Annotated in this window: 31 protein-coding genes and 1 pseudogene; 29 read left to right on the top strand and 3 right to left on the bottom strand. The window is 38.6% G+C overall.

The features are described 5' to 3' along the window. The 18 genes from FKZ43_RS09495 to FKZ43_RS09410 all read left to right on the top strand — a co-directional run. Positions 1 to 1430: FlgD immunoglobulin-like domain containing protein (locus tag FKZ43_RS09495; protein WP_140945655.1), on the top strand; the 1430-nt coding region annotated here is incomplete at its 5' end. A 62-nt stretch (positions 1431 to 1492) separates the two neighbouring features. After that, a complete protein-coding gene (locus tag FKZ43_RS09490) occupies positions 1493 to 4135 on the top strand; it encodes a TonB-dependent receptor (protein WP_140945654.1) in 2643 nt (880 codons plus the stop codon). Positions 4136 to 4157: 22 nt separating this feature from the next. Beyond that, positions 4158 to 7337 (top strand): fibronectin type III domain-containing protein, encoded by a 3180-nt coding sequence (locus FKZ43_RS09485; protein WP_140945653.1) that lies wholly within the window; start codon positions 4158 to 4160, stop codon positions 7335 to 7337. Positions 7338 to 7353: 16 nt separating this feature from the next. Beyond that, positions 7354 to 8376, top strand: a complete 1023-nt coding sequence (locus tag FKZ43_RS09480) for a PorV/PorQ family protein (RefSeq protein ID WP_140945652.1) — start codon at positions 7354 to 7356, stop codon at positions 8374 to 8376. A gap of 14 nt (positions 8377 to 8390) precedes the next feature. Beyond that, entirely contained in the window at positions 8391 to 10400 is a 2010-nt protein-coding gene (locus tag FKZ43_RS09475; protein WP_140945651.1) for a T9SS type A sorting domain-containing protein, read from the top strand. Further along, positions 10397 to 11671 carry an extracellular solute-binding protein gene (locus tag FKZ43_RS09470; protein ID WP_140945650.1) on the top strand — a complete coding sequence of 425 codons (1275 nt, stop codon included), beginning with the start codon at positions 10397 to 10399 and terminating at the stop codon, positions 11669 to 11671. Before FKZ43_RS09475 ends, FKZ43_RS09470 begins: the two co-directional genes overlap by 4 nt. Continuing rightward, the gene (locus FKZ43_RS09465) at positions 11668 to 12531 is read left to right on the top strand and encodes a carbohydrate ABC transporter permease (protein WP_235894738.1); all 864 of its coding nucleotides are present in this window, start codon (positions 11668 to 11670) and stop codon (positions 12529 to 12531) included. The genes FKZ43_RS09470 and FKZ43_RS09465 overlap by 4 nt, the downstream gene beginning before the upstream one ends. Continuing rightward, entirely contained in the window at positions 12528 to 13340 is an 813-nt protein-coding gene (locus FKZ43_RS09460; RefSeq protein WP_140945648.1) for a carbohydrate ABC transporter permease, read from the top strand. Before FKZ43_RS09465 ends, FKZ43_RS09460 begins: the two co-directional genes overlap by 4 nt. Before the next feature lie 19 nt (positions 13341 to 13359). Beyond that, a complete protein-coding gene (locus FKZ43_RS09455) occupies positions 13360 to 15597 on the top strand; it encodes an amylo-alpha-1,6-glucosidase (RefSeq protein WP_140945647.1) in 2238 nt (745 codons plus the stop codon). 261 nt (positions 15598 to 15858) lie between these two features. After that, positions 15859 to 18030, top strand: coding sequence for a S46 family peptidase (locus tag FKZ43_RS09450; RefSeq protein ID WP_140945646.1), 2172 nt, complete (start codon positions 15859 to 15861; stop codon positions 18028 to 18030). A 79-nt stretch (positions 18031 to 18109) separates the two neighbouring features. Beyond that, positions 18110 to 19639, top strand: a complete 1530-nt coding sequence (locus FKZ43_RS09445) for a dicarboxylate/amino acid:cation symporter (protein WP_140945645.1) — start codon at positions 18110 to 18112, stop codon at positions 19637 to 19639. Between the two features lie 3 nt (positions 19640 to 19642). After that, the gene (locus FKZ43_RS09440) at positions 19643 to 20722 is read left to right on the top strand and encodes a beta-alanine-activating enzyme beta-propeller domain-containing protein (protein WP_140945644.1); all 1080 of its coding nucleotides are present in this window, start codon (positions 19643 to 19645) and stop codon (positions 20720 to 20722) included. Between the two features lie 24 nt (positions 20723 to 20746). Continuing rightward, positions 20747 to 21400 carry a LysE family translocator gene (locus FKZ43_RS09435; protein ID WP_140945643.1) on the top strand — a complete coding sequence of 218 codons (654 nt, stop codon included), beginning with the start codon at positions 20747 to 20749 and terminating at the stop codon, positions 21398 to 21400. 6 nt (positions 21401 to 21406) lie between these two features. Further along, positions 21407 to 21910 carry a methylated-DNA--[protein]-cysteine S-methyltransferase gene (locus FKZ43_RS09430; RefSeq protein WP_140945642.1) on the top strand — a complete coding sequence of 168 codons (504 nt, stop codon included), beginning with the start codon at positions 21407 to 21409 and terminating at the stop codon, positions 21908 to 21910. Then, complete coding sequence (locus FKZ43_RS09425; protein ID WP_140945641.1) at positions 21903 to 22682, top strand: DUF1207 domain-containing protein; 780 nt, start codon at positions 21903 to 21905, stop codon at positions 22680 to 22682. Before FKZ43_RS09430 ends, FKZ43_RS09425 begins: the two co-directional genes overlap by 8 nt. Positions 22683 to 22699: 17 nt before the next feature. Then, complete coding sequence (dnaG, locus tag FKZ43_RS09420; protein WP_140945640.1) at positions 22700 to 24583, top strand: DNA primase; 1884 nt, start codon at positions 22700 to 22702, stop codon at positions 24581 to 24583. A gap of 2 nt (positions 24584 to 24585) precedes the next feature. Then, the gene (locus FKZ43_RS09415; RefSeq protein ID WP_140945639.1) at positions 24586 to 24780 is read left to right on the top strand and encodes a 4Fe-4S binding protein; all 195 of its coding nucleotides are present in this window, start codon (positions 24586 to 24588) and stop codon (positions 24778 to 24780) included. 8 nt (positions 24781 to 24788) lie between these two features. Next, positions 24789 to 25979: a geranylgeranyl reductase family protein gene (locus FKZ43_RS09410; protein ID WP_140945638.1), complete on the top strand. Its 1191-nt coding sequence runs from the start codon at positions 24789 to 24791 to the stop codon at positions 25977 to 25979. Between the two features lie 39 nt (positions 25980 to 26018). Here FKZ43_RS09410 and FKZ43_RS09405 read toward each other — a convergent pair whose 3' ends face one another. Then, positions 26019 to 27134: a hypothetical protein gene (locus FKZ43_RS09405; RefSeq protein WP_140945637.1), complete on the bottom strand. Its 1116-nt coding sequence runs from the start codon at positions 27132 to 27134 to the stop codon at positions 26019 to 26021. A gap of 20 nt (positions 27135 to 27154) precedes the next feature. Next, entirely contained in the window at positions 27155 to 28450 is a 1296-nt protein-coding gene (locus tag FKZ43_RS09400) for a cytochrome ubiquinol oxidase subunit I (protein WP_140945636.1), read from the bottom strand. Positions 28451 to 28666: 216 nt separating this feature from the next. On the opposite strand from FKZ43_RS09400, the gene FKZ43_RS09395 reads away from it, so the two are divergent. From FKZ43_RS09395 to cysS, 4 genes are read left to right on the top strand one after another with little or no spacing between them, the layout of a single operon-like run. Next, a complete protein-coding gene (locus FKZ43_RS09395; RefSeq protein WP_140945635.1) occupies positions 28667 to 28867 on the top strand; it encodes a helix-turn-helix transcriptional regulator in 201 nt (66 codons plus the stop codon). A 28-nt stretch (positions 28868 to 28895) separates the two neighbouring features. Beyond that, a complete protein-coding gene (locus FKZ43_RS09390; RefSeq protein WP_140945634.1) occupies positions 28896 to 29807 on the top strand; it encodes an ATP-grasp domain-containing protein in 912 nt (303 codons plus the stop codon). A 48-nt stretch (positions 29808 to 29855) separates the two neighbouring features. Next, positions 29856 to 31571, top strand: coding sequence for a DNA repair protein RecN (gene recN, locus FKZ43_RS09385; protein ID WP_140945633.1), 1716 nt, complete (start codon positions 29856 to 29858; stop codon positions 31569 to 31571). Positions 31572 to 31587: 16 nt separating this feature from the next. After that, on the top strand, positions 31588 to 33042 hold the full coding sequence (gene cysS / locus FKZ43_RS09380; RefSeq protein WP_140945632.1) for a cysteine--tRNA ligase: 1455 nt from the start codon (positions 31588 to 31590) through the stop codon (positions 33040 to 33042). A gap of 17 nt (positions 33043 to 33059) precedes the next feature. Here cysS and FKZ43_RS11720 read toward each other — a convergent pair whose 3' ends face one another. Then, positions 33060 to 33260 carry a helix-turn-helix transcriptional regulator gene (locus tag FKZ43_RS11720; protein WP_140945631.1) on the bottom strand — a complete coding sequence of 67 codons (201 nt, stop codon included), beginning with the start codon at positions 33258 to 33260 and terminating at the stop codon, positions 33060 to 33062. 251 nt (positions 33261 to 33511) lie between these two features. Here FKZ43_RS11720 and FKZ43_RS09370 point away from each other — a divergent pair, with 251 nt between their 5' ends. From FKZ43_RS09370 to FKZ43_RS11485, 7 genes and pseudogenes are all read left to right on the top strand, one after another. Beyond that, a complete protein-coding gene (locus tag FKZ43_RS09370) occupies positions 33512 to 36640 on the top strand; it encodes an efflux RND transporter permease subunit (RefSeq protein ID WP_140945630.1) in 3129 nt (1042 codons plus the stop codon). A 21-nt stretch (positions 36641 to 36661) separates the two neighbouring features. Continuing rightward, a complete protein-coding gene (locus tag FKZ43_RS09365) occupies positions 36662 to 37687 on the top strand; it encodes a 6-bladed beta-propeller (RefSeq protein WP_140945629.1) in 1026 nt (341 codons plus the stop codon). Positions 37688 to 37700: 13 nt separating this feature from the next. After that, positions 37701 to 37862, top strand: coding sequence for a hypothetical protein (locus FKZ43_RS11490; protein ID WP_181180326.1), 162 nt, complete (start codon positions 37701 to 37703; stop codon positions 37860 to 37862). A gap of 5 nt (positions 37863 to 37867) precedes the next feature. Next, the gene (locus FKZ43_RS09360; RefSeq protein ID WP_140945628.1) at positions 37868 to 41095 is read left to right on the top strand and encodes an efflux RND transporter permease subunit; all 3228 of its coding nucleotides are present in this window, start codon (positions 37868 to 37870) and stop codon (positions 41093 to 41095) included. A gap of 86 nt (positions 41096 to 41181) precedes the next feature. Next, a complete protein-coding gene (locus tag FKZ43_RS09355; protein ID WP_219916520.1) occupies positions 41182 to 42366 on the top strand; it encodes an efflux RND transporter periplasmic adaptor subunit in 1185 nt (394 codons plus the stop codon). A 169-nt stretch (positions 42367 to 42535) separates the two neighbouring features. Then, positions 42536 to 42808, top strand: a pseudogene (locus FKZ43_RS09350) (helix-turn-helix domain-containing protein); the annotation flags it as partial. Positions 42809 to 42972: 164 nt separating this feature from the next. Beyond that, entirely contained in the window at positions 42973 to 43188 is a 216-nt protein-coding gene (locus FKZ43_RS11485; RefSeq protein WP_219916519.1) for a hypothetical protein, read from the top strand. Positions 43189 to 43650 lie beyond the last annotated feature (462 nt).

Raw genomic sequence — 43650 nt, 5'->3', positions numbered from 1 at the left:
TGCTGATACCTTTACCTGATAATGTTGTTTTGCGCAATGGTGGGTTTGAGTCTGGTAATCCTGCTTTGTTTGGTGCGAGGGGTGTAAGTGGAGCGGTTCTTGAGTGGGCTACTGATGAGAGTAGGAGTAGGGATTATTCTTTGAAGATAGCGAAGGGGGTTACATCGGAGGCGGTTTATTGGGAGAGCGAGAATATGTGCACATATTGGGCGCCTTTTATATTTCCTGGGAAGGAGCTTGTGATGGGTGGATATGTTAAGACGAGTGGTGTAAATGTTAATCCTCAGAGTGATGATCAGAGGTTTTACATTGAGTTTTCGTTTTATGACAGGGCTGATAATTTGATAGGTGGTCAACCTGTTAGGGTATATGTTCCGCAGGAGAATTCAAGTGTTGATTGGACAAGGATAGAAAATGATGTTTCTGTTGTTTTGCCTGATACTGCGTATAAGTTGATAGTAAAGTTGGTTGGTGGTAAGGATGCTACGGGTAGTGTTTGGTTTGATGATTTATTTTTGTATGGTAGGAGGGCGGAAGGTTGGGATTGGGTAGGTAGTTTGTTTAACAATAGTTTTAATGCGAATGAGGGATGGTTTTATTGGTGGAAGGATTTTGAGCTTGGGACGAATGAGTATATAACGGCTACGGTTAGTTCCGAGGCGAGTCATAGTGGGAGCAAGTCGTTGAAGTTGGCTGAGTGGGATATGGATAGTGATGAGGTTGTTTGGATAAGTGACATATATGAGTTGCCTGTTAAGGGTAAGGGTAAGAAGTATGTTTTGAGTGCTTGGGTTAAGATAGATAGTTTGATACCTGATTCACTTTTGAATGAGAGTTATGCTATTGGTTTTACTTGGACTTGGCACACAAGGGTAGTTGGACCGAATACCGGTTGGAGTGAGAAGAGGGCAGAGGATTACAAGTTTGATTTGAAGTTTATGAGGGATCAAGGGTTAAGTCGCCTTGATTGGACGCAGTTTGCAACTGTTATAACTGTTCCAGATGATGATGTCGTTGCTGTAAGTGTTAGAGCAAGGTTCTGGCCACTTTTCTATGGAAAAGTCTTCTACGACGACTTTGCACTTGCACCGATAAGCGATATAGTTGTTGGGGTTGACGATAAGGTTTTTGTTAGAGATGGTAACATACCATCAAAGTATGAGTTGTATCAAAACTATCCAAATCCATTTAACCCATCAACTGTGATTGAGTATTTCTTACCTGAGGCTGGTCATGTGAAGCTTGAGATTTACAATCTTGCTGGACAAAAGGTGAGGACGTTGGTTGACTCATATTTTGATGCGGGCAGGTATAGGATTTATTGGGATGGAACAGACGACAATGGGATACGTGTATCTTCGGGGATTTATATATATCGTCTTGTTGCCGGTGGAAATGCTATTGCTAGGAAGATGATTTTGCTCAAATAAAATTTTGGGGGCACTTTGTGCCCCCTGTTAATTTAAAAAATCTCACAAAAGGGTGAGATGATATGTTGAGAAAATTTTTCATTATCTTGGTTTTAGTTTTGAATTTTGGGTCTCTTTTCTCGGGAACAACGGGGAAGATAACCGGCAGGGTTGTGAATAAATCAACTGGTGAGCCGTTGTTTGCTGTGAACATTATAATTGAGGGGACTACGCTTGGGGCAGCAACTGATATGCAAGGAAATTATATAATACTTAATGTTCCACCCGGAATTTACACTTTGCGTGCGAGTGCTGTGGGTTTTAAAACTGTGAGGGTTACAAATGTTCGCGTTTCGGTTGATCAAACTACAAGGGTTGATTTCAAGCTTGAAGAGGTTGCGATTGAACTTGGTGAGGAAGTCCTTGTTGTGGCTGAAAGACCACTTGTTCAAAGAGATCTGACATCAACGACGGTGAAGATAGGTAAGGATATGATTGAGAAGTTACCGGTTGAGAATTTCACCGATTTAGTTAATCTTAAAGCGGGTGTTGTTGAAGGTCATTTTCGTGGCGGTCGCATAGGTGAAGTTGCTTATCTTGTAGATGGTATTCCTGTAAATGATGTCTTTTCAAATACTTATGCAATCCAAGTTGAAAATCACACTATACAAGAAATGGAGGTTATAACTGGCACATTTAATGCTGAATACGGTCAGGCGATGTCCGGTGTCGTCAATATAATAACAAAAGAGGGTGGGGATAAATACTCCGGGAGTTTCTCAAGTTATTTTGGTGATTATATCTCTTCGCACCGCGATATTTTTATGAACATAGGTGATATAAAACCAAACTCCATATATAATTTTCAAGGGACACTTGGCGGACCTTTTCCGTTTCTTGGAAATAGGTTTAGTTTTTTCTTCTCGTGGAGATACTATAAAAACGACGGTTGGATTTATGGTAGGAGAATTTTTACTCCATATGACTCATCAAATTTCAGTTCGGATGACCCCTCTAAGTGGTATATTGGTGCAACGGGTGATGGTGCATATGTTCCGATGAATCCGGAGCAAAGGTTGACATTTCAGAGTAAGATTTCGTTTAAGATTACGCCTTCAAACAAGCTAAATCTTGAAGGCATTTATCAGCGCAGGTTTTTCAAAATTTATGACCACAGGTTTAAATACAATCCTGATGGGGACTACAAAAGATATCAATACTCGTATACCTTGACGCTCAACTATACCCATGTGGTGAGTTCATCTTCGTTCTTGACTTTGAAAGGTTCAATTCTTTATAACGATTATCAGCAATATGTTTGGAAGGACATAAATCTTTATCCTGATCCGAAACGACTTCAAGATGCAAGCAACAATGCCTTCTTGACGGGTGGGTCTCAGATGTGGCATTTTTTCAGAAACACGAGAACATACATCGCAAAGGTTGATTATACGAATCAGATAACATTGACACATCAAATAAAGACGGGGATTGAGTTTAGGTTCCATCGTTTGTGGCTAAGAGAATATGAGATAGTTCGGGATGAGAGATTTAAAGACAAGTTTGTTCCATCGCTTCCACCGAGGACATCTTTTAATAACAACGAATATCTTCACAAGCCGTATGAGTTTTCTGCTTATCTTCAGGATAAGATGGAGTTTGAGTATCTTGTTGCGAATGTAGGTTTAAGGTTTGATTATTTTGAACCGGATGGTAAAGTTTTGATTGATCCGGATCATCTCCCTTCGGATAGACCGCTTCCTGATAGTTTATTTAGGAAGGCGAGGGCAAAATATCAACTCAGTCCGCGAATAGGTCTTGCTTATCCTATAACTGACAGGGGTGTAATTCACATCTCTTACGGACATTTCTTTCAAATCCCACCGTTTGAATTTCTTTACACCAATCCAGAATTTGAAATTGAGGTTGGAAGGTTAAAGAGTAAAATTGGAAACGCCGACCTTCAGCCACAGAGGACTGTAAGCTATGAGATCGGGTTACAGCAACAGCTTAGCGATGATATCGCAGTTGATATAACTGGGTATTATAAGGACATAAGAAATCTTCTTGGGATGCAGATCCATCAGTATTTGAATGTTGATAAATTTGCAAGGTATATAAATAGAGATTATGGTAATGTTCGTGGTATAACGGTATCTTTGGAGAAAAGATTTAGGGATGGTTTTGGTGCCACACTTGATTATACCCTTCAGCTTGCCCGTGGCAACGCGTCTGATCCTGATGCAGAGTTTTTAAACAATCAAGCTGATCCTCCGATTGAAGGTAATAAGCAGCTCGTTCCTCTTGATTGGGATAGGAGGCATTCTCTCAACTTTACGGTTTCACTTGGGCAACCGGATAACTTTGTGTTAAGTTTAATTGGGCAACTTGGCACGGGATTTCCTTACACACCAGCTTTTCAAAATCAAAGAATAGCGGTTGAAAACAGCGATAACAAACCGCCAGTTTATAATTTTGATCTTTATTTTTATAAGATTTTTAAACTCTTTGGCTTAAATATGCAATTCTTCGTGAAAGTTTACAACGTGTTTGATATAAAGAACGAGATTGAAGTTTTTGGTGATACAGGTCGGGCTGGCTACACTTTATCTACGATTTATTCTGGTCGTCCCAGGGGTATAAACACGGTTGAGGAATATTTCACAAGACCTGATTTTTACTCTGAGCCAAGGCAGGTTATTTTTGGGATTTCATTTGACTTTTAAAAATAAAAATTCTCCCCCTGTTATGATTAAAAAGTTTTTGCTTTTTTTGAGTTTTATTCCACTTGCTTTATTTTCACAGCATGTTAAACCAGACCCAAATGTCGGGCACAGGAAATACACCAAGCAGGGGATAATGGATGGGAACATGGTCAGGACGATGTTTTTTAATCACGGTGAGGTTGCTCATTGGCCTGATCAACCAAGTGGAGAGTGGCCCAAGGGTAGCGGTCATTCTTATGTTGACGGTGTTGCTATGATAGTTCAAGTTGAGACGAGGGATAGAACTGGTAAAATAATTCATCCTATGGAGACGATGTATCGTGAGTTTATTGACATAGGACCTGATGGAACCCCATGGGGTTGGGCTCCTTTGCCAGGGTATGCAAATCCGACGCAACCGAAGCCAGCTATGAGCAATGACCCCTCAACTTGGCCAGCATTTTGGCCCGATAGACCGCCAGATTGGGCTGGTTATTGGAATGGATATTTCGGAAAAGGTGTTAGAAACGCTGATCTTGAAACATATTTTGTCTTTGATGATGATCCAGACGAAGAATGGGATTTTTATCCCGACCCAACCGATACAACAAGAAGGGGAATTGGAATGGAGGTTGCAATGCGTGGTTTTCAATGGTCACATGTGCTTGCACAAGATGTTATTTTTTGGCATTATGAAATTTTAAATGAAGGGAAGACGGATTATCAAAAAGCTCTATTTGCTCAATATATTGACTGGGGAGTTGGAGGAACGGATGATTCAGGTGATGATTCTGGTTTGTATGATACGGAACTTGACATCGCTTGGGCTTTTGACTCAGATGGCATTGGAACTCCAGGGCGATGGGGTCCAGTTGGTGTTGCAGGTTATGCCTTTCTTGAAAGCCCAGGGATTCAAAATGACGGTAAAGACAATGATGACGATGGGATTATTGATGAGCGAAGAAATGACCCCGATGCCGGTCAGCTTATAGTGGGGAAAGAAAACATAATTAGTTACATTCAGGCAAATTATGACCTGGCGAAATTTTTAAGGTTTTACAACTATTCAAGCGTCGATGATATCCCTGCTGTAAGGCAAGGTTATTGGTGGACAGCTGATGAGAACATGAATTGGCGGGGCTTCACTGATTTAAACGGAAATGGTATATGGGACCCCGGCGAACCGCTTAATGATGATGTTGGAAGTGACGGAATTGGTCCACTTGACGAGGGTTATACAGGACCTGACCCAGATGGTAGCGAAGGTAATGGTCGTCCAGATCAAGGTGAGCCAAACTTTGGAATTCTTGACAAGGATGAATCAGATCAGATCGGTTTGACTGGTTTTTCAATTTTCCCTGTTCATACTTATGAACTTTGGGACGATGAGCAAAATTGGAGCGTTTTTACTGCACCTCTCCCACAAAAGGACCAACTTCTTCAGGCGGTCAATCTTGGGATGTTCTTTTCATCTGGGATTTTCCCTATGCCAGCAGGTCATGTTGAGAGGTTTTCAATGGCTCTTTTATTTGGTCAGGATAGAGATGATTTGATAAAAAGAAAAAAGACAGTTCAACAGATTTACAATGCAAATTATAGATTTGCAAAACCGCCTGAAAAGCCCCGACTTGTAGCTGTGCCCGGTGATAAGAAGGTTACGCTTTATTGGGATTCAAGAGCTGAACTTTCTTGGGACCCGTTCCTTCAGGAGTATGATTTTGAGGGATATAAAATTTATAAGAGCACGGATCCAAGTTTTCTTGAAGCATTTGTTATAACTGATGCACACGGTAATAAGTTGTTCAAAAAGCCCATAGCACAGTTTGACCTTGTAAACGGGATAAAAGGTTATCATCCAATTGATATCTACGGGTTGAAGTATTATCTCGGAGATGATTCCGGTTTGAGACATTCATTTGTTGATCAAGATGTTCAAAATGGACAGACATATTATTATGCTGTTGTTTCTTATGATAGGGGTTATGTGACTAGGGATGCTTATGGAAACATTGATGGGATTGCTCCATCTGAATGTACATCAATTATAAAAGCTGATGTGACTGGAACGATTAAGCCAGATATAAACACAGCCGTTGTCACTCCAAATCCCCCATCCGCTGGTTATATTGAGGCAGGTATTGATGGAAATTTAACGCATGTTGGACCCGGAACTGGCAGAATTGAGGTTCATATACTTCAACCCGACTCAATAAAGGATGGGCATATTTATAGGGTCTCTTTCTTTGACACATCAAAATTTTATAATTCAGCTATTCCAAGGTATTCAATCTATGACTTGACATCTGGGATTAGAATTGTTGATACCGTTGAGTTAAAAGTTTACGGTCAGGAGTCGCCGATTTTCAATGGTCTTGTGATTTATCTTTACAACGATTCATCTGTTAGTCTTGACAACAACAGGACTGGATGGGTCAAGGGTAATTCAAATTATATCGTCAGAGTTGACCTTGATCCAACTTTTGTAGTGAGGAACATAAAATATCCTGCTGATTTTGAGGTTCGTTTCAGCGACAAAGTTATTGATACTTCTCTTGCGTTAATTTTCGGACAGCAGAGAATCCCGGTTAAATTCACGGTTTGGAATCTCACAGAGGGTAAAAAGGCGGATTTTATTTTCTTTGATTCAGATAAGGATTCAACGCTTTCCCCAGGGGACAGGTTGATAATTGTTCTTGGTGGCGATTCAGCAACTCAGAGGCCAAATCCGAGAAGTTGGAAGGCGACTTGGAGGGTTCAATTCTTTGAGGACACCTTGAAACCAGTTCAAATTCCACCGTCCCCCGGGGATGTTTATTTGATCGCTACAAGGAAGCCATTTAGAAATGGAGAATATTTTGAGTTTAAGGTAAGGGGTCAGGGAATTGACTTTGAAAAAGCAAAAAGTGACCTTGATAAAATTTCCGTTGTTCCCAATCCCTATGTTGCTACAGCTTCTTGGGAACCGGCAAATAGATACAGAGCTGGCAGGGGTGAAAGGAAAATTTGGTTCGTAAATTTGCCAAAGAATTGCACGATAAGAATTTACACGATCAGGGGTTACCTAGTTGATACAATCGTTTACAACGGGAGTGAGAATTACGGGGCTGTTTCATGGGACCTTGTTTCAAAGGATGGAATGGATATAGCTTATGGGATTTACATTTATCATGTTGAAGCCCCAGGGATAGGCGAAAAAATCGGACGTTTCGCAGTGATAAAATAAATTCAATTTTTGTGCCATGAAAAAAGTTTGGTTTATCTTATTATTCGTCTCATTTTCTTATTCGCAAAATTTTGTATCAAATGTTTCAAAAGTTGGGACAACAGCTGCTGTTTTTCTTAGTATACCTGTTGGAGGGAGGGCAACCGCTATGGGTGGGTCATTTGTTTCTGTCGCAAATGATGCAAGCGCCTTATATTGGAATCCTGGTGGTATCGCAAGGAGCGAGGGAATAAAAGCGATGTTTCAATATACAAGTTGGCTTGCGGATACAAAATTTGGTTTTATAGGGGTTGTCCTGCCTGTTGGTTCTTTTGGGACGCTTGGAGCAAGCTTGACAACTTTGACCATACCTGATATGCCGGTTACAACGGTTGAAAGACCTGAGGGGACAGGGGAATATTTTAATGCGAACGATTTCGCTTTAAGTTTGACATATGCGAGAAATTTAACAGATAGGTTTTCAATAGGATTTAATGCGAAATATATTCGGCAGAGGATATGGCACATGTCGGCTTGGGCTGTTGCCATTGATGTTGGAACGCTTTTTAAAACGGATTTCTTCGGTGGTATGACCATTGGAGCAACGATCTCAAATTTTGGTACAAGTATGAGAATGTATGGGAGGGATGCCAGAGTTTTCTATGACCCAGATCCAAATAAATATGGGAATAATGATAGGATACCCGCAATGCTTGAAACTGATAACTGGCAATTACCATTGAATTTTCAGTTTGGGATTTCAACTTATATCTTTAATTCAGAAGCCAGTAAGCTTATGATATCAACAGACGCTGTAAACCCAAGCGACAATTATCAATATATAAACGCTGGTGCGGAATACTCTTTTAGGGACATGTTCTTTATAAGAGGCGGTTATCAAATGCTCTTTTTAAAAGATGGTGAAGGTGGCTTATCTCTTGGCGCCGGTGTTAAGATGCAAATTCCGTTTAGCGATATGAAGGTTCAGTTTGATTACTCATACAACGATTATGGCAGGTTGAAAGGTGTCCATACAGTTGTGTTAAGTGTTGAATATTAAATTTTGGAAAGTTTATGAAAAAATTAATCTTCGTCGCTTTCCTTGTTGATATAGCTTTTTCGCAAAGCTTTGATATAAATTTAAAGCACATTGATTATCTCGTTGAAAAGGTTGTGATGGATGCTGATACGGTTGCGATAATTCATATATATTCAAATTATCCCGATTATAAATATGTCCCAGCACTGGGTGAGGGGATTGCCTGCGTTGATGACGCAACCAGAGCTTCGGTTGCTTATCTTATGCATTATGAAAGGTTTAGAGACCAGCATAGTTTAAATCAAGCGAAGCTTCTTCTTAAATTTACATTGAAGATGCAAGCGGAGGATGGCGGATTTTATAACTTTGTTTATGAGGACCTTTCAATAAATAAATTCGGTCAAACAAGCAACAATGATAGTTTTAAGTGGTGGGCTTGCAGGGCACTTTGGGCTATGGGCTATGCTTATAATATTTTCTCAAAATTTAATGTTGAGAAAGAGTTTAAAGATACGCTTGCAGTTAGGATTGAAAGGGCATTGTCAAAAGCGATAAGGACGATAAATAAGTCCGATATTTACGAGTTGTTTATAAATTGGAAAGTTCCAGCGCAAGGTTATTGGCTACTTGAAAATGGCGCAGATGCATCGGCTGAGGCGGTTATAGGAGCGTCGCTTTATTATGAGTTTTCAAAAAGCGAAAAAGCAAAGTGGGTTGTTGAAAAACTTTGTAAAGCGATCTCAACATATCAATTTGGGGATGAGGATGACTTTCCTTTTGGGATGCATCCATCTTTCACTCCAAATCTTTACATTTGGCATTCCTGGGGAAGCAGACAATCTTATGCGCTTCTTATAGCCGGGAAAATTTTTAATAGAGCGGATTGGATTGAGTCGGCAAGAAGGGAAATAGATAACTTTTATAAAAAAATGCTTCTATCGTTTGATTTAACTGATATAAAGCCGTATCCAGAAAGGGGTGATCAGATAAATTATGGCATCGCTCCGATCGTTCAAGCATTCATTGAATATGGAAAGATAACAGGGGACACAACTTACAGAATGTTCGGCGGTCTTTATGGGTCTTGGTGGCTCGGAAATAACATAGCAAATTATCCGGTTTATGATTCTGCAACCGGCAGGTTTTATGATGCGGTTAAAGCAGATGGAACGATGAACTTAAACTCAGGGGCTGAATCCGTCTCAGAGGGTCTTATTGGCTTACAGACAGCGCTTTACGATGATATCGCTTCAAGATATCTTTTTTATAAGACAAAGTCGGACAATTCTTATAAGATAATTGAAGCTGAAAATTTTGCTTCAACATATGGTGACCCGAAAAAAATTTATTTGAGCGAATTCAACTGGGCGAACATAAGTAAAGGTTGTCTCGTTGAGCTTAAGAATGAGGATGGGATAAGAATTAAGTTTGACATTGACAATGTTTATGACGATTTGAACTTTTACACGATTTATGTTCAATATCGTAAGAGGAGTTTACCAAGCGGTTATGCTGGGGTTGAAATCGTGATTGATTCAATTTATAAGTTTTACTTTGATATGAGCGGTTCTTCGTCGCAAGATTATATCTGGATAGATAGAATTAACGGTTCTTTCCCTCTTCATTCTGGAGAACATACGATTGATGTCTATTTCAGAGGTGTTGGCGATTTCGTCTGGATTGACTACTTCATAATTCAACCAATCGTTGAGAGGAAGATTTTTCAAAGTCCTGATGGGGCTGAATTGAAAGTTGAGCGCGCAGTGATAACTGGAATTAAGGAAAGAGGTTCTTTTGATGATTTAGACGATTTTGAAGTTGATATTTTCCCAAACCCATTTAACAGGGAAACGAATGTTTTTTTAAAGGGCAAAGGCATCTTCAAGTTGAGAGTTTTTGACATCTGCGGGAGGAAGGTTGATGAGATGACATCTGAAGCAGGGTTGTTAAAATTAAATTTTGATAATAATTCAAGCGGATTGTATTTCTGTTTTGTTGATGCTGGTGGATTTTCAAAAATAAAAAAGTTGATACTGTTGAGATGAAATCGTTCTTGTTTTTATTTATTTTGTTTTTTGTCTTTGGGTGCTCAAGTGATCGGAAAAATGCTTTTAATCAGGCGAACAAAAAATTAACGTATTGGTGCGCTCCAAATCCTGAGGAGATTGAGCTTGCAAAAATTCTTGTTGATAAATGGAATCGGCTTCATCCTGAGATTCAAGTTGAAGTTCAAGCTTTACCAGCTGGTCAATCCTCAGAGGAAGTTCTTCTAGCAGCGATAGCTGGGGGAACAACCCCAGATGTTTGTTCAAATATCTGGCCAGGGGCAATAGCTGAATACATAAAAGCTGGTGGTTTAGTTGCGCTTGATGAATTTGAAGATTTTGATTCTCTTATCAGTGCCCGGAAAATCCCAGTTGATTTGCTTGAAAGTTTCAGGTCAAAGGATGGGCATTTTTATCAACTTCCTTGGAAGACAAACCCTGTGATGCTTTTGTATAATGTTAAAATTTTTGAAAAAGCAGGGATTGAGAGAGCACCAAGGACATATTCCGAGTTTTTTGAGGCGTGTGAGAAAATAAAAGAGCTTGGGATATTCCCAGGGTATACGGATATAAGACCGATCTGGTGGCAGAGGTTTTTTGATTTTTATCCGTTTTATATCGCTTCATCCGGTGGGAGAACGTTTTTTAAAGGTGATGACCTTGACATTGATTATGAGATTGCTGTTAAAGTGTTTGATTTTTTTAGAACCTGTTTTAAAATGAAATATTTCCCAATTACGAATTTTCAAGTTGATCCCTTCTTGAGCGAAAAAATCGCAATGAGATTTACCGGTCCTTGGACTATAACTTATCTTGAGGGGAATAAGCCGAGCGGGTTTGAGTATGATTTCGCTCCAATTCCAGTCCCGGACGATTATCAAGGCAAGGTTTACACTTATGGTGATCCCAAGAACATCGCCATATTCAGCACAACGAGATATAAAAGGGAAGCTTGGGAGTTTGTCAAGTTTCTTGTGAGCGAGTATTCGGATTCGCTTTTGCTTGAAATTTGCAATCAGCTTCCGATAAGGGGTGATTTGCTTGAAAATAAAAAATTTGCGGATTATTTTAACCGAAATTTAAAAATGAAGATATTCGCAGAGCAAGCGCCATTTACAAGAGGGGTTGATGAAGTTGTTGAGATGAAGGAGGTTTTTGATGCGATCTCGCGTGAGTTTGAGGCGTGCGCTGTTTACGGTGCTAAATCGCCTGATGAAGCGGTGAAAAATTTGATTAAGAGAACAAAAGTTATAATTGAATGGTCAAAATGAGTAGGGTTGAAAGCAAAGCTGGCTATTTTATGGTTATGCCTTATTTTGTTTATTTCGCCGCATTTGTTGCTTATCCTTTGTTTTTTTCATTTATACTTATATTTCACCGCTGGAACATAGTCACGCCGATGGAATTCATCGGGCTGAAAAATTTTGTGAGGTTGTTTAGGGACGAGCTTTTCTTCAAGGCAATAATTAACACCTTAATTTTCCTATCAATTCACATACCGCTTCAAATTGTTATAGCTTTATTTTTCGCAAATCTTCTTAACAAGCAAATAAAATTTCGTGCTTTCTTTCGCGCGCTATATTTTCTTCCAGTTGTCGTCTCTGGTGTTGTTATAACTATACTATGGCAACAGATATATGCCTATGAAACGGGCTTAATAAATCAAATGCTTTTGGGTCTTGGTTTTAAGAAAATCCCATGGCTTGTGAGTCCGGAAATTGCTATGCCTTCAATTGCTGTGATGGCTACTTGGAAAAATGTTGGGTTTTATATAGTCCTTTTCCTTGCTGGGCTTCAGAGCATACCGAATGAACTTTATGAGGTCGCTGAAATTGATGGTGCTTCAAATTTCCAAAAATTCTTCAGGATAACGCTCCCACTTTTAAATCCAACTGTTGTTCTCGTTGTCGTTTTATCAACCATTGGTGGCTTTTCTCTATTTATTGAGCCGTATATCTTAACTGGTGGAGGTCCATTGGACAGCACCCTTTCAGCTATGCTTTATATTTATAATCAGGCGTTTTATTTCAACCATATGGGCTATGCTGCGACGCTTGGCTTTTTCTTCGCAATGGTGATATTAATCATCGTCATTATCCAAAGAAAATTTATAGAAAGGGAAGTATATTGAGGCGTAACGCACTAACATATATAACTCTTGTAATCGGGGCTATTTTCTTCGCATATCCATTCTTGTGGATGTTTTTTGCATCATTAAAGCCGGAAACCCAGATATCAGAGTTGTGGTTTATGTCGGAAAATTTAAGTTTTAAAAATTATTCCACCGTCTTCGCAAAAATACCTATCGTCCGAGCGTTTTTCAATAGTTTGTTTGTGTCAACGGCGATCACCTTCTCCGTCATAATATTTGGTTCAATCGTAGGATATGCGCTTTCAAGATTGAACTTTAAAGGGCGAGACTTAATTTTATTTCTTATCTTGTTCACGATGATGATACCCTTTCAGATCACACTTATACCAACATATGTCCTTATAGTTAAACTTGGTTTTGTTGATTCTTACGCTGGTTTGATTTTCCCGGCGATGATGAATTCGCTTGCTATTTTAATTTTCAGACAATTTTTTCTGACGATACCGCAGTCATTGATTGAGTCGGCTCGGATTGATGGTTGCAACAACCTTCAAATTCTTTTCAAGATAATAATTCCATTATCAAAGCCAGCGGTTGCAACGGTTGGGATTTTAACCTTTACATCAAGTTGGAATGAGGTTCTTTGGCCCCTTATAGTTGTAAGGAGTGAGAAGTTTATGACAATGCCTCAACTTGTTACGATTTTTGTTGTTGGTGGACAAGCTGGAAGTCAACTTGGCGTTCAGCTTGCATCCGCAACATTGCTGGCTTTACCGATTATCGTTGCATATGTTTTCTTTCAAAGATATTTCATTGAGAGTTTGGCGAGAACGGGATTAAAGGAATAAAAACAAAAAAACTTCTAAAATGAAATATACTGTAGAAGTTGAAGACCTGACAACTGGTTCAAGTTTAGGAAACCTCCTTTTATTTGCACGCTTTGACAAAGAGACGAACCTTGATGGGTTATGGCATTCAATGGATAATAAATTTTACTGCGGTAGGTGGGAGATCAACTTTTTTATCGCTGGTGAAAAATTAAAACCGGTTGAAACAACCTTTGAACCGTTGACACAAGCAACAAAATATATTAATTCCTCCAGCGATGTAACTGCTTTTAAAAAGTCGTTTCTCCCTTTCGTTAGGATTGAAAATCTTGAAGCTATGATGGAAAAGCTTCGGAATTTGTTTTATGTTATTTCGCTTGAGAACAGAACCGATGAAGAGGTTGAGATTAAGATTTCGCACAGTATAATTTTGCCTGCTGTAGGTTCACCATATTTTACGAAGCAACCGCCAGACGAAGAAAAGATCAAGAGGTTTAATCTTGAAGTTTCCGAGGGTATTTTGAGATTTGAACCGATTGATTTAAACGAGGGTGAGAGGAAAATCAAATCAAATTTTGTTTTTGACGGACTTAATTTTGATGGGAGAAAGTTAAAATGCATTCAAAGTGTAAAGGTCAATCCTAGCGAGACGAAAGATGTTCTGTTGACTTTTTCAATTGGGGGATTTGAAATCGGGGAAATTAGAAAGTTTTACGATGAGATTTTTAAGTTTTCGCTTTCCGAGATGGAGAAAATCCTTAAAATTGCTTCAATTTTTACGCCTAATAAAACGATAAATAATGGTGTCAAATGGGCAAAGGTCAATATGTGCAGGGTTGAGCATCTTTATAAAACTGGCTTTGCATTTACAAATGACCCACCCCAAGACATTGTTGTGATGCGGGATTTAGCCTGGTTCATTCTTGGTTCGGATTATGTAACGCCGAAGTTCTCACACGAGCTCGTTAACTTCGCATTAAAATACAGCATTCATCCAGACGGCAAGGTCACTGAATATGTCCATGCAAACGAATTAAATCCAAAACTTTACGATTATAACTTAAATATAAATGACGACACACCGCTTTTGATCTGGGCTGTGTATCATCATGTTAATTTATGCCAGGAACACGATATTTTGAGTGAATATGAAATGTTAAAAAAGATAGCGGATTACATTTTGACCCAAGTGAAAGATGAACTCGTTTATTCGCGCACCGAAGGTCAGGGCGTATATGGAATTACGAGTTGGAGAAACATAATTGATGGATATGAACTCGGCGGATATGTTTCTGAGATAAATTCAGAATGTATCTTTTCGCTTGAGCTCATCTCAAAAATTGCGGATTTGATTTGCAATAAACCAGATGCTTTAAAGTATAAAAACGAAGCCGAGCGTTTGAGAGACGCTTTTATGAAAAAATTAATTTCTGAAGTCACGAATTTACCTTTGCTTAACATTGATTCAAAAGGTGTGAAACATCACGATATAACTGGAGATTTAGTGTTTCCGTTGTTGTTTCGTGTCGTTGATGAAAAGAAGGCAAAGATGATAGCGCAGAGGTTGATCCAGCATGACCTTTGGACGGAATTTGGCGTTAGAACTGTTAGCTCTACCGAGAGAAATTATGACCCTGATGCATCATATCATCTCCTCGGTGGGATTTGGCCAAATTTAACTGCTTGGGTCGGTTATGCCGTTAGGAAATTTTATCCTGAAAAAGTTGCTGAAGCTATGATTAACATATTTAAGTTAATAGAGTCGCAAAAACCCGCAAAGTATCAAAACCTTGTCCCGGGTCAGTTCCCAGAGAGATTACATGGTGAGGACGGGTCAAGTAAGGGGATGACTTTAAGCCCGTGGATGCCACCAACTTATATCTGGCTTGCTGTTGAAGGTTTGCTCGGGTTTTCCTTTGAATTTGATAAGGTTAAGTTTGAACCATCCCTACCACCGAACTGGAAATGGATCGCAATTGAGAATTTAAATTTCAAGGGTCGTTTGATAGATGCCTTTATGTTTGAAGGTAAACTTTATATCTCTGGCATTGATGATGTTTTGTATGAGGGAGAAGTCATTAAGGTTGAAAAATTGCCTTTAGATGCACAATTGATTGGGGATGGCGATGCTTTTATCTTTGCTTTTGAAGTGTTAGGCAATGGTTCAAAGTATGTTTTTATTGCAACAGACGAGGGTTTTATCGGAGAAATTTTGATTGAAGACAGAAAAATTGAAGTTGATTTAAAAAGGGGGGAGGGAAAGATTTTAAAAATTTAAATCTCCCCAATGGCGATGATCTCAATAAATTGGGTTAATATCAGCCAAGGTCTCATCTCTAACTTTAATTTTTTATCGTTTTCCATATTCAACTCAGCAAGACCAAACATTCTACACAGAACCCTTTAATGTCAACTTCGCTTTAAAGGACTTTGAGTAAAAATAAAATGGGAGAATCCGAACCCTCCAGCACTTGAAATTTATCTATGTTCGTATTAATTTAAATTTACCTATTTGAAAATAAAATTTTGAGGTGAAAAGATGAGATTTTTTAAGAACCTTCTTTTGTTTTCATTTGTCTTGATTTTCGTTTTTTCAGGTTGCACAACTTATCAAGCAACCAAGCCATCTTACCTTGCCTATCTTGACACCGTAAAGGCGGGTCAATTTGACACAGGAAAGATGTGGACATTTGATTATCCTCCGATTGATTATTTTGCAAAGACGTACGGTTTTACGCCGACTTCCGATTGGTTTGAAAAGGCACGGCTTTCGGCTTTGCGTCTTCCAAATTGCTCTGCTTCGTTTGTCTCTGAAGATGGTCTTGTTATGACGAATCATCACTGTGCAAGGGGAGCTCTTGTTGCTGTAAATCGTGAGGGTGAGAATTTACCAGAAACGGGGTTTTATGCAAAAACACTTGAGGAGGAAAGAAAAGTCCCAAATCTTTATGTTGACCAACTTGTTTTAATTGAAGATGTGACAGAGGAAGTTCAGAAGGCGTTTGAGGTGGGAAAAACGGATGAGGAAAGGGTTTCAAACCGAGATAAGAAAATAAGGGAGATTCAGGAAAGGTATTATAAGAAATTTAAGGAGACGAATCCAAAGGATTCTATGGTTTTCAGCGTTGTGACTTTTTATAACGGTGGGAAGTATTCGCTTTATGGTTATAAAAGATATACCGATGTGCGTCTTGTTTATGCGCCCGAGACAATAGTTGCTTACTTTGGCGGTGACCCCGATAATTTCACATATCCAAGATATGACCTTGATGTTGCGTTTTTCAGAGTTTATGAGGATGGGAAACCCGTTAAAACAAAGTATTACTTCCCATTCAGTAAGACAGAGATAAAAGAAGGTGACCCTGTTTTCGTAATCGGTAATCCCGGGAGGACAAACCGACTTTTAACCGTTGCCCAACTTGAATTTTTCAGGGATTATAGCTACCCCTATACACTCTCGCTTCTTGATAACCTTGTCAAAATTTATTCGGAATTTCTCGCGAAGTATCCCGAGAAGAAATTGAAATATCAGACACGGTTATTTAGTTTTTCAAACTCTCAAAAGGCATATACTGGGCGACTTGCTGGTTTGAGAGACCCATATCTTATGGCGAGAAAGCGTGATTTTGAAGCAAAGTTCAAAAATTCCGTACTTGGAAATCCCGAATTGAAAGCAAAGTATGGAAACCTTTGGGATGAAATAGCCAAGTATCAAGTTGAAAAGGCGAAATTGTTCTATGAGCTTCAAGCGTATAATTTCGCAGGGACTGGAAGAAGCGTTTATTTCAGGATTGCCAATGACCTTGTTGAGTACGCGGAGCAAATGAAACTTCCCGAGGAAAAGAGAGCAGAAAATTACAAGGGTGAAAGGTTAAAGGCGACAAAGGCGAGAATTTATCCATCCGAGATTGAGCCAGAACTTGAAAAGATGACGCTAGCTTATCAATTAAGTTTTATGAAGTCGGTTTTCGTTGATAAAAATTCTGCGTTCAATGAACTTTTGCGAGGGAGGTCTCCTGAAGAAGCGGTTAATTATTTGCTTTCAACGACGATTTTAACGGATAAGGAAAAGGTTATGAACCTTGTTGAGGGTGATCCGAATGCGATTTTGAATTCAAACGACCCGTTCATTTCATTCGTCGTTAAGACAAGAGCAAGGGCGAACGAGGTGCGCAAAAAATATAATCAAATCACAGCAAAGGAATCAGCAAAGCTTCAACTTCTTGGAAGGGCGATTTTTGATGTCTATGGCACCTCAATACCACCGGATGCGACATTTACATTAAGGATTGCAGATGGTGTCGTTAAAAGTTATGAGTATAACGGGACAATTGCGCCACCGATAACGACATTCTACGGACTTTTTGATAGGCATTATTCATTTAAAGATACAGAAAGAAGGGATTGGGATTTGCCCGAGAGATGGAAGAATTTACCAGCGACATTTGACCTTAGCACTCCGCTTAATTTCGTTGCTACAAATGATATAATCGGCGGAAATTCCGGAAGCCCTGTTGTTAACAAGGACCTTGAAGTTGTTGGATTGATTTTTGATGGCAACATTGAAAGCTTACCTGGTGATTTCATCTATGTTGATGAAAAGAACCGAGCTGTTGCAGTCCACTTTAAAGGTATAGTTGAAGCTTTAAGGCATGTTTACAATGCTGATCGGATAGTTGATGAGATTGAAGCTGGAAGGATAGTGAAATGAAAATTAGCTTGGGGGCTCGGCGCTCTGTTTATGTTGAGCGTGCGAGCCCCTCTTAATTTAAAAAAGAAAAAAAGAAGGAATGCTTTTGAAGAAAAAAATCCCAATTCACACGCAGATAATCATCGCTCTTATACTCGGAGCTATATTCGGTGTGATTTTTAGCGTTGATGCGCATAAGTTGAAGGTAACAACGAAGAGCTCAAAGGGGGAAGAGAAAGCGATCGTTGAGAGATGGGAAAAGGCGGAATTTATTTTATCGGGGGTTAAAAAAGAATTTTCAAGTGACGATCAGGCAAAAATAATTAAGTTTTTCCGCGACCTTTCACCTTCTGACAAGGCGAAGGTCGTTTTGATTTTTTACAAAAGGATGGATTCGGGGGATTTTAAAGAGACGCAGGTTATAAAATTTGAAAATATCGTTGAGATACAAAAAGTCAAGACGATCGCAACGGAGATAAAACCTATAGGGACAATTTTTGTTCGTCTGTTAAGCTTTCTTGCTATCCCACTTGTGATAGCGTCTTTAATTGTTGGAGCAGCGAGCTTGGGAGATATACGAAAAGTGGGGCGAATCGGTGGGAAGACGATTGCTTATTACATTATAACGACATCTATTGCTATAACGATAGGTCTTATCTGTGCAAATTTTATTCAGCCGGGGAATAAAATTTCACCTGTAATAAGGGACAGGATGGCATCCGAATATCAAGCGGATATAAGTGAGAAGATACAGCAAGAACTTGGTGTTGATGTAGTTGATTTTTTTGTTAATATCGTTCCTACGAATCCTATAAACGCTATGGCTAACGGGAACATGCTTCAAATCGTTTTCTTTGCGGTTATATTCGGCATAACTTTGACCATGATTGATAAAAATAAGTCCGATGTTGTCATCAAGTTTCTTGATGGTGTCAGCGATACAATGATAAAGATGGTTGACCTTGTTATGAAGATTGCGCCTTATGGTGTTTTTGCTTTGATTTCTGCAACAGTTGCCGATTTTGGCTTTGGGATTCTTTCTACTTTGCTTTGGTATATAATCACGGTTTTGGTTGGTTTGCTGATTCATTTATTTGGCGTGTATTCGCTTTCTGTTAGATTTCTCGGTAAGATGAATCCGTTGAAATTTTACAAGGGTATGAGAGAGGCGCAGATAATTGCTTTCAGCACGAGTTCAAGCGCAGCGACCTTGCCTGTGAACTTTGAATGCACTGAAAGAAATCTCGGTGTTCCGAAGCAGATAACAAGTTTTGTTTTACCGCTTGGAGCTACAATAAATATGGATGGAACAGCCCTGTATCAAGGGGTTGCGTCTGTTTTCATAGCTCAAGTTTACGGTTTTAATCTTGATATAACACAACAACTTACAATTGTTCTCACTGCTGTGCTTGCTTCAATTGGGACTGCTCCAGTCCCCGGAGTTGGGATAATTATGCTCGTTATGATTTTAAAGGCAATCCATATCCCTGCTGAAGGGATTGCTTTAATCCTCGGTGTGGATAGAATTCTTGATATGTGCCGAACGGTTGTAAATATAACTGGTGATGCAAGTGCGGCTGTTTTCGTTGCAAGGAGTGAGGGCTTGATGAAAAACTCTTCTTCAAGTTAAGCGATGAAAATGAAGTTTTCTGTTTTAGTTTTAATCCTTTTGTTTTATGTTGAATCGTCCGTTTTCCGTTACAATGTTGCTCATACAGGAAACTATACGGGCGAGAAATTGCCGAAACTTGAAAAAATAAAATGGCGCTTTGAAACTGGTGGAACGATATATTCCTCACCAGCTGTGGTGAATAACACCGTTTATTTTGGTTCAAACGATGGCTTTTTCTACGCTCTTGATTTCAAGACCGGAAAACTCAAATGGAAATTTAAAACGAACAACACGATTGAAACATCACCAGCGTATTTTGACGGTAAAATTTATTTCGGTTCAAATGATCATTATTTTTATTCACTTGACGCCAAAACTGGGAAAGTTATCTGGAAGTTCAAAGTTGAGGGTTGGCTTATGAGCTCTCCAATATTAGTGGATGGCATTGTTTATTTTGGTTCTGGTGAGGGAGTTCTTTATGCGCTTGATGCAAAGAGTGGGACCTTGATTTGGAAATTTAAGGCAGGGAAAGCGATATATTCTTCACCTGCTTATTTTAATGGGAAAATTTATTTTGGATCGCTTGATAAAAGTTTTTATTCCATTGATTCAAAGACAGGCAAAGTAATTTGGGTCATTTCAACTAATGGGATGATAACAAGTTCGCCTGTTATTTCGCGCGGGATGGTTCTATTTGGCTCGCACGATGGCAAACTTTACGCAGTTGACGCTCAAACGGGAGTTATCAAATGGACATTTCAAACGCGTGGTCAAATAACCCAAACACCAGCGGTTGATGACAAAGCGGTTTATTTCAGTTCCGCTGACGGTGCTTTTTACATCGTTTCTCTAAATGGAAAACTCATCTGGAAGTTCGCTCTTAATGAGGTTTCAATATGGAGTCCACCGATTGTCGCTGGTGATTTTATTTATGTTGGGGTTAATACCGCGACTTATTCTGGAATCTATAGGCTAAATAGAAGAACAGGGAAGATGGATGTTGCGTTTGATATGTGGCATCGTATCTTTTCTTCGCCGATAATTGTTGACGGTATTTTACTTATAGGCTCAAAGGATAATTTTCTGTATGCGATTGAATGATTTAAAAATTAATTTTTTCCTGTGATGATATCTCTTTTGGCAGGGACATTTCTTGGTTTGCTTATTTCAATTCCTATTGGACCGATAAATTTGACCGTTTTAACGAAAGGGATGAGAGACGGTTTTAAGCCAGCTTTTTGGACAGGTGTTGGTTCAGCGACGATGGAGTTTATCTATTGCCTTCTTGCTATGTTCGGTATGGGTGCCATTGTTGAACATTCCCTTGGTAATTTGCTTGTCCAAATTGTCGCCTTTGCGATACTTGTTTATTTTGGGTTCAGAAATTTGATCGTCCATCCTAGGAAAATTCACAATGGAGAGACAATGCTTAACAACGGGAATGGGAAGGCTAACTTTATAAAGAAGTATCATATTCAGGGCTCGTTCCTTGTTGGGATGGTTTTGTATGCTTTAAATCCGACCTTCCTCATATTTTGGATAACTGTTGCTGGAATTGTCAAGTCAACGAGTTTAATTTCAAACTCGTTTGATAATTTGTTCTTTGCTCTTGGTGTTGGGCTCGGTGTTGTCCTTTGGTTTTATCTTCTACTTAAGTTTATTCACAACTTCGTTGAGTTCAGAGTCAGAACCATCGCTATCTTTCACCGAATCTCAGGGGTGATCATTTTGTTTTTCGCCTCATATCTTGCCTATGAAGTTTTGAGAAAATTAATTTAAAATTTTATGCTATATTGCACCTCGTTTGAGACAAACATCGGCATAATTTACATTGCTTCGTCTGAAAAGGGAGTTTGCAAAATCTCGCTCACGCTTAATTCTTCAGTGGAATTTAAATCATGGATAAAGAAGCACTTTTCGGAGTTTGAGGTGGTTGAAAGTAAAAAAGAAAATAAAGAGGCGATAGAGCAGATACGGCTTTATCTTGCGAGGAGGTTGAAAAAGTTTGATGTTCCAATTGATTTGATCGGAACGGATTTTCAAAAGTTCGTTTGGGGTGAGACGATGAAAATCCCATACGGGGAGACGATAACTTATTCAGAGCTTGCGAAAAGAATTCACAATCCAAAAGCATATCGTGCGGTTGGGAACGCACTTGGTGCAAATCCATTACCTATAATTGTGCCCTGTCATAGGGTGATCGCCTCTGATGGTTCACTTGGTGGTTATAGTGGTGGGATCAAAATAAAGGAATTTTTGCTCGGTCTTGAAGGCGCGAAAAGTGTTTGAGATTTTTGCTCTTCTCGCAACGGTTTTAAATGCGCAGGTTAAAATTGTTGATTCAAATGGCTTAAACTTTAAGACATTGACCGCAAGCTTTTATGAGCCGAGAATTGGGTTGATGAAATACTTTGACAGAAACAGCTTGAAGGTTGATATTGGAAATTCGCTTGATGTTTTTCAATTTCGCCTTGGTTCTTATAGCTGCACAATCGGTGTTGATTTCTTTGCGTATACACTCGTGAATAATCACGGGTTTTTGATCTTGCGAGTTGAAGCGATTGATGGCTTCTTCGGTGGGAATGTGAGCTTTAAAAGCGATAATTTTTCTACACGGCTTAGAGTCCTTCACAGAAGCTCACATCTTGTTGATGAATATGATGAAATAAGCGCAACGCCATTTCCGTTTACAATGGAGTTTTTTGATTTAATTTTTGCCTTTGAGAGACAAAACATCAGATTTTATAGTGGTTTAAGCTTTATATTCAGGCACAAACCAGCGAATATAGATGAATTTTGCATTCAGTTCGGGTTTGAGTTTTTCAAAGAGATTTCCTCACATTCGTTAGCTTTTGAATCACCGCTTTTTTTCATCTTTTCTTCAGATTTTAAATTTTTTAGTTCACGGGGCTTAAATTTGACAAGCGGTGTTAAATTTGGTCGGTGGAATTCAAGAGGAATATTTCTTTACCTTGTTTATTACAATGGTTTTGATATTTATGGGCAATACTTTAATTTAAAAAGAGAATTTGGCGGTTTTGGTTTATCTTTTGATTTTTAAAAAATTTTGTGGCATGGATGCGTCTTCCAGAGGATAAAATAGAAGAGATAAGGAATTCAGTTGACATCATTGATTACATTAATCAATTTGTCCCGTTGAAAAGGGTTGGGAAAAATTATGTCGGTTTGTGTCCTTTTCATACCGAAAAGACACCTTCTTTCACAGTTAGTCCTGATAAGCAACTTTATCATTGTTTTGGTTGCGGTGCCAGTGGAAATCTTTTTAATTTCGTTATGCAATATGAGAAGGTGTCTTTCATTGAAGCGGTTAGGAAGGTAGCTGAATATGCGGGGATTGAACTTCCCAAACCAGGGGACACACAGCGATGGATTGAGACGGAATACGAAGAGCTTTATGAGGCAAATCGTTTTGGGGCTTCTTTCTTTTACAGGAATTTAACTAAAAGTGCTGAAGGGAGAAGAGCGCTTGAGTATCTTTACAGGCGCGGTATAAACGATGCTTCAATAAAGGTTTTCGGGCTTGGCTATGCTCCCGACCGGTGGGATGCGCTTGTGCAATACGCGATAAAGCAGAATTTCCCACTTGATTCACTTGAAAAAGCAGGTCTAATCGTTAAAAGAGAGGACGGGGCTTATTATGATAGATTTAGGGACAGGGTGATTTTCCCGATTTTTTCAATTTCAGGCAGAGTGGTCGCATTTGGTGGTAGAAGATTAAAAGATGATGAAGATGTACCAAAGTATATAAACTCGCCAGAGACGAAAGTTTATTCAAAGAGTAAAGTTTTATACGGGCTATATCAAGCAAGAGATGAGATAAGAAGGAGAGGTTATGCTATTTTAGTTGAAGGTTATATGGACTGCATCTCCCTTTTTCAAGCTGGGATTGAAAATGTCGTCGCATCAAGTGGGACAGCTCTAACAGATGAACAGATAAGGTTGCTCTCAAATTATACGAACACGATTTATTTCATCTATGATGCTGACTCTGCAGGGGCAAAGGCGATGTTAAGGGGGGTTGATATTATACTCGCACAAGGACTTGATGTTTATATTGTCAAGTTGCCCGAGGGGGAAGACCCTGATTCTTTCATAAGGAAAAATTCAGTGGATAAATTTTACTCCTTGATTGAGAACGCTGTTAATTTCATTGAGTTTAAAGCGCAGACATATCAACAGCTCGGTAAGTTTGACGATCCGAATGTGAAGGCAAAGGCGATACGCTCCCTTGTTGAGTCAATATCAAAAATCCCAGATCAATTGAAGCGTAGTGTTTTCATAAAAGAAGTTTCATCAAAGTATAAATTACCTGAAAAAGTCCTTTCGCTTGAACTTGAAAATGTGATATTGAAATCCAAGAGAAAAGAAGACAATCAGATTGATTGGGCTTCAAGTCAAACTTCAAAATTTAAGTCAATCCCTGCTGAGGAAAGAGACCTTGTGAAAATTTTGTTTGAAGCGGATGATTCGGTTTTAAAATTTGTCTTTAATTACATTAAACAAGCTGATATTGAAAGTGAATTTGTTAAGTTGATCTATCAAGCAGTTTATCAATCTTTTAGCGAGGGGAAAAAATTGAACATTCACGAGTTCTTACAAAGTGTGAGCGATGATGATTTCAGAAGTTTTGTGACGAGCATAGTTTTGGGGAAATATGAGGTTAGCAAGTTCTGGGCGAAGAGATTTGGACGGGAGGGTGAATATGAGGAGATATGGAAGGCGGTTGATGATGTTTTGACGAGATTTTACATGAAGAAGATTTCAAGGATTGAGGAGGAGCTATCTCAAGGTATAAAGGAGGCGGAGGCGAAAGGCGATGATGAGAAGCTTTCTGAACTTTTAGCGAAGAAAAGTGAAATTAATCGGCGTAAGAATGTATTTGTAAACAAAGGGTTTTCGGAAATCATTAGGAAATATCTGAAATCATTAAATCAGGTGTGAAGATGGTGATAATAAAAGAAAATAAATGTGACTTTTGCGGTTGTTGCGTTGGCGTTTGTCCTGAAAATTGCATTGAATTATATGAGGCGAGGATAGAAATAATTCACGAGTTGTGCACAAATTGTGGTAAGTGCGTTTGGGCTTGTCCTTTTGAAGTCCTTGAACTTCAACTGCCACAAAAGAAAGTGAAGGAGTAAAAAGATAGATGACATTTGGTAAAAATTTCCCAAGCGATGATTATTATGATATAATTGTAGTTGGCGCTGGGCCATCGGGGACAACAGCAGCGAGATTTTCAGCATTGATGGGAGCGAAAGTTCTTGTCCTTGAGAAAGACCGAGATGTCGGTTATCCTGTAAGGTGTGGTGAAGCTGTGAGCCACGAAGGTCTGGTTCAATTTATACAGCCCGATCCGAGGTGGATTGCGAGCACTGTTAGATATTTTAAACTTGTTGCACCAAATGGGAATGTTGTAAAGCCTAACATTGAGGGACACGGCTATATACTTGAGAGAAGAATTTTTGATTATGAGTTAGCTAAAATTGCGGTTGAATGTGGCGCTGAGGTTGTGACGAAAGCATATGTAAACGGTTTGATTTTAAATGATGGAAAGGTTGAAGGGGTGAAAGTTTTATTGAATAATTCAGAGCAGGTTGAGATAAGGGCAAAGATAGTCATCGGTGCCGATGGGGTTGAATCAAGAGTTGGAAGATGGGCTGGGCTTGATACGACTTGTAAACTTCAAGATATGGAGTCAGCTGCGCAGATGACATTGACAAACATTGAGGTTGAACCGGACACATGTTATTTTTACTTTGGCAATGAAATCGCACCAGGTGGTTATCTTTGGGTTTTCCCGAAAGGAAAAAATACAGCAAATGTCGGCATTGGCATTGCGGGAATTTACGGAAGGCAAAGGCATGCTTTGAGTTATCTTGAAGAGTTCGTTGAAAAGCATTTTCCCAAAGCTTCAATTTTGACCGTAATAGCTGGGGGCGTTCCATGTGCTAAGACAGCTGAAAAAATCGTCACGGCTGGACTTATGCTTGTTGGTGACGCTGCTCATCAAGTAAATCCTGTATCAGGAGGTGGAATCATAAGCGGGATGATAGGTGGTAAGTTAGCCGGACAAATAGCAGGACAAGCGATAAGGGAAAAAAATCTTAATTTGATTTTCAAGTATCAGGATGAATGGCGCAAGGTGCTTGGTCAAAGGCACGAGAGATATTACAAGATCAAGCAGTTTATTTATAGGTTTTCCGATGAGAAGCTTAACGAGATAGCTGATGAGCTTGCCAAGGTTCCATATGAAAAGTTGACTTTAAAGACGCTTTTCATGACAGCTGTCAAAGCACAGCCATCACTTTTGATAGAGGTTGCAAAGCTTTTCTTTTGAAATGAAGAAGGGGCGGTCAAATGACCGCCCCATAAAATTTTATGCGGTTGTTGGCTTTAACTTTAACACCTTGCTTAGCATATATCCAACGGTGATCAATCCAGCCACGAACACCACAGCAAAGACAAGTAAAACTGAAATTTGTATTTGAACATCAAATTGTTCAGGTTTGAAGTAGTTTTGAAGGTAAGCATTTCTTAAAATATCCCGCATGATTGACATCCCAGCAATAGTAAGGAAGAGCGAGACGATTCCACCGATAGCGAGAGGTTTTGGATTTAGTGCGTTGAAGGAGAGAAGTATTAAAATCAAGCTTAAAAGCGATAGCAAGACGGATACTCCGAAGATGATTGTTGCGAGCGAATTTTCACCCATGAAAAGAAGCAAAAATTCTTTTTTCAAACTTAACAAGAACCATATCCCAACCGCGTATTGAACGATGGTTCCGATGACGAACCACAAACCACCATATTTTATAGCCCATCTACCATATTTCTCATCTTTGTTTATCTTGCCGAGTCCATAGATTAACACAAGCAGACCAGCAACGGAGATTGAAGCAACGAAGAAGTGCAAATATCTCGGAATGACAGTTGGGTCATCAAAGTTTAAGTTTGTCCCGTGTGGATTAGTGAAATACTTTTGAGCCCACTTTTCAGGGGTGAGCATCAAGACGAGATTGTTCGTATAGATTAGACCGATCACGGCGAAAAGAACAGCGCTTCCGAGAACGATCCAAGCTCTTATACCTGACAATTTTTCAAAGTTAAACTGGTAGATGTAATATCCGTAGTATCCAATTATCAAAAGCAATATGACAGAAAGCCAAGGCCAAGCCATAATGATTGAGGAGGTGTAGAAGTATTGACCATACAAAACCTGCACGAACAGTAGCGGTGCTATTCCAAGGGTTATCGTAAACGCAGTTGCAATTGGTAACATCTTTGAGAGCGAAGCTGAAAGATTTGTATAAAATTGGTTGCTCTTTTTTCTACCGATGAGGTCTGTGATTCCGGCTATAAATCCACCACCAAGGGCGAAGTTCATAGCGATTATGTGTAATATAAATGTTAAGACAAGCAAGAATTTCAAAAGCCAGTATGGTGCTGGCAATGGGATCGGATCAGGTTCAGGTAAAATGATTTGCTCGTTCATTTTTTTAAACCTTTTTTGTTTTACTTATTCAAATTATAAAGCCACTTTGCAAGGGCTTTCCTTTCCTGTTCGGTGCCGTAAAACGGAGGCATAAAACCTTTGAGCATATCAAGATGTTGGAGTTGAAAATCAATGTATGTCTCGCTCCAACCGTTGACGAGTTTCTTTATCCCATTATAACCATCAATTGTGTGACAACTTTGACATTGAACCTTAAAGATTTCTTCACCAGCTTTGAGCTTGTTTTCATCGTTGATTTCTTTAACGCTCACCCATTTTGCAACATTTAAAGTCCCAAGTGAGTTAATTTTATCTGCTGATTCTTTTAAAATTGAGTTTGAGTACATATACTCGTAAATGATATAAGGTTTTCTCACTGCTTCCCTGACCCATTCAGTTACAGCCGTAACCATGAATCCAATTACGAGAAGACCGAGGGCAAAAGCAAAAGAAGTTTGCCTTGGTGTTTTAATTGGACCAAGCCATGCAAACAATGCGATTATGAGGGAAAAAACAACGCTTAAAGCAGCAAATACCGTTACAGCGGGAGCTCCGCCCATTGAGATTTCACGTGCAAGCGGTGGGATTATTGAAATATACCAAATGCCAGCGACAGGTATTAAAATAAACGCTGGGACAAGCCATTTACCAGAATATTGAACGAGTTCGGCTCTTAGGTCTTCATCCTTTAATCTGGTTGCTGTTATCAGGGAGTAAAGACCTGCAAGAGCTAATGCAACGCCAGTTCTTATGAAAAGAGACGGGAAATAGGACGGGTTGAAAAAGCCAAGCCAGAATTTCTTTGACGGCTCTGTGAACGGAATTTCGGTCCAGCTTCCGGTTGTCAACATAAATGTTAAGATACCGTTGATAATCACCAAGCTCAAATATGCCCCGGCAAAATAAATCCATCCGATTATGTTATGAGTTTTCGGGTCAAGTTTGTCCCATGTTGCATAATAAATTAAGATAGCTGAAATTTCAACGATGAAGAAGACCCATTCAATCGCCCAGCCGAAGACATAGCTATGGATTAAGGTAGATGTCGCGCTTGGATGAACAAGTCCAATCGTGAACCAAATGCCAACGCCTGAAACTGCCCCCAGGACAACCGTTAAAAGTAGAAAGAATCTTGAATGTTTTTTCAAGAAATCAAGCAACGCTTTGTTGTTTTCCTTAATAGCTTTTCTTTCAGTTAATGCAAGGTAGATTCCGCCTCCAACGGCAAAGTGTGAGATGAAAACGTGGATGATTGCAACAAATCCGATTAAAAGTCCTCCTCCAATTAGTGGGATGTCCCAGACAGGGTAGTTCATAGATGTTCTCCTGAACTTTGTTTTAATTCGCAAATAATTTAACTTGTGGGGGTCTTAAAAGTCAAGTTAAAATTTTTTAATTTTCATATGTGGTTTCCAAGAGAAATTCTTTTCGGAATTCCAACTGAAAGCATTCGGACGTTTCAACTTGACATTTAAAATGAATTTTTTTATTATATACTTGAAAACATATAAACTTAAAATCAGGAGTTGGTCATGAAGAAATTAACACCGACGGACATCAAGGTGATGCTCTTGAAGAAGGGGATAAAACAGAAAGACCTTGCTGAGGCGCTCGGCGTCACCGAGTCGTATGTTTCGCAAATAATCAAAGGTAAAAGGGTTGCTAAAAAATATCGCGACAAGTTGCTTGAGATAGCGCAGAAAGGTTTACCGAAGAAGAAAAAGAAAAAATAAATCTTTCAGAGGCATAGCTTAAGTTGAAATGTCCAAGATTTATGACCTCGGCGTTGCTTGGGAATGGGAGTATGATTTTGACTTTGTTGAAATAATAGGGGAAAGATGTCGTGATAGGAATTTAAAGGTTTATTTCATAACCCCGGAAAATTTTACAGATGTTTATAACAAGGTTGAATTGGGGGAGCTAAGTTTTCTTGTTTATTTTGACAGGGTTTCAGATGTTGATGATAACTTTGTTGAATTGAATTTTTTGCTTGAAAAATCGGGTGCAAGGGTGATAAATAAATATGAGCATATGTTAAGAGCTTCCGATAAAGCAACGATGCATCTTGAATTGCTAAATTTAGGTGTTCACCTTCCTTATACCTTGATCATCCAACCTTACGATGAAAATCCATTGCTTGAAATTGATATAAACGCCCTTGAAATCATCGGTCGCCCTTTCATCATAAAACCGTCAACCGAAACCGGCGGTGGGACGGGCGTAAAAGTTGGAAACTCAATTGAGGATATATTTGAGGCAAGGAAGGAGTTTCCTTATGATAAATATCTTGTGCAAGAGCTGATCCATCCTGTTATGCTTGGTGATAAAAAGGGATGGTTTAGAATTTTTTATATTTTGGATGAGGTTTTGATGTGTTGGTGGGACAAAGATTTAAAGGTTTATCAGGAGGTTGAAGAAGATGAGATTGAGAAATATAACCTATGGGAGATTGAAGATCTGATGAGAAAAATTTATTCTGTTTGCAAACTTGACTTTTTCTCAAGCGAGATCGCCATTGTACATCGGGATGGGGAACGAAAATTTATCCCCGTTGATTATGTCAATGAGATGTGTGATATGAGGTTGAAGTCAAAGGCGTTTGACGGTGTTCCAGATGAGGTCGTGTTTAAAGTTGCAGATAAAATAGCTGAGTTCGTTGCGAGTTTAAAGTGAGTTTTTTAAATTAAATTCAAAGGACAAAGTAACTTTTAGGTGAATGTCATGCTGCGCAGTTTATATGTGAGAAATTATGCGTTGATTGATGAAATAGAGGTTGAGTTTGAGAGTGGTTTGAACATAATCACGGGTGAGACAGGCGCGGGGAAGTCAATTTTAATTGATGCGTTAGGATTGATACTTGGTGAAAGGGCAAGTAGCGAGGTTGTCCGTAAAGGGGCTGATAAGGCCGTGGTTGAGGGCGTTTTTTATATCGGAGGTAATAGAAAACTCAAAAAGATACTTGAGGAGAACGGAATTGAATTTTCAGATGATCTAATTTTAAGGAGAGAGGTTTCAGCAAAAGGACAAAGTAGATGTTTTGCAAACGATACCCCGATACCTCTTTCAGTTATGAAGGAAATCGGAAATCACCTTGTTGACCTTCACGGGCAACATGAGCATCAATCTTTGCTAAGAGTTGAAACGCATATAGAACTTCTTGATGACTTCGGCGGACTTATGGGAATGGTAGAGGAATTTAAGAGGGAACTTAACAAACTTGAAAATTACTATAAGGAAATTGATGATTTAAAACGAAGGGAAAGTTTGCTGAAGGAAAAGAGGGAACTTTACGAGTTTCAACTTCGCGAGATTGAAATGATAAATCCTCAAGCGGGGGAGATTGAAGAGCTTGAAGATGAGCTTAAACTTCTTGAGAACGCTGAAAAGCTCTATGAGGCGACATCTCGGCTTTACTCAATGCTTTATGGTTCTGAAACATCAATTCATGATCTTCTTGTCATCGTCAGAAATCAACTTGAGGATTTATCAACAATTGATAAAAGATTTCAACCGTATGTTGAAGATGCAAGGTCTGCTCAGGTGATAATTGATGAGATAACGAATTTCGTCCAGAGCTACAACTCAAAAATTGAGTTTAATCCCGAACGGCTTGAATACATACGCGAGAGATTACACGCACTTAACAGATTGAGCAAAAAATACGGTGGAACAGTTGAAAAGGTGATTGAATATAAAGATAAAATTAAACGGGAGCTTGAAATAGCTGAAAATTTTGAGGATGAAATCGCAAGGATTGAAAGAAGAATAGATGAGCAAATAAAGATTTGTTCTGAGATAGCGGAGAGATTATCCTCAAAAAGGAGAGAGGTTGCTGAAGGTGTAAGTGAGGCGATTGTTTCTGTACTTAAGGAACTTGGGATAGAGAACGCACAATTTGAGGTCAAAATTGAAAACAGACCCAAACGCTCTGGTAGGTGTTATGTTAAGCTTGGGGATGAAAGTTACGAGGTGACAAATCGCGGGATTGATTTTGTTGAGTTTTATATTTCAACTAACATCGGGGAGGACCCAAAACCACTTGTTAAGGTTGCATCGGGCGGTGAAATTTCAAGAATAATGCTTGCCTTGAAAAGTGTCCTTGCTAAATCCGAACGATTACCACTTCTTGTGTTTGATGAAATTGACACTGGTATAAGTGGAAGGATCGCTCAAAAGGTTGGTCAAAGTTTGAAAAATTTGTCAAAATATCATCAAATAATAGCAATAACTCATCTGCCTCAAATTGCGAGCTTTGCTGATACTCATTTCCTTGCTGAGAAAGTCATTCAAAACGGAAGAGCTGTGACCAGAATTAGAAAACTTGAAATTGAAGAGAGAATAAAAGAGATTGCAAAACTTATGAGCGGTGAAGAAGTAACGCAGGCATCAATTGAAAGTGCGAAGGAATTGATGGGATTAAAAGGGAAATCAAAATAAATTTTAACCTTTAAAAATGGCTCTTAAAGTTTATAACTCGTTGACAAGGAGAAAGGAGGAATTTAAACCTGAGATTGAGGGGTTTGTCAGGATGTATGTTTGTGGTCCAACCGTTTATGCGCATTCCCATCTTGGGCATGCTAAAAGTTATGTTTCCTTTGATGTAATTGTGAGATATTTGAGATATCTGGGCTATAAAGTTAGATATGTTCAAAATATAACCGATGTTGGACATTTGACGGACAATGCTGATCAAGGTGAGGACAAAATTATAGCTCAGGCAAGAAAAGAACGCCTTGAGCCGATGGAACTTGTTGAGATTTATATGAGAAGTTATTTTGAAGATATGGATCGGCTTGGGAACTTAAGACCTGATATTTCCCCGAGGGCAACAGGGCATATACCTGAACAGATTGAATTAATTGAAATTCTTCTATCAAAGGGATTTGCTTATGAAGTTAATGGTTCAGTTTATTTTGATGTGATGAAATTTCCTGAGTATGGAAAGCTCTCCGGTAAAAAGATTGAGGATTTAATAGCTGGTGCGAGGGTTGAAGTTAGAAGCGAAAAGAAAAATCCGCTTGATTTTGCTCTTTGGAAAAGGGCTGAACCAGGTCATATAATGAGATGGAGAAGTCCTTGGGGGATCGGATACCCGGGGTGGCATATAGAATGCTCAGCGATGAGCATGAAGTATCTCGGTGAAACCTTTGATATTCACGGTGGTGGTATAGAGAATCAATTTCCGCATCATGACTCTGAGATAGCTCAAAGTGAAGCAGCGACGGGAAAGCAGTTCGTCAGATATTGGTTGCATAACAATATGGTCACTGTAAACGGTGTGAAAATGAGCAAATCGCTTGGAAATGTTGTGACTTTGAAAGACGCATTTAAAAAGCATCATCCCCTTGCGATAAGATTTTTCATACTTTCAAGCCATTACCGAAGTCCTGTTGATTACAGTGATGAGGCGCTTGACTCCGCAGAAAAAGGACTTGAAAAACTTCACAATACAGTTAAACTTCTCAGATATGAAATTTCTAAATCTCAACCCGGTAGAAAGCATGAAATAAATCTTGACGAATATAAGCGTAGGTTCATTGAGGCAATGGACGATGATTTTAACACGCCAGTTGCAATATCTGTTCTATTTGATCTTTCAAGGGAAGTCAATCAGATTTTGAATTCAAATGAAGTTTATTCTTCTGAATCGTTAAAAGAAATTGACGACTTTTATAGAGATTTCGGTGGAAAGATACTTGGATTGATCCCAGATGAATTTGAAGAGAAGAAAATCAGTGTTGGGGTTGAAAGTAAGTTGATTGAAATTTTACTTGAAATAAGAGCAAGGGCTAGAGCTGAAAAAAATTGGGAGCTTGCTGATCGGATAAGGAATGAACTTAAAAATTTAGGTATTATACTTGAAGATAAAAAGGACGGGACAACCATCTGGCGATTTGCAGAATTATAGACAAATCTTTAAACCCCTCATCTTTTTACTACAATTCGGAAGTTTAATTTAATTCCAGTTAATTTTGTTATTTTTTGAATTAGTTTTCTTCCTGGAATGATTTTATCATTTTCAATTTTGCAGTAGTATTCTTTTGAGATTCCGAGCAAATAAGCCATTTGTTTTTGAAGGAGGTTGTTTTTGAGTCGGTATAGTTTCAGGGCTTCCCCGAGGGTCATATTTGAGAAAAAAGCGAGAAAGTCAAGAAAAGAGGGTCAAAAATCAGTGTTAATTAATTGAACTATTTGTTCAATAAAAAGTTGCCCTCAAGGTCTTGACAAGGAAATTTACTTGATTTAAATTTTGGATGAGAGTTATTGAGGTTTTGCTTTGGTTAGTATTTATAAAAGGTGATTGTGGGATGAAAACGCTGAGTTAGAGTATGTGTTATAATTAATAGAAGAGTTTTGAAACAAAGCGTAGGCGGGAGATGTCTTTGACAGAGGTGTCTGTAAATCGTCCTGTTACTGTGGCAATGTTCTTCATTGGGATTGCTGTCATTGGGGTTATAGCATTGTCTTATATAAGCGTTGATTATCTTCCATCGGTTCAGATCCCAGAGCTTCTTGTTCAGACGATTTATGTTGGTGCTTCGCCGGAGGAAGTTGAGAGACAGATAAGTGAACCCATTGAGTCAATACTTAACACGGTCAAAGGTGTAAAAAGGGTAATTTCAATCTCGCGAGAGGGTTTATCGCTTGTGCGATTGCAATTTTATTGGGGGACTGATATAGATTACGCTATGCTTGAGGTCAGGGAGAAACTTGACGCTATACGGGGTTCGCTTCCGGAAGATGCACAAAGACCGACGATAGTTAAAATTGATCCTTCTTCTGAATCCATAATGACGATTGCTTTGACTTATACATATGGAGTTATGGGAAAAGGGGACATAGCAAGCTTAAAGGAATTTGCCCAAGCGCTTGTTAAAAGGCGCCTTGAACAGATTGAGGGTGTTTCACAGGCGGTTGTGGCTGGTGGGTATGATAGAGAGGTGCATATCCTCGTTGATATTTCTAAAATGAGGTCGTTCAATCTCACACTTGAAGATATCTCAAATGCTTTGAAAAGTTCAAATTTGAGTTTGGTTGGGGGAACAATTAAGCAGGGCGTTTTCAGGTATCCTTTTAGAGTCGCTTCAGAATTCAGAGATTTGAAAGATATAGAAAATGTCATCATCAAAACTGGATGGGATAAGGGTGTTCGTTTGTCAGATATAGCTGGGGTTAGATTTGATTTTGTAGAAAGGCAAGGGCTTACGCGTTTAAATGGAAGTGAGGCGATTTTAATTTTTGTCAAGAAGGAAGCAGGGGCTAATTCAATAAATGTAAGCAGAAAGGTTAGGGATGTAGTTGATGAATTGGCGAGGGATTATCCCGATGTTAAAATTGAAATTATTTTTGATCAAGCGGAGTTTATAAGGAAGTCAATTTCGGATATTGAGCAGGCGATATTTTGGGGCGCTTTATTTGCTTTTTTATCCCTTTTCATTTTTCTTCGTGATTTCAGATATCCGCTGATCATCGGTATAGCAACACCGTTCTCAATTCTTGCCACTGTTGTGATGATGTATCTTTCTGGTATAAATTTCAATATAATTTCGCTGACTGGGCTTGCGCTTGGAATTGGTATGATCGGTGATAATGCGGTGATAATAGTTGAGAATTTCACGAGGTTGAGGGAGAGGGGTTTAAGCGTTAGAGAAGCAGTTTTAAAGGGAGCTAAGGAGATAAACCTTGCGGTTTCAGCTGCGACATTTACAAATGTTGCGATCTTCTTGCCCGTTGTCCTTGTAAAGGGTGTTGCACAGAAACTTTTTCTTGATATGGGATTGACGATGACATTTTCGCTTCTTTCGTCACTTCTCGTTGCAGTGATGCTTGTCCCAGGAATTTTATCAAGATTGAAAGAGGAAGACATAAACAAATCCGTTAAACTAACATTTTTTAAGAGATTTTACACCGGGTTGATGGATTCATACATTGCCTTTTTGAAGTGGTCGCTTAGAAATAGAAGTGTTATTATTTTAGCTACGGTTCTTTTGATATTGATTTCGCTTGGTGTTGCTCTTTTGATAAGGGCGGAACAAGCACCAGACATTGACCAAAGTAGGTTTACAGTTGAAGTGAACATGCCTTACGGCTCAACGCTTGAAGCGGTGTCAAGTGCTGTTGAAATGATTGAGAAACAATTGTTAAATATGAAAGAGGTTTCAGCTGTTGTGTCTGACATCGGGATATCATCGCAAGAGGATTATTTTAGCATTTTGTTTGCAAGTTTAAATAAAGCAAAAATTTATGTTAAGGTTAAGCCGGAGTTCAGCGTTGATTATGTGATGAAAAAGGTTCGTCAGGACATGATTGGAAGCGGATTGTTTAAAAAGTTTGAGGCGATCGGTGCTGAAGTTGTTTTCCAGAGAAGAACGACTACATTTGAGAGAATCCTTCAAAGCGCCGAAAGTGATATAGCGATTAAAATCGTGAGTAAGCAGGTCGGCGTGGCTTCTTTGGATTCAGCGATTTTAGTGGCGAGAAAGGTAGCCGAAAAAATTAAAAATATAGGTGGTGTTTCAGATGTTAGAATCATACCTGAGCCGGGAAATCCGCAGATAAAAATTTTGGTTGACAAAGATGAAATTGCAAAATATGGGTTTAACAATTCGCAGATACTATCTGAAATAGAAAGTTATCTCAAGGGGAAGGTCGCGACTTATTTTAATACATTTAGTGATAGGATACCGATACGGGTGATCGCAAACAAGTCGGATAATGAGGATGTTTTAATTTCCCTTTTGAATTACAGTTTGAAGATGGACAGAGGAAATTATGTTGCTTCAATTCCCGTCCGTTCAATTGTTAAGGTTGGAAGGGAGAGGGGCTTAAGCGAAATTTATCGTGAAAATGGAAACAGGGCTGTTGTCGTCCTTGCAAGTGCAAGCGGGAAAAACATTCTAAATTTGAGTGGTGAAATTGGGAAAATTTTAAACGATGTTGAAAAGTCGCATCCGAGTTTTTCTGTTAAGCTCGGTGGCAAGATAGAAGAAATTTACGAGTCATATCGTGGGCTTTTGATAATAATTTTGCTTTCAATTTTTCTGGTTTATATGATACTTGCATCGGAGTATGAATCAATCGTTTATCCGCTTGTCATTTTAATCACAAGTCCCCTTGCACTTGTTGGGGCTTTCATTACAATGTATCTTGCCGGTCAAAGTTATAATGTTATGTCAATTGTTGGGCTTGTTATAATGCTTGGTGCAATTGATAATGATGCGGTCATAGCAGTTGACCTTATGATATCAAATAGAAGAAGCGGGATGAATCTTGAAGATGCGATACTTGACGGTATGACAAAGAGGTTCAGACCGATAGTGATGACGACGCTGACAACTATACTTGGAATAATTCCTCTCGTCGTTGGGTTTGGAAAGGGACTTGAGCTCGCTGTTGCGATAAGTTATCCTGTGATTGGCGGATTGATCGCCTCAACGCTTTTCACTCTTTTTGTCATCCCAGTGGTTTACTCTTACTTTGATAAGTTTTCATTGAAAGGAAGATAAAATAAATACCAGAGGATTAAAATGAGGAAAAAAATTCTTATTTCTGTTGCGATTGTTGTCTTTGTTTTTGCTGTTTTTTTGGTTTATAAAGTTTTGAGCAAGCGAGACCTGGGTATAGAAGTTGGGCAGAAAAGGATGGAGTTAAAACAGGAAATTGAAATTTCAAGCGATGAGTTCGGGTATATCGCGGATATACAGGTAGATAGTCGCGGTAGAATTTATATTTGCGATGGAATGAACAACACAATTCATTTATATGATGGAGATGGGAAATTCCTTGGGAAAATAGGAAAAGCGGGAGAAGGTCCTGGGGAGTTTAAAATGTTGAACGGAATAATAATTGGGGAAAACGACACTGTTTATGCCATACCTTTCTTCTTGCAAAAGAATGGAGATTTCCTACTTACATATCGTGAATACTACACCACGGTGGATTATATGAAGCCAAAATATATGTATTTATTTCAAGTTGATAGAAATGGTCAAACAGGTCAAAATCCATTATTGAAAGTTCTGGCACCGCAAGTTTTGGTTTTCGGAGAAGGCAGGTCATTCTCGCTCATTGGAGGAATTCCTTTTGGTGAGAAGACAATTTGGAGGTCTGATTCAAAGGGCAACATTTACTTTGCTAACAGTAGTGTTCTTGGGATTAATTCTCTGGGTTTTGATGGGGAACAGAAAAATTTATTTAGTTATGAGGTTGATAAAATCAAAATAACGAAGAAGAAATGGCTCAAACTTTTCAGGGGGGATGAAAATAGATATCTAAAACTTAACAAGTCGTTAACTCCAGTCCCAAAATTTCTACCTGTGATAGGGGATTTTATAGTTGATTCAAAAGGAAGGTTTTGGATTGTGAGGGATATTGGCAAAGATGATTATGATTATATCTGTATGGTTTTTGATGATAAAGGGAGCAAGATAAGTCAATTTGACATCCATGATAATGTTTCATTAAAGTTATGCTCTGGGGATTATGTTTACGCTGTAAAAAAGGACGAGCTTGATGTCCAATCGGTTGTGAAATATAGGGTAATTGAAAAATAAAAATAGGTCGGTTATGTGGCGAGAAAAATTTTTCGTTGAAAGCTTTGAATTATGTTTGTTAGTTTTTCTTCTTGTCATTGGTTGTGGGGAGAGAAGAAAAGTAGCTGAGATGGAAGTTGGTTCTATTCCAGCATTGAAGGTTGGGGATTTGTCCAAGAAAGTGACATTTAGGTGATTGAGATGCTTGAGAGGATTTTGAGAAGACCGGTTACTGTTTTGATGTTCTATTTTGCCGTTCTCGTTTTGATGATATTTTCTTTGACACGCCTTCCTATTGAGATAACCCCTGATGTTGATTTTCCGCGGTTAAATGTCGTGACGCAGTGGTATGGGGCATCTCCAGAAATTATAGAGAGGTTTGTTACGATGAGGATTGAGGAGGTAGCGACGACGGTAACAGGTGTAAAGAAGGTTTCATCTTGGACGAGGGAGGGGACATCTTGGGTTGAAGTTGAGTTTCAAAAGGGTGTGGATATTGACCTCGCACGGCTTGAGCTTTCGGAGAAAATTTCAACTGTATACAAAACACTCCCGCAAGGGGTAAGTTATCCTCAGATTCAAAAGTTTGTCCCGCAGGAATTTCAAGAACTTCAGGGGTTTATGAGTTTCAGTGTTTATGCGGATGCTGATATTTACAAAATTCAGAAGATAATAGATGAAACGATAAAACCGGCTCTTCTGGGGATAAAAGGCGTAGCTAATGTCAGAACGATAGGCGAGGTTAAAAGGGAGATTTTGATTCTTGTAGATGAGAACAAGGTTAAAAGTTACAGATTGAACATGGTTGAATTAATCCGTGCGCTTAATGAAAATCAGATTTTTAAATTGGTTGGGTATGCCGATGTGAACAATGTCAGGCATTTCGTTTATTCGGGCGATTATTTTAACAGTGTTGATGATGTAAAGGAAATGAAAGTCGGAGTTGGTGAGGGTAGATATTTGAAGCTTTCTGAATTAGCAGTTGTGGTTGATACGATAGCTGAGCAAAGAAGTTTTGCGAGGATAAATGGTAAACCGACGCTTACAATTGAGATTGATAAGGAGCCGGGTATAAATATGTTAAAGGTTGCCCGACAGGTTGATGAGTTGATTGATAATTTAAAGGAGATCGCGAAATCTCGTTATGGTGTTAAAGTTGAAATTGATAAGATATATGACAGGAGCAAAGATATAAGGGCGGAGATAAGCGAATTGGGAAACAAGGCATTGATTTCGGCTTTGTTTATAGTGTTGATACTTGTCCTATTTTTAAGAAATGTTGTTTCATCTTTCGTGATTTTCCTGTCGGTTGTATTTTCTATTGCTGGTGCTATTGTATTTTTATACGCAAGTGGTATTGGTTTAAATATAATGAGTTTATCTGCGATCGCTTTGTCGTTTGGGATAGTGATTGATAACAGTGTGGTTGTGTTTGAGAACATTCAAAGGCGTTTTGAGGAGATGGGCAAGCTTGATTTTGATTTGATTTTTGAATCCGTTCAAGAGATGAAACTGCCTGTTATTTCTGCCTCTTTGACAACAGTTGGTGCGCTTGTCCCAGTGTTTCTTTTGCCGGAAAATTTAAAGCCATACTTCATTCATTTTTCATTGACTGCTGGGTTTGTGATTCTTTTTTCACTTTTCGTCTCTTTAACATTCATTCCCATCATTTCACAGAAAATTTTGATAAAGAGCGGGTTTAAGGGGAAGGTTAAGTTTTTTGATGTGATTTTAAATGTGTATAGGAAGATTTTGCTTTGGAATATCAGGCATCGGCGACTCATAGTTATTATTTTAATATGGTTGTTTGGTTTTCCGATATGGTTATTGCCCGAGAAGATTGAGGTTAAAAAGGAAAATTTAAGTTTAAGGGTATTTGATAAAAAGGTTTCAATCGCTGGGTTTGTTAAACTTTACAATGAAATTTTCGGTAGCGATCTTTATTCAAAGATAAAGCCCTATGTTGACCATGGGCTTGGTGGAGTTTCGCATCTATTTTTCAAGTATGTCTACAAGGGGGAGCTTTGGAAATGGGGTGGGGAAACGTATATAGTTGTGAACATCTGGGCTCCGCAGGGAACTGAGATATCAAGGGTTGATGAACTTGTTAGAAAAATTGAAGATAATCTCTTGAGAAATCTTGGCTTGATCAGGAAATTCACTTCAAGGATAACTGATAGATTTGCCACAATAAGGGTTGAATTTGATGATAAAGTTGCTATGACATCCGTCCCGTATATAATCAAGGAAAATTTAATCTCAATATGTGCTCAAACAAGCGGTTTTACGACATCTGTTTATGGATTTGGTCCTGGATTTTTCTCCGGCGGAGACATCGCACCGAGTTTTACAATTCAAATTCTCGGATATAATTACGATGTGGTGAAGCAAATTGCGCAAAACATCAGTGAAATTTTATCTCAAAACCCAAGGGTTGCCGACATTGAACTTGATAGGTTGCCTTGGAAAGCGAAGGAATATGAAGTTGTTGCATATATTGACAGGGAAAAAGTGAGTAGATATGGAGTTGATGTTAGTGATTTGATTTATTTCATTGCTGGCAAATTGAGGGTTTCGGTTGAGAATTTAAATTTGCGACTTCAAAATGAAGATGTGAAATTAAAAATCGCAATTTCTGGGTCGGGAAGAAACTTAAAAGATGTTGATGTGAGGGAGCTCCTTGAGGCAAGTTTAGTGGTCAAAGGGAAAAGCGTCAAGCTTTCCGATGTTCTGAGGATTGAACTTGTTCCAACTATGCCTGAGATAAGGCGCGAGAATCAGCAATACACAAGATATATAACTTTTAATTTCAGGGGTCCGTATCATTACGGCTATAAATTTACGGATGCTGTGATAAAGAGCGTAAAAGTCCCGCCAGGTTATGAAATTAAAAGACCGGATTATTTCTTCATCATCGGGGAGAAAGAGAGGATACCGTTAATTTTAATCGCCTTTGTTTCTGTTTCGCTTGTCTTTATGGTAACAGCATCTTTATATGAATCGCTGCGAAAACCGTTCGTCATAATTCTTTCCGTTCCGATGTCTTTGATAGGTTTATTCCTTGTCTTTTACATCTTTGATGTCAATTTCGGTAGGGGTGGATATGCTGGTCTTATTCTTTTGATAGGGCTTTCGGTTAACAACGGGATAATTCTTGTTGATAAAATTTCAAAAGCGGTGGAAAGCAAAAATGTTAAAACTAATGAGCCGAGTTATGATGAAGTTATTGCTCAAGCGTCCATGCAGAGGGTTAGACCAATTTTAATAACGAATTTGACCACGATAGCTGGTTTCGTTCCTTTTATATTCACAAAGAATGTTTATTCGCTTTGGTATCCTTTTTCTGTGGCTGTTTCGGGTGGGCTTCTCTTTTCAATGTTCATCGTTTTGCTGTTTGTTCCATCTCTTTATAAAATAATTGCAAAATAAAATTTCAATGTGAAATGCCCAGTGAAAACACAACAAAGAGAAAGCCCTGGTTAAAGATTTTGATGTTCATTTTATCCGGTATCTTTTTGCTTTTTTTAATTGCTGGGATAATTTTTTGGGGCGGTGGAGAGGAAACGAATGTGACAATTCAAAATGTAGAGCCAGGCGAGATATTTTTCCCTGTTAAAGTTGATGTTGCGAGAAAAGGGGATTTGATACAGTGGGTTAACACGAGCGGTGTGGCGAAACCGATACAAGAAGTTGATATAATATCACGGGTTGGCGGACAAGTTGTGCTTTTAAATGTCCATAACGGAAAATTTATAAACAAAGATGATTTGATCTTCAAAATTGACGATACGGAGTATAAAATAGCCCTGAAACAGGCAGAATATAATCTCCTTGACGCAAGGGTGGAATATAACTTGATGAAGTTTGGTTCCGTCCCAGGCGGAGCTGATGTGGGGAGGTTTAAGAAGGAAATTGACAGTTTGAAGAAAGTTTATGAGGAGATGAAAAAGAAATATGAAATGGGACTTGTTGGCGAGGGTGATTTTGAAAGGGTTAAAAGGGATTATGAAGCATTGCTCGTTTATAGCGATGTTAATCGTGAAGATGTCATAGCGAATAAAAGTGGTTTGAATAGAGCTTTGATTGAGTATGAAAGGGCGAAGTTAAATCTTGAATATACTCAAATAAAGGCGCCATTTTCTGGTTATATAGCTGACTGCGATATAAATGTCGGAAGTTATGTTAGCCCTGGGCAGAAGTGTATGAAACTTATTGATATATCTTTTGTGAAGATAGTCGTAGAGGTTACTGAAACACAATTGGCGAAAATTAAAACCGGTAATATCGCCGAGGTTGAACTTGTGGCTTATCCAGGGGAAATTTTCAGAGGGAGGGTTGTTGAAGTGAATCCATATATTGATGTTGAAAGAAGGGTTGGCAAAGTTGTCGTCCTTATTGAGAACATCGGGGAAAAGATAAAACCGGGGATGTTTGCAAATGTGAGGATTCAGGGAGATATCTACAGAGATGTTTTACTTGTCCCTAAAAAAGCAGTCGTGATGAGAGATAATCGTCCAGTTGTATTTGTATATCAAGGTGTGGATGAAGATAATGGTCTTTCAAAATGGTTTTATGTTGAGCTCGGTCGTGAAAATGAACAATTTTACGAAATAAAAAGCGGTATAAATCCCGGGGATACGATTATAGTTGAGGGGAATTACAATTTGGCACATGATTCAAGGGTTAAGGTTTCAAGGTGAGAATAAAATTGGGGATGATTATGCGAATTAGTCGTGGATCATTTGAGAAAGTAATTGAGAAAAATTTCACCGATCAAAATTTTAGTGTTTATACTCTTTCACGATGTTTGAATGTTTCCTTTTCCAATCTTTTTGATTTTATTTATGAAAATTATGTGTAACTCCCCATAAATTGATTGAGACATATCGGATTGATAGAGTTATAGATTTAATTGCAAGTGGGGTTAAGGTGAAGGATGTATTTAAAAAGTGTGGTTATCGGCAGGCAAGGACATTTAGAGGGGCTTTTAAACGCAGGTTGAAGATTTCACCGATGGAGTTCAAGCGTGAACTTAATAACTGTGTGAGAGAAGAAAAATTAAATTATGGAGGTAACTATGAAGAGCTTTATTTGGCTTTTAGTTTTGTCTTGCTTTTCTTTTGTTTCAAGTTTATTCATTGAGCCTGTGTTTGCTTTAGTTGGTGGGAGTTGTTGTGAGGATTCGGGTTCCGTTTATGTTTAGGTAAATATTTGATTTTACTATACAATGTCGCAACAAGTAATGGTTCCCCAGTTATGGCGGTTGATATTGAGAAAGCGATTTGGGGTTATGTGAGTATAAATATATGTATGTTTACGATTATGATGGGAATTTTTTAAAATGTTTCACATTTGATAGAAGTGTTTTTGATGTGGTATTTGATCCTGAAGAGGTTAAATTTTTCGCCATCCAGCTTTATCCAGATCTATCAATACTAGTTATGATTGAAAGGCGGACAATCTTAGTGTTAGGTTTCGCTTTAATTTTAATGTTTTTGTTCAAATTTTATTTTGGCTATTAAGTTAAAAAAGAGCGGAAATATGGTTTGTGTTACTTGTGCTGATTCAATTGAAGGACTCCGAGTAAATGGTATGTCTAAAGAGGGGATCATATTTATTGTACCTTCAAAAATTTGTGAATCTTGCGTTATTTTAGCCGTTAGTGATTTGATTAACAACTACCGAGATAGTTTAAAATTGTTTGGGGTTAATGTTTATTTGATTTTGGAAAGAGAGAGCTTAATCTTAATTAGTTTTTCCAAGAGCGTGGTTTATTATTAGATTTTTTCAATTATGTGAGAAATGTGAAGTGCAGTTTGGAGTATGGTTTGTGTGTTTTTATCAACAATGGCAGGATTATTTATGCATCGCCTATTGCCAATTATAAAATTTTGAAAATTTTCTATAAGAAAGTTATGAATTACTTGAATGAATCTACTTATTTTTGATGCTTGTCATTTCAAATTTTAATTTAATTCCAGTTA

It is taken from the genome of Candidatus Thermokryptus mobilis (genome assembly GCF_900070205.1).
GTDB lineage: Bacteria > Bacteroidota > Ignavibacteria > Kryptoniales > Kryptoniaceae > Kryptonium > Kryptonium mobile.
The sequence above is the reverse complement of the archived record's forward strand: the minus strand, read 5'-3'. Positions and strand labels throughout refer to the sequence as shown.

Excerpts from the sequence above, each read along its gene's own strand:
- dnaG (WP_140945640.1), top strand. The coding sequence starts at position 22,700 with ATGCGTCTTCCAGAGGATAAAATAGAAGAGATAAGGAATTCAGTTGAC.
- FKZ43_RS09400 (WP_140945636.1), bottom strand. The coding sequence starts at position 28,450 with ATGAACTACCCTGTCTGGGACATCCCACTAATTGGAGGAGGACTTTTA.
- FKZ43_RS09405 (WP_140945637.1), bottom strand. The coding sequence starts at position 27,134 with ATGAACGAGCAAATCATTTTACCTGAACCTGATCCGATCCCATTGCCA.
- FKZ43_RS09370 (WP_140945630.1), top strand. The coding sequence starts at position 33,512 with ATGTCTTTGACAGAGGTGTCTGTAAATCGTCCTGTTACTGTGGCAATG.
- FKZ43_RS09365 (WP_140945629.1), top strand. The coding sequence starts at position 36,662 with ATGAGGAAAAAAATTCTTATTTCTGTTGCGATTGTTGTCTTTGTTTTT.
- FKZ43_RS09485 (WP_140945653.1), top strand. The coding sequence starts at position 4,158 with ATGATTAAAAAGTTTTTGCTTTTTTTGAGTTTTATTCCACTTGCTTTA.
- FKZ43_RS09455 (WP_140945647.1), top strand. The coding sequence starts at position 13,360 with ATGAAATATACTGTAGAAGTTGAAGACCTGACAACTGGTTCAAGTTTA.
- FKZ43_RS09480 (WP_140945652.1), top strand. The coding sequence starts at position 7,354 with ATGAAAAAAGTTTGGTTTATCTTATTATTCGTCTCATTTTCTTATTCG.
- FKZ43_RS11720 (WP_140945631.1), bottom strand. The coding sequence starts at position 33,260 with ATGACCCTCGGGGAAGCCCTGAAACTATACCGACTCAAAAACAACCTC.
- FKZ43_RS09470 (WP_140945650.1), top strand. The coding sequence starts at position 10,397 with ATGAAATCGTTCTTGTTTTTATTTATTTTGTTTTTTGTCTTTGGGTGC.
- FKZ43_RS09445 (WP_140945645.1), top strand. The coding sequence starts at position 18,110 with ATGCTTTTGAAGAAAAAAATCCCAATTCACACGCAGATAATCATCGCT.
- FKZ43_RS09395 (WP_140945635.1), top strand. The coding sequence starts at position 28,667 with ATGAAGAAATTAACACCGACGGACATCAAGGTGATGCTCTTGAAGAAG.
- FKZ43_RS09415 (WP_140945639.1), top strand. The coding sequence starts at position 24,586 with ATGGTGATAATAAAAGAAAATAAATGTGACTTTTGCGGTTGTTGCGTT.
- FKZ43_RS11490 (WP_181180326.1), top strand. The coding sequence starts at position 37,701 with ATGTGGCGAGAAAAATTTTTCGTTGAAAGCTTTGAATTATGTTTGTTA.
- recN (WP_140945633.1), top strand. The coding sequence starts at position 29,856 with ATGCTGCGCAGTTTATATGTGAGAAATTATGCGTTGATTGATGAAATA.
- FKZ43_RS11485 (WP_219916519.1), top strand. The coding sequence starts at position 42,973 with ATGTATGTTTACGATTATGATGGGAATTTTTTAAAATGTTTCACATTT.
- FKZ43_RS09430 (WP_140945642.1), top strand. The coding sequence starts at position 21,407 with ATGCTATATTGCACCTCGTTTGAGACAAACATCGGCATAATTTACATT.
- FKZ43_RS09475 (WP_140945651.1), top strand. The coding sequence starts at position 8,391 with ATGAAAAAATTAATCTTCGTCGCTTTCCTTGTTGATATAGCTTTTTCG.
- FKZ43_RS09490 (WP_140945654.1), top strand. The coding sequence starts at position 1,493 with ATGTTGAGAAAATTTTTCATTATCTTGGTTTTAGTTTTGAATTTTGGG.
- FKZ43_RS09465 (WP_235894738.1), top strand. The coding sequence starts at position 11,668 with ATGAGTAGGGTTGAAAGCAAAGCTGGCTATTTTATGGTTATGCCTTAT.
- FKZ43_RS09410 (WP_140945638.1), top strand. The coding sequence starts at position 24,789 with ATGACATTTGGTAAAAATTTCCCAAGCGATGATTATTATGATATAATT.
- FKZ43_RS09450 (WP_140945646.1), top strand. The coding sequence starts at position 15,859 with ATGAGATTTTTTAAGAACCTTCTTTTGTTTTCATTTGTCTTGATTTTC.
- FKZ43_RS09440 (WP_140945644.1), top strand. The coding sequence starts at position 19,643 with ATGAAAATGAAGTTTTCTGTTTTAGTTTTAATCCTTTTGTTTTATGTT.
- FKZ43_RS09360 (WP_140945628.1), top strand. The coding sequence starts at position 37,868 with ATGCTTGAGAGGATTTTGAGAAGACCGGTTACTGTTTTGATGTTCTAT.
- FKZ43_RS09390 (WP_140945634.1), top strand. The coding sequence starts at position 28,896 with ATGTCCAAGATTTATGACCTCGGCGTTGCTTGGGAATGGGAGTATGAT.
- cysS (WP_140945632.1), top strand. The coding sequence starts at position 31,588 with ATGGCTCTTAAAGTTTATAACTCGTTGACAAGGAGAAAGGAGGAATTT.
- FKZ43_RS09435 (WP_140945643.1), top strand. The coding sequence starts at position 20,747 with ATGATATCTCTTTTGGCAGGGACATTTCTTGGTTTGCTTATTTCAATT.